We start from the raw sequence: 57671 nt of genomic DNA on the forward strand, positions 1-57671 counted from the left end.
CTAAACTTGCTATCGGTTACAACCTGGATGAAATTGAAAACCAGATTACCAAAACCACTTCGGCATATTTCGAACCTACTTTAGATTATGTAATCGTAAAAGTACCTCGCTGGAACTTCGATAAATTTAAAGGAGCCAACAAAGAGCTTGGTTTACAAATGAAATCGGTAGGTGAAGTAATGGCAATTGGCCGTACGTTCATCGAAGCTTTACAAAAAGCTTGTCAGAGTTTAGAAATTGGCCGTTCAGGTTTAGGTGCAGATGGCAGACAAGTACGCAATATCGAAGAAATTATGGATGGTTTGGAGCACGCTTCATGGAACCGTCTGTTCTTAATAAAAGATGCCATGGCGATGGGCGTTCCTTTGGAATCAATCCGTAAAGTAACCAAAATCGACAAATGGTTCTTAAACCAGATTCAGGAGCTTGTAGCTTTAGAAACTGAGTTAAAAAGATACTCACTGAACAATATCCCACGCGATTTCTTCTTCAACTTAAAACAAAAAGGTTTTTCTGATGTACAGATTTCATGGTTGCTGGGTAACGTAACCGAAGATGAGGTTTATGCCCGCAGAAAAGAGCTAGGCATCCGCAGAGTATATAAAATGGTTGATACCTGTGCTGCAGAATTCCCGGCACAAACGCCATATTATTACTCAACTTTCGAAGAGGAAAATGAATCGGTACCTACAGATAGAAAAAAGATAATCGTTCTGGGCTCAGGTCCTAACCGTATTGGTCAGGGTATTGAGTTCGATTACTCTTGTGTACACGGCTTATTGGCTGCTAAAGAAACAGGTTTCGAAGCCATCATGGTTAACTGTAACCCTGAAACGGTTTCTACCGACTTTAACATGGCCGATAAATTGTACTTCGAACCAGTTTTCTGGGAGCATGTACGCGAAATTATTGAGCTGGAAAAACCAGTTGGTGTAATTGTTCAGCTTGGTGGACAGACTGCCTTGAAAATGGCTGAGAAACTAACTGAGAACGGTATCAAAATTATCGGAACTTCTTTCGAGAACATGGATATCGCCGAAGATCGTGGCCGTTTCTCTGACCTGTTAAAAGATTTAAATATTCCTTATCCAAAATACGGGGTTGCCGAAAATGCCGAAGAAGCTATTGTTGTAGCAAATGAGGTAGGCTATCCGGTACTGGTTCGTCCGAGTTATGTATTGGGTGGACAAGGTATGAGCATCGTAATTAACGACGAAGACCTGGAGAAAGCAGTAGTGAAATTATTGGGCGATTTACCGGGTAACCGCGTACTGATTGACCATTTCTTAGACAGAGCAGAAGAGGCAGAATCGGATTCGATTTCTGACGGTGAAGATGTTCACATTGTAGGTATGATGGAGCACATCGAACCTGCAGGTATCCACTCCGGCGATTCGTTTGCAGTATTGCCTACCTTTAGCTTATCTGAAACGGTAACTAAAGCCATGGAAGAATATTCAGTTAAGATTGCGAAAGCTTTAGATGTACGTGGTTTACTGAACATCCAGTTCGCCATCAAAGATGAAAAAGTATATGTAATCGAAGCGAACCCAAGGGCTTCACGTACGGTTCCGTTTATTGCTAAGGCATACGATGTACCTTACATCAACATTGCAGCTAAAATTATGCTGGGTGTAGCGAAACTGAAAGATTTTACCATCGAACGTAAATTGAAAGGTTATGCGATTAAGGAGCCTGTTTTCTCTTACGAGAAATTCCCGGAGGTAACTAAAGAGCTAGGCCCTGAAATGAAATCGACTGGTGAGGCGATCCGCTTCATTAAAGATCTGGAAGATCCTTACTTCCGCAAGCTTTACAAAGACAAATCAATGTATTTGAGTAAGTAATCTGCTTATGAAGTTTGAAAAGCAAGGAGCTTGGAGAACTTCGTAAGTTTATAAAAAATAGTAAAGGCCAGTGATTTTTCACTGGCCTTTAATTTTTTTAATAAGTTAATCCGTCATTCCCACGCAAGTGGGAATCTTAAAGCTATTGCATTACGATTCCCATCCGATAGCTATCGGATCAAGTTGGGAATGACGAACCGTTTTATAGATTTATTGCTTCAACTTAGGTATTCTTGTTGGCGTATCTGTTCCGTTTACAATGCTGGTTGCACTCTTCGCAATGGCTTTAATGGTTGATAAGATATTTTCTACATCTAAAGAACTGTACTCGTCTTTAACCGAGTGGTACAATTTATCGATATCGATTTTATCGGTACTGATGGTGTGTGCAGGAACACCAAGGGCTGCCAAAGTAGCATTATCACTTCTGTAAAATAAATTTTGCTCCGGATATGGATCAGGATGGAAAGTAAATTCAGTTCCGGCCAGGTTTTTCTGCAAAATCTTGCCAAAATCTGATCTTTCATAACCAGTAATAAACGCAGTGTTTTTACCGAATTTAGAGTCTTTTCCAATCATTTCGATGTTAAACATGGCCACAACATCATCCGGATTTAATTTCTCTGAGAAATATCTTGCACCGAAACCACCAATTTCTTCTGCAGTAAAGGCTACAAAAATCAATGTACGTTCATTGTTCTTTTGTGCTTTGTAATATTTGGCCAGGGCAATCATGGCTGTTGTGCCCGAGGCATCATCATCGGCGCCATTGGCAATACTATCGCCATTTACCGGTTTTAAGAAACCCAGGTGATCATAATGACCTGAGAACACTACAATTTCTTTAGCTTTTGATTTCCCCGGAATTACGCCTGCAACGTTAAACAAAGGCATTTTATCTACTTTGCTTTTAACGTTTGCCGAAAAATCGCCCGCAGCATCTTTGCCCAATACAAAAACCTGCACTGCACTGGCGGCCTTTACGTTTTTTTCATCAACCGTGGCGGGTTTGCTAAAATAATTTCTGTAGCGGTTAAACAAATCGGCAAACTTACTGTCAACCAAAACCAGTTGGTTTTTACCTGATTCGGTCATGGCTCTTAATTGGGCAACAAATGGCTTTTCAGGATCAAGTTTAACAACTGTTGTATTCGATTTGTCGAGGGTAACGTTTTCTGATGATACGCCCGAAATAATCAGGTTTTCAGGTGCAATTTCCTGTCCGTCTATCTTAACACTCGTATTTTGGTTGGTAATGCGGTATTTATAGAAAGTCTGGCGAAAAGTTTTCTCTCCGGTTAAAGGTTGTAAACCAATCTTTTTAAATTCCGATTCGATAAATGTAGCGGCCTTATCAATACCTGGCGTAAAAGTAGCACGGCCCTGCATATCATCGGCACTTAAGGTTTTAATCAGGTGGTCGGTATATTCGCGGGTAATAATTTTATCGATGTTTTGCGCTTTAAGCTGCAAACCTGCCATCCCGACTAAGGCAAAAAGGGCTATTTTCTTCATTTTTTATGTTTAATTAGTTGTTTTCGATTTAACTTGTGAGCTTAACCAGCTGGTTCTGAAATTTTGCATGGCAGGTGTTAAGATTCCTCCTGTTTTTTCAATACTTATAAGCTCCAGGGCCGGATTTTCGGTTAAGGTTAATTTTGTTGTTTTTGCTACACCACGATAGAGGTAAGTGATATCAACTGTGTCGCCTGGTTTATAATCGTCGATAACTTTAATTACCTCAGGACCGTTCTTCACTTGTACTCCATTTATTGTTAATAAAACATCACCAATGTCCAGACCTGCTTTATATGCTGGGGTTCCTGCCAGGGTTTGCGATAAAATAACTTTATCGTCTACTGAAGCAATATTTCCAAACCCAGTATAAGCCTGTCCTGGCTTTGCCTTACGCAGTACCAGTCCGGCGTTAAGCAACAATTGAGCATAATCGTTTTTTTCGGTGCCATAAATGTACTTTTTAAAGAAACTGGCTGCGAATGATGGGTTTTTGGTTAAGCTTGCCAAAGTCTTCTCTAAATCTGGGATGGTGTATGCAATTTCCGGCTTCCCGTAGGCTTTCCAAAGTGCACGCATATAATCATCGAGCGTAAGCTTAAAGTCCGCTCTTAAGCGGAGGTCTAAGGCCAGGGCGGTTGCAGCGCCATACGTATAGTAAGAGGTAAAAATATTGGCTTTGTTGGTTTGGTCGATCGCTACACCAGCATCGGCAAATACGGCATACCGGCTGGCCTCAACAGGCGAAAAATTGAGTGCCCCAGGCGAAAGCAGTACAGCATTTGCCAAACTGTTAAAAGTTTGTATGGCATTATCTTCTGTTTTTAAACCTGCACGGGTTAACAGCAGATTGCCATAATACTGAGTAAAGCCTTCAGCAAGCCAAAGTTCATTGCTCATATTGGCATGTTCGAAGTTAAAAGGCTCTAAAGTTTTGGGGCGCAGTCGCTCCACATTCCAGCTGTGGAAATATTCGTGCGAAAATGTACCCAGCAAATTAGCTTCGTAGCCTGCAATTTTTGGGGTGCGCTGCACAATAGAAGTCGAATTTCGATGCTCCATCCCATCGCCGGCATTATCGGGGTAAACATCTTCTAAAAAGTAGTAATGGCCATAATCGTAAGTTGGGAACTCGCCCCATACCGCGAGGTGTTCATCAACCATTTTTTTCAGCATCCCGGCATAATTGTCGATGGTTTGCTGATCGTCGTTAGAATGCGAAATCAGGTGAATGGTTTGTGTTTTTCCATCGGTGTTTTTAACCTCCCAGCTTGCGGTTTTATAGTCTGCAATTTCAATTGGGCTATCCATAAAATATTGCAGATTAGGCGCAAAATAACTTCCATCGGCCTGAAGTTTAAGCTGGGTAGCCACTTTCCAGTTTTGTTTACCTGCATAATTAAATTTCACTACCCTTGGCCGGTTATCCATACCTATCGGGTAGGCAAATGTTGCCGGGATATTCATGTGGGCATGGGTTTCATCGAAGCCTGCATAAGTTCCGTCAATCCAGTTGCCAAAAAGGGTGTAGGTTATTTTAACGCTGCTTCCGTGGTTGGAGATTTCGTATACATCGCCTGCAGTTTGGTTAACGGTTAAATATTTCCCCGCGCCATCAAAAGCTTTTAAATGGTATACATTTTTGCCAAATTCGTGTGTGGCATAACGGCCTGGCGAAGAGCGGCTCATGCGTACTTTTAAAGTACCTGCCGGAACATTGGGAATAAGCATGCTGATTTCTGCCTCATGGTGTATGGCATTGGGAAATGAAATGACATAACTGATTTCATTTTGGGCAAAAGCTGCAAGTGAGAGCAGACTCCCGATTGCGGTACCTATAAATTTCTTCATAAAAAGGGAATAATGACGGCAATTTAGTAATAAATGGAAGATTTTAAGGTAGCCTTTGGGTTTATGGTTGATAGCTTATAGTTAATAGCCTGGTTAGGATAAGTTTGGTCAATAGCACAATTGTTTTGTGTGGGCTATTGTCTATTAACCATCGACTATGGGCTATCAACCCCCTTCCTTAACTCTCGTTATCCCAATCGTATTTTTCCAAATCGCGGTAGGCTTTGCCTTTAATAATTTCTTTCCGTTTGGATGATTCTGAGTCTACCCGCGTTTCGTGGATATTATCGGCCACTTCGAAATGAAAATCCTTATCCTTTTTAGAATGGTAAATCGAAACTTCGTCTCCATCGGCAATGGCATAATCGTAAGGGCCACGGGCGCTCATCAGTTTAACAAATACCGGCAAACACTCAAAAAAGATAAACAGCAGGCCAATAAAGGTTACGGCAATGGCTGTATTGTTGTCGCGGCTGCCATCTACATTAAATTTAAGCTGGCCAAGTGCCCAGTTGCGGTCGGCAAAACCTGCAATGTTGGCTAAACTATCCAATTGTTTTTTGGTATACAGTTTTTCGGTAAACAGCCCATCAAATTCTTTGCGTTTATCTACAAAAGCTTCCGATTTATTAATGTTGGCCTTAAGCGAATCGAGCTCTGCCGTGCGTTGCGCAATTTCTGCTTCCTTACGCTTGGCATAGGGTCCATAACCCATTACGCCCGATGTTTCGGTGGTCTTATTGCCGAATATTTCGAAGTTAAGTTTCTGCCTGTCGGATTTAATGCCTTTCTCCAGCGAATCGCGCGTAGCTTTTTGCTGGTTTAAGCGACCAAACTCAACCTGGTATTTTTTCTCAAAAGCCTTATTTAAGGTATCAATCTTTGCCCGCTGACCATTCAAATAGCTTACTTTTAAACGCTCCTTAATCTCTTTATCAAAAATTTTAAGCTCAATAGGCCTCGAAATAACCATACCGATCATAATGGCCAGTAAAATACGTGGCGTGGCCTGTAAAAGCTGTTTATTGGTACTTGCACTTTTGTTAATACTCGATACGATGTAGCGGTCCATGTTAAAAATGGCTGCACCCCATAAAAAGCCGAAAATGATTGCGAAAATTACCGCCAGATCATCGCCTTTAAAAACAAAATACATGGCATAACCACCTGAAAGGGCCGCAAACAAGCCCGTAAAAAAGATGGTGGCACCAATGCCGGTATATTTATTTTGTTCTGAAGGATATTTTTCCAGTGTCGGGATATGAGCGCCAGAGCAAAACCAAAAGAAGCGGTTCAGTTTGTCCATTTGTAACTATTTATAATTAAACGCCTAAGGGTTTAACTTGTTACAGTTTTTTACAAAATTTTATGGCATTTTTTTGATGGGGCGGGTAAGGCTGATTTTCCTATATTTGCATAAATACATTGAATAAAATGAAAGAAATATCGGTACAAGAACTAAAAGAGAAAATCGACAATAATGAAGATTTTCAATTAATTGATGTTCGTGAAACATTCGAATATGAAGTTTCTAATCTGAACGGAGAAAACATTCCGTTGGGTGGGATTTTAATTGAGGCTGATAAGGTTGCAAAAGATAAACCCGTAATTATCCAGTGCCGCAGTGGTAAAAGAAGTGCAGCTGCTGTAATGCAGTTAGAGCAACAGTACGGTTATGATAACCTTTACAATTTAAAAGGCGGTATTTTAGCCTGGCAAGAGGCTTACGATCCGAATATGCCGGTTTATTAGAATCACCAGTTTTCAATAACCAATTACCAGGAAAAACAATAACCAAATTCCAATGATCAACTGGAGTAGGTTATATCAGATAAATAAGATCAATTTTCAAACTTTAACCTTGCGGGATTAAACGTTTTGAATGTTTCCGACTCCGGATAGGGTTTGAAAATTGATTATTGTTCATTGGTGCTTTGTAGATAAATTCTCTTACAAATAAAATCCTCTACTTGTGGGTAAAAAATTTGCTTTAAATATCTTCTATAACCTGGCCATTATCCTTGCTATTTTTGGATTGGTTTGGTGCTATAACAATGCTAAATATCTTCCGGCCGGCTTTCTGGTTGGTGTAACCTGCTGCCTGTTCTATTTTAAGTATCAGTTAAGCAAAGACATCAGAAAAAGTTTCAAGGAAAAAGATCAGAAGTAACTCCTTCAAGCCCTAACCCGGGTATATCTTTTAAAATATATTTGCCGTTTTCGAAAGGTGGATTGGTAAAAGGATTGTTTTTGGTTAACCAGGGACCATCTAAATCGGCCCAGTTGCACAGTGGAGCTAATGCAGCAGCAGCCAATGTAGCGCAACTGGTTTCGCTCATACAGCCAATTAGCACCTTCATGCCAAAAGAACGGGCTTTTAAAATCATCTGATGGCCTTCGTACATGCCACAGCTTTTCATCAGTTTTACGTTTATGCCATGGTAAACGCCTTTTAGGCTATCAATATCACTTAGGCGCTGTACGGCTTCATCAGCCAATAGCGGGATAGGGCTACGCTCAGTTAACCAGGCATTACCCGCCGGGTCATTTTTATCCATAGGCTGCTCAATTAAAACAACGCCCTGGTTGTGCAGCCAGTAAATCAAATCGATAGCCTTTATACGGTCTTTCCAACCCTGGTTCGCGTCAACATATAGCGGCACCTGCGTCATACTGCGGATGGTTTCGATAATCTCCTGATCGTTATCCCTGCCCAGTTTAACTTTTATCACCTTAAATGCACTGGCATCTTTCAGTTTTTCTCGAATTACTTCAGGCGTATCAATACCAACAGTATAAGAAGTAACGGGCATTTGCGCCGGGTTTGCTCCATAAATTTCGTAGCAGGGTTTATTTAAAATTTTCCCCTGGATATCGTTTAATGCAATATCAATTGCAGCCTTTATCGCTGGCTGGCCGGGTGCAATGCTGTCTAGGTAGCTAATGATCTCCCCGAAATCGAAAGGGTGCTTAAAGGCGCTTAAATCTACTTGTCTTAAAAAGTGTATAGCAGTTTCGTAACTTTCGCCCATGTAAGGTACCATTGATGCTTCGCCGTAACCCGTAACGCCTTCGTAGCTTATTTTGAGCAACATTAAAGGTGTGCTGGTGCGGGTAAATTTCGAGATCGAGAATGGGTGCTTTAACTCTAATTCAAATTCTTTGTAACTAATCTTCATGATCAATCGTCTTCTAAATAAATAGGGAAATTATTGCCTTACAAAAGTATATTTGTTTATTAACGCAAAAACCTCTGCCATGGAAAACGTTTCAAGATTACGGTATTTTATTTATTTATCCTTAATAATTATTGGAGGATGTACCACAGGAAAGAATGCACTGCAAAAAGGCGACTATGATGCCTCAGTAAGCAAGGCGGTTAGCAGGCTGCAAAATTCGCCTAAAAACACCGAAGCGATGCAGGTGCTTAAAACGGCTTATGACCTGGCCTTGCAAAGTCATTTGCGCAAAATTGATGAAGCTAAACTATCAAACGATTTGTTTAGATGGGAATCGATTATGTACGATTACCAGAAAATAAATCAGCTGGCCGACGATATTAACAGCTGCCCGGCTTGTTTAACCATTGTACCCAGCCCCTCGAAATATATTACAGAACTTGCAGATAGCAAATACATGGCTGCCGGAGCGAGATATAATTCGGGATTGGGCTATTTAAGGGATAATAACCGTTTGGCAGCTAAGAAAGCTTATTACGAGTTCGAGAAAACCTTAAACCTGGAACCTAATTATAAAGATGCCAAAGCTAAAATGGAAGATGCTTACTGGGCTGCAGTTACGCGAGTGGTAGTACAGCCCATTATCGTAAATAGCAGCTTGTATAAACTGAGTGCCGATTATTTTCAGCAGCAAATTGATCAGTTTATCGGTAAATATGCACGCAATAGGTTTGTGCTTTTTTATGGCGAGCAGCAGGCTACTGAACAAAAAATTGTTCCGGATCAGGTATTAAGCCTGAATTTTGATGATTTTGTGGTTGGACAAACTTACGTGAAGGAACGCGTTGAAAAGTTAAAGCGCGATAGTGTAGTGATTGGCGAAACCCGGGAGAGAAAACCCATTTACGGTACGGTTAAAGCTACCTTGAGTATTTTTGAAAAAAATATTTCTTCTTCAGGCTTGCTGGATATGAGTATTATGGATTGGCAAACCAAAAAACTGGTGCGCCAGCAAAAATTTCCAGGCACTTACGTTTGGAGAGATAGCTGGGCCAGTTATAAGGGCGATGACCGCGCTTTAAGCAAGCAGCAGCTGGCCATGACTAAACGCAGGGAGATGCTTCCTCCTCCGCCGAGTACCTTGTTTCTGGAGTTTACCAAGCCGATTTACAGCCAGCTGGTAGATGATATTAGTTATTACTATAATAATTATTAAGCGCCCTTCGACTCCGCTCAGGGTGACATGTAAATGGGATCATTATTTTGGGGAGGAGTCTTTTTCCAGGTTTGTCACGTTGAGCCTGTCGAAACGTCTTATAAAGAGTTTGTGTAGATCCTTAGACAAACTCAGGACGACAACATAAAAGTAGGCGTTATTAAGGGGAGGAACGACGAAACCTGCCTGCTGCAGACAACCATGCCAAAGCAGGTTATATCTAACACATCGGATACAAAAAGAGTCAGCTGGTAACAGCTGACTCCACTTTGAACAGATTCTTCACTGCGTTCAGAATGACAGCAACTAGAAAATATACTTTGTACTCAGGAAGTTTGAATCATCACCTTTAACAATCTCATTCAATAGTTTTTTATTGCTATCGGTAAACTTAGTGGCTACCAGCGAACGGATAGAGAATGAACGCAGTGCATCTACTACCGATAGTGTTCCTTCGGCACTGTCTTTACGGCCGGTAAACGGAAATACATCCGGGCCACGCTGGCACTGGCAGTTGATATTTACACGGCTCACCTGGTTAACCAGCGGATCGATTAACGAAGAAATTACCGCTGCATTATTGCTGAAAATACTTACCTGCTGGCCGTGTGGCGAGCCGATTAGGTACTCAATTGGTTCTTCTAAATCATCAAAAGGAACTACCGGTACAATGGGACCAAACTGCTCTTCGCGGTAAAGTTTCATATTGCTGTTTACCGGATAAACAATGGCAGGGTAAACAAAGGTTTCAAGGGTTTGTCCACCGTTTTTGTTAATCACCTTTGCGCCATGTACCAGGGCATCGTCAATACAATCTTTTAAATATTCTGGTTTATTTAATTCAGGTAGTGGCGTAAGGTTTACTCCTTTTTCCCATGGCATACCGAACTTTAGTTTTTCAACTTCGGCCGATAAACGTTTTAAAAACTCCTGCGCCAGACTGCGGTGTACGTAAACAATTTTAATTGCGGTACAACGCTGTCCGTTAAAAGAAAGCGAGCCCAGTACGGTTTCAGAAACGGCCAGGTCAAGATCTGCATCTTTGGTAATAATGGCCGCATTTTTAGCATCAAGCCCTAAAATAGCCCTTAGACGGTTTACTTTAGGGTGTAATTTTTTAAGCTCGTTAGCCACTTTACTCGATCCGATTAAGGTAAGCACATTAATTTTTCCTGATTTCATTAAACCCGGTACAATGGTATTGCCACGGCCATAAATGGTGTTTACTACTCCTTTAGGGAAACTCGAACGGAAAGCCTCTAATAATGGATAGTGTAATAAAGTACCGTGTTTAGGTGGTTTGAATAAAAGCGTGTTGCCCATAATCAAAGCCGGAATAAGGGTGGTAAAGGTTTCGTTTAAGGGATAATTAAACGGACCCATACAAAGTACTACTCCAAGTGGCGAACGGCGCACCTGGGCCACAATACCCTGCTCTATTTCGAAACGTGAAGACTGTCTGTCGATGTCTTTTAGCGCATCAATGGTTGCGTAAATGTATTCAACGGTACGATCGAACTCTTTAACCGAATCGGCATAAGATTTACCGATTTCCCACATAATCAGTTTGGCCACAATTTCCTTCTGCTCAATCATTTTGTGGGTAAAGTTTTCTACGCATGCAATGCGATCGGCAACGCTCATGGTTGGCCACTGGCCGCGACCGTTGTCATAAGCCGCTACTGCAGCGTCTAAAGCTTCTGTCGATTCCTTTTCGGTACATACCGGGAAACTTCCAATCCGTTTTCGTTTTAAACCTTCAGGAGTTTTAATACATACGGGAGAAAAAACTTCGTTAAAAGGTCCGTTCCAGGGTTTCATTTCACCATTGGAAAGGAATTCCTTTTGATTGATCTCTTCCTTGAGCCTAAATTCATCTGGAATCTGGCTCTCTTCAACGAAAATACTTTCGAGGTTTAGCGATGTGCTCAATTTGGGTTTGGTTGTTAGGGTTTATAATGCTTAATCTATCGTTTAAGTATAGATTAACGTTTTTAAAAAAAGTATCAAGATTTAGGCACTTGTTGTTGTGCCTAAATCTTGTGTTATGAATTATTTAACTTCTATTAATTTATATTTTGGTACCAATGCTTTCATCACTGTCCAGCCAATTAAATACGCCACCGCACAGAAAGAGAAAACGATAAAATAACCAGCTTCTTTACCGTGGAAACCCATAAAAGTCATTTGGGTATCGCCGGCATAGGTAAACAGTACTCCAGAACCTTTGTTGATGAAAAATGATCCTAAGCCTCCGGCCATACCACCAATTCCGGTTACGGTAGCAATAGCCTGACGGGGAAACATATCACTTACAGTAGTAAAAATATTAGCTGACCAGGCCTGGTGTGCAGCCCCTGCAATACCAATAATAATTACCGGCAACCAGTAGCTGTATTGGCCCAAAGGCTGAGCCAGTAAAGCCAATAACGGGAAAAAGGCAAAAATCAGCATCGATTTCATCCTTCCATCGTAAGGGTTCATGTTTTTCTTGCCGATAAAATAAGATGGTAACCATCCTCCGATAATCGATAATAAGGTAATAACATATAAAATAAACAGTGGGAAAGCACTTTCCGTACCGCTCATTTTATAAATATCTTTCAGGTAGGCCGGCGACCAGAACAGGTAAAACCACCATACACCGTCAGTCATAAACTTACCAAAAGCAAAAGCCCAGGTTTGTTTAAATTTAAGGCAATCGGCAAACGACAGCTTTTTAACTGGCGATGCAGAAGTAACGGTTTCGCTAATTTGTTCATGTGCAACTAAATCCTGCTGGATGTAAGCCAATTCAGCTTTGCTCACGCGCGAGTGGTTTTCCGGTTTGCCATAAAGTAAAATCCAGAACAACATCCAGATAAAACCTAAGGCGCCGATAATGATGAACGACATTTCCCAGCCATAAGCCTCAGCAATGTAAGGGATAGTAACGGGAGCCGCTAATGCACCAACAGTTGCACCCGCATTAAAAATACTGGTGGCAAAGGCACGGTCTTTTTTTGGGAAATACTCGGCAGTAGCTTTAATGGCTGCCGGAAAGTTCCCTGCCTCGCCCAATGCCAGTACAAAACGGGCAAAAATAAACAGCGAAAGACTGGTTGATAGAATTAAAGTAGTGTTTCCAACGGTAGAAAGTGCCTGTTTAGCACCAGCAAAACTCATGGCCCAGGTACCGGTGATAATGCCTGAAGTGGCAATGCCGCAAAAAGCGTGAATACATGCACCTACAGACCAGATACCGATTGCCCAAAGGAAACCTTTTTTGGTATCCATCCAATCAACAAAACGTCCTGCAACCAACATCGATCCGGCATAAAAAAGAGAGAATAGTGCTGTAATGGTCCCATAGTCGCTATCTGTCCAGTGAAATTCGGGAACAAAATAGTCTTTCCATGTAAGTGAGAGTACCTGTCGATCTAAATAATTAATGGTGGTTGCAACAAATAACAGCGTACATATTGTCCATCTGTATTTGCTCATTTTGGTTTGGCTCATTTCGGTTGTGTGTGGTTAGGGATTACTTACTTTTTTTAATGAGGTCGAGCGCCAGCTGGGTATTTTCGTACAGTTCATCGTATAGGCCTTTGCTCATCACGTCTTTACTAATTAATTTACTGCCCATACCAACGGCGCAAACACCAGCTTTAAACCAGGTTTTTAAATTATCGGCATTAATTTCTACCCCTCCGGTTGGCATAAACAGCTGGCCGGCAAATAAATCTTTGATCGAAGCAATAAATTCGGGGCCTAAAATATTAGCCGGGAAAATTTTGATTAACATGGCTTTGTGTTCTTGTGCCACACTAATTTCGGTAGGGGTCATACACCCCGGAATCCATAGCATGCCTATTTTGTTGGCAATTTCGGCAACAGCCGGATTGATGATCGGCGCAACAATAAAATCGGTTCCGGCTTCAATAAAAGCATTCGCATCAGCAGGGGTTTTAATGGTACCAATGCCCAGGTAAAGATCGGGCATTTCTGCATCGCGGATTTCTTTTAGCTTTTTAAAATTAGGCAAGGCCGATTTTCCGCGGTTGGTGTATTCGAAAACACGAACACCTGCTTTGTACAGGGTACGCAATATTTCAACACTTCCCGCTTCGCTATCCTGGTAAAAAAGGGGTAGCATGCCCTGCTCTAAAATGGCATCTAAAATTTTGTGCTTGTTACTGATCATGGTTATATAATTCGTTTTTCTATATCGGCCACGGTACTGGTTGTGGCATCACTTGCAATGTATAATTTATCGTATGCAGCTGCGGTAGCAAAATTTAAGGTTTCTTTAGCTGAAAGGCCATTGTAGAAGCCATAAATCAATCCACCCATAAAGCAATCGCCGCTACCAACTTTGTCTAAAATCTCTTCAGAAACATATTCTTCTGAAACGGTTAGCGCATTGTTGGTATAAATGGCAGTATAATAGCGGATGCCTTTGCCATGATCGAACCTGAAGGTATTGGCTACAGCTTTACACGCCGGAAACAAACTTAATATTTCTTTAGAAGTATCGGTGGCTTGTTGCAGTAACGTTTCTTTTGCATAACCTTCGGTTGGCAGCAAATCAGGGTGAAGTGCTGTACCCAGCATTTTATTTGCTGCCCACACATTGCCCATAATTAAAGTACAATACTTAGCCAGCTCAGGTAAAATGTCAATAGGCTCTTTACCGTATTTCCAAAGTTTGGCGCGGTAATTTAAGTCTAATGAAATGGTAATGTTTCTGGTGCTGGCAGCTTTTAGTGCTTCCAGGCAAACATCGGCAATATTTTGGTTAATGGCCGGGCAAATGGCACTGAAATGGAACCAGGCTACATCTTCAAACACTTCGTTCCAGTTAATCTGTCCAACTTTTAAATCGGCATAGGCCGAATTAGCGCGATCGTAAATTACCCCCGCATTTTTAAGGTCTTTCCCTTTTGGCAGGTAATAAAGGCCTAAACGTTCGCCATGATAAACCATTGGCGTAGTATCGATATTGCGCATATTCAGGTATTCAACAATTTCGCGGGTTACCGAATTATCGGGCACAGCCGAAAGGTAGGCCGAAGGCACATTCCATAAAGCTAAGGCGGTAGCTACATTGAGCTCGGCACCTCCCACATAAAACGGTAGTTTATTTTCTTTTAACCATTGCCCATCCATATCCGGACAGATGCGTAAAAGTATTTCACCAAAGCTTAAAACTTTTTTTCCTTTTTTTGATGAATCGAATATTTGGGTACTCATTTTTGTAAATAATCGGCTTTTTTCATGCTGTTTTCTGCAACGGTATGAAAATGGAAGTAAAACGTTTGAAATGCGTTGAATCCAACGAAATTCTTCTTAAAAGCCTGATTTTGGTTAAAATTTAAAGTAATTTTTTGCGTTAAAGTACGAAATATCCTGCACAATTTTACCAACCCACTCCAGGTCGTTAGGCAATTCTCCGTTTTCGATGTCGGCTCCAAACAGGTTACAAACAATCCTTCTGAAATATTCGTGACGAGGGAAGGAAAGGAAGCTGCGCGAATCGGTAAGCATACCTACCAGGCGACTTAAAAGCCCCATGTTCGATAGTGCATTTAATTGTTTAATCATCCCGTCTTTTTGGTCTAAAAACCACCAGGCCGATCCGAATTGCACTTTACCTGCTACAGAACCATCGTTAAAGTTACCGATCATGGTCGCAATTAACTCATTATCTGCCGGATTAAGGTTGTAGATGATGGTTTTGGCCAGTTTATCCTGGTTATCCAAACGGTTTAAGAATTTAGAAAGCATGCGGGCCTGGCTAAAATCACCAATCGAATCCCAGCCAGTATCGGGACCTAATTGCCTTAACATGCGGGCATTGTTGTTGCGTAACGCACCTAAATGGTATTGTTGTACCCAGCCTTTTTCGTGATCCCACTCAGCAAAATAAACGAGCATGGCCGATTTGAATTTCAGGTTTTCTTCGTAAGAAATGTCTTTTTTACTGCGGATTTTGTCAAAAATGGCGCTGATTTCTGCTTCTGTATAATCTTCGGCATAAATCTGCTCTAAGCCGTGGTCAGATACCGAGCAGCCATTATCTGCAAAGTAATCGTGGCGGCTTTTCAATGCATCAATATAGTCCTGGAAATTGCTGATGGTTTTATCGACTACCGTTTCCAGTTTATCAATATATTGGTTTAGGCCTTCAATGTCATCGCTGTTCATGGCTTTATCGGGGCGGAAAGCAGGTAACATTTTCAGGTTTGCACCTTCTCTGGCCAGTTGCTGGTGAAAGTTCAGGCTATCTAAAGGATCATCGGTAGTACAAACCGATTCTACATTCATTTTGGACAATAAACCGCGTACTGAATACTCCGGAGTTTGCAGTTTAGCCGAGCATTCATCGTAAATTTTCTGCGCAGTTTTGCCCGAAAGTAAATCGGTAACGCCGAAATAACGCTGAAGTTCTAAATGTGTCCAGTGGTAAAGTGGGTTACGCAAAGTATAAGGAACGGTTTCTGCCCATTTCTCAAATTTCTCAAAATCAGAACCTGCACCGGTGATGTATTTTTCGTCAACACCATTGGCACGCATTGCACGCCATTTGTAATGGTCGCCGGCCAGCCAAACCTGAGTCATATTGGCAAACTGTGTGTTGTTGGCAATTTGCTCTGGAATGAGGTGGTTATGGTAATCTATAATCGGTAAGGGTTTTGCAAAATTGTGATAAAGCTTTTCAGCAGTTTTGCTCTCCAAAAGAAAATTTTCGTCTAAAAAAGGTTTCATGCTATGTGATTGTTACTGGTGGTCAGTGTCTCCAAAGACCACTAAATTGAATTAAACTAGGTGAGGTCAGTGCAGACACTGATCTTGGCATAATTAAAGGCTTACACCGCGTTTCCACGGAATAAAATCGTCCTGGTTTAATAAGACTGCCTTTGGAATCACCTCGCCACTTGCCGCTTTGATACAGTATTCCAGAATATCTTCGCCCATTTGTTCGATGGTTTTTTCGCCTTCGATCACCGGGCCGCAATTGATATCGATAATATCGCCCATGCGTTTGGTTAAGGCATTATTGGTAGATACTTTAATGGTTGGGCAAACGGGGTTTCCGGTAGGTGTACCCAGTCCGGTTGTAAATAAAATCAAAGTTGCACCCGATGCTGCTTTACCGGTAGTGGCTTCTACATCGTTACCCGGCGTACAAACTAAATTGAGGCCAGGTTTGGTTGCAGGTTCGGTATAATCCAAAACATCTTCAACCGGCGAGGTTCCGCCTTTTTTTGCAGCGCCAGTGCTTTTTATGGCATCGGTAATTAAACCATCTTTAATATTGCCTGGTGATGGGTTCATGAAAAAGCCCGAGCCTACGTTTTCTGCCGACTGGTTGTAAGCCGTCATTAACTGAATAAACTTTCGTGCAGCGGTTTCATCTTTCGTACGATCAATCAGCTGTTGTTCTGCACCACAAAGTTCAGGGAACTCGGCCAGTAGTACAGTTCCGCCTAAGGCCACCAATAAATCGGAAGTATACCCTACTGCCGGATTTGCACTAATGCCGCTAAAACCATCGCTTCCACCGCATTTAACACCTAAAACCAGTTTGCTTAATGGTGCCGGCTGACGTTCAATTTTATTGATTTCGGTTAAGCCGATAAAAGTTTTTCTGATGGCTTCTTTAACCAGTTGCTCTTCGCTTTGCGATTGTTGCTGCTCGAAAACAAATAAAGGTTTATCGAAGTTAGGGCTGCGGTGCTTCAGGTCTTCCATAAAATCGTGCACCTGTAAATTCTGGCAACCTAAACTTAAAACGGTAACACCGGCAACATTCGGATGATCGGCATAAGCAGCCAGTAGCTTGCTTAAAACAGCCGCATCCTGACGGGTACCGCCACAACCACCCTGGTGATTTAAAAATTTAATGCCATCAACGTTTTTAAAAACACGGTTGGCTGATGGATTGGCCTGTCCGATTGATGCAGGATCGGCTTCGGCTAAAATTTCGCCGTTTTTATACGCTTCTACCAGCTCGTGTGCATACGATTTGTATTTATCGGTTACCGCATAACCCAACTCGTTGTGTAAAGCCTCGCGGATTACATCCAGGTTGCGGTTTTCGCAAAAAACTGTTGGAATAAACAACCAGTAATTGGCTGTACCCACACGACCATCGCTGCGGATGTAACCGTTAAAAGTACGACCTTCAAATTTAGAAACATCGGGTGCCTGCCATTGGTAATGGTACGGACGGAATTCGAATGGATCAGATGCGTGTTTGGTATTTTCGGTGTCCATTAAGCCACCTTTAAGGATGAAGTGCTGCGCCTTCCCAACCAAAACACCATACATGATAATGTGGTCGCCCTGGTTCATGTCCTGCATAAAAAATTTATGCTTGGCCGGAATGTCATCCTGTAAAATATATTCCTGTCCATCGTGGATAACGGTTTCGCCTTTTGCCAGGTTTTGAAGCGCAACCAATACATTATCGTTAGGATGGATTTTTAAAATTCTAGTAACCATTTTAAATTGTTCTTTCTGAATGCAAGTTACCTAAAGTTTCTTTTGCACCTTTATTTTGTAATAAATCAACGTACGATTTTACGGCCGCGTTAAAGCCAGGGTAGTTGTTTAAGTTCTTGTCCCACAAACGTCTGTCGCCAAGCGTACTGTCAACTACTGTTTCAGGGTTTTTCCAGTATTCGTATAAAATTCCGGCAAATTCATCATCAATAGGGTAGGTTTTTCCGGCTACATTTGCAACAAAAACATCGCCCTCTTTAGCTACATTCATGAAAAGGATGTAGGCTGCTACACCAAGTGCTGTAAGTTGGGGCACTTCATTTTTTAAAGCATAGTACCTTCTGATTAAAGGCATGTTACGCATCTGCAATTTGGAAGTATAGTTTAAGGTAATGGCCTGCCATTTGTGTTCTAATGCCGGGTTGCTGAAACGGTCGATTACACTTTTTGCGAATGCAAGGGCTTCATCGTAAGTAATGTCTTCGTTTACCACTGCCGGAGCAATTTCGTCCTGCATTAGTTTTAAAACATGTGCCGAGAATTCTTCGTTGGCCATGGCTTCTTTTACCGTGTTAAAGCCGGCTAAAATGGCCAAACCACAGCTAATGGTATGAGTTCCGTTCAGTAAACGGAGTTTTAATTCTTTAAATTTATCGATAGATGGAACAATGAAAATGCCTTTATCGGCTTTGGCAAAAGATAAGATGTCTTTTACCTTTTCGCTCGATGATTCGATGGCCCAAAGCCTGAAAGGTTCAGCCATAATCATCAGCTCATCTTCATAACCCAATTCGTTTTCAATGGCTTTCTGTTCAGCTGCAGGCAGTTTTCCCGGTACAATGCGGTCTACCAGAGTTTTGCAGAAGTGATTGGCGGTTTTTAACCAGTTTTCGAAATCCCAGCCCAGTTTGTTTTGGATGGCCAGGTTCAGTACAATCTCTTTCAGTTTATCGGCATTATCACTAATCAGTTCGGTTGGTACAATCACCATTCCGCTTTCAGCCGATCCGTTAAAGGCTTTGTAACGCTCGTGCAAAAAGGCAAGCAATTTACCGGGATAAGATTGCGGAGGGTTGTCTGTAATTTTATCTTCGCTTTTTACAATACCTACTTCGGTGGTATTCGAAATCACCACCTGCATTTCGGGCTGATGTGCTGCTTTTAAAATTTCGGCCCAATCTTGCGAAGCCGACAATACGCGGCTGATGGATGAATTAATGGTGTTTTCTGCTACATTAACCCCATCTTCTATACCTTTAACGCACAGGGTGTACAGGTTGTCTTGTTGCGAAAAAGCATCGGCACCACCTTTTGAGGTCGATTTAACCACCAGTACACGGCCATTAAAAATACCCTGGTGGTTAGCTTTGTCGATAAAATAATCGGGTAAACCGCGCAGTAAAACGCCGGTACCAAACTGGATTACCTTTTCTGGTAACGCTAAAATTTCAGCAGTTGGTTTAGTAACCTTTTCGCCGCTGATGCTGTTTAAATTTTCTTTGTTTAAAACCATTGCTGTGTCTTTTCTGTCATTTGCTTTTTTCGCCGCAATGACGTGTTAAACCATTTTTATTTGCTGTTTGTGGCTAACCACTTCGGATAATCTTTTTCTATAAATTTTTGTGCCCAGCTGCCGTACCAGGCGTAACCGTTTCTGCGTTCGGGAATCAGCTCCTCCAGTTTTAGCTTAATGCTGTTATCCCTGTCGCCGAAAATCGGAATGTTTTTATCGAGATCGTAAAAACGTGCCCAAACCATCGATGACTGATCGGCAACCAGCGCAGCACTTTTTTCCTTTGTTTTCGGGTCGGTACCTCTTTCGAAACGGTAGCCTGCAATTTTATAGGTATTAAACCAATTGTAGGCAGCTGTTACTGCAGCTTTAATTTGTGGAGAAGGATTTTTAAAACGCATTAAAAAGCGGGTAATGCCCATCGATTCGCTTGTACTTAAAGATGCCGGCTCAAAATTACGGGCCTTTGCGGGCAGCAAGCTGTCTTTATCATACTGTGCTCCCCAAATGCTTAAAACACCATTTTGTTTTACCTGTGTTTTCAAAATGCAGTCTACTCCTTTAGTAACGGCGCGTTCAGCTTTTGGGATATAGCTGGCGTTTACGACGTCGAAATCGTTTTTCTTCGTTACGATGTCTTCCAGGATATCCAGCACGTTAATCATGGCATCATCGTTATAGGTGATCTCTGAACGGTAAAGCGCTTTATCCGGGTAATATTGTGGCCATCCGCCATTGGCATACTGGGCTTCCAGGATATAATCAATTCCTTTTTCGGCAGCTTTGAGGTAAGCGGGGTTTTGTGTTTTTTTGTAGGCTTTAATCAGATATACCACTTCTCTGCTGGTGGCTTTGTTATCGAACGTAGCGTGTAAATCTTTAGTGGCTTTTATTTTGGCCAAAAGCTCAGGGGTTAAGGCTGCGCCATAGTTAACCACGCTCTTATCTTCCAGTTGCTTGGGCCAGCCGCCATTGCCTAGCTGATAAACCAGCATTTTATCGGCGGTCGAGTCTGCAGCTTGCTGCGCAAAGCACGACAGCATCAGTGTGCTGCAAATGAGGGTTAATACTATTTTTATTTTCATTGTTTGCTTGTTAGTTTTTTCTGCCACGGAGGCAGGGATTAACAGGTTTTTTTTGATTTTTATAAGGCTGTGATTGTCCTTCGACAGGCTCAGGATGACAGCTTTATTTAGTCTTTTTCCGTGTCTCTGTGGTTAATATTTCTCCTATAGGTTGGTGTCCTCACCGACCTATTCTCTCTTTATTTCTTCCCCGGAACCTGCTTAATCAGCCAGTTTACCAAATCATTTGTCGCTTTAAAGTTTTCAAAATCTGCAGGCAATTTCCGCCCATCAATGTATTCGTTGTAAAACCAGGGGTCGCCAACAGCGAAAACTGTTCCCTTACCATATTTTGCAGTTGCCACCAGCACATCGCCGTTATCGGTCAATGCAGAAACAGCAGGTGCTTTGGCTACAATGGTCGAAATTTCTTTGATGTAAACTTTTTTAGCCGTTTTGAAAATTGTATTTCCAGACGGGATTTTTACGGCTCCCTGCTCAAAATTTGAGCCTTGCACTTTGTTGCGGCTGTCTTCATTAAATTTAATCCCGAATATTTCAGGAAGCACATTGAATTTGCTGATTTCACAATTGCCAGCATCATTTAATAGCATTACGAGTACCCCACCAGCCTTAACCCATGCTGCGATTTGTTTTGCATGTTCAGCATTCATGTAATTGGGATTAGCCGTTTCCTTTTCCGTATCGGGATCTACTATAATATAAATGTTGCTGCCTTTTAAGTTTGCTGTTGTTGGAGCAGTTTTAAGCGTTGCGGTTTTAACACCTGCATCATTAAATACTTTCCCGAATAGCGAAAAACCATTGTTGTCGTCTTCTTCCCAAACGTAGTGGAAAGGGATTTTATCGCCGGTTGGCCCGGTCATGTATTCGTTGTTGAAGAAATTATCAACGGTTACTGTTAATCCTTTTCCGGTTTTAGGCAAGGCATCAATTTCCATTTCGGCCGATGCACAGATAAAGGCACCTACCCCTTTGGGATCATTGGTGATTACTTTTTCACTGATGTAGTATTCGAAACTACCGTCGCGGTATTTTGGTTTTCCTCCCAGACCAGAAACAGAAACGGTTTTGGTCAGGTTAATCCTATCGTTACCCGCAGGCTCAACAAATTCTTTCTTTAAACCAGCATAACCTTTATTGGCAGCTGCCATAAAAGATGGGGCTAACCAACCTTTGCGTACTCCCTTGGCCAGTCCGTATACAAACATGCTCGATGCCGAACTTTCCAGGTAATTGCCTTTTCTGGTTGGCATATCCAAAATATCGAACCAAACACCGGATTTCGGATCCTGATATTTTACAGCAGCGGTTGCCGTACGGTTTAAAATGGCTAATAATTCTGCTCTTTTGGGGTGATTTTCCGGAAAATTATCCAATACATCAACCAAAGCCATTATGTACCAGCCCATAGCCCTGCCCCAAAAATTGGGTGAGCGTCCGGTTGTTTTATCTGCCCATCGCTCTTCGCGGCTTTCATCGTAACCGTGGTATAGTAAACCCGTTTTATTGTCGCGCGAGTTTTGTTCCATTAAAATAAACTGTTTGGCGATATCGTCAAAAGCAGCATCCTTTTTCATCAGTTTGGCATACTCGGCGTAAAAGGGCTCTCCCATATACAAGCCATCCAGCCACATCTGATTGGGATAAATTTTCTTGTGCCAGAAACCGCCAGCTTTGGTGCGTGGTTGTTGCTGTAACTGATCGTAAAGTTTAGTGGCTGCCAACAGGTATTTTTGTTGTCCGGTAACTTTGTAAAGCAGCAACAATGAACGACCATTTTTAACATTGTCGATATTAAAATCTTCGGCTTTATAAGTATTGATGTTGCCTTCTTTATCCAAATAGGCATCCATCGAGCTTTGTACGTATTTAAAATACTTTCCATCGCCGGTATTGCGCCATACGGCAGCAGCACCTTCCAAAACAACTCCCATATCGTAGGTCCATTTAGGGCCTTTGGCACCTTTAAGCAGGGTGGTATCCTGAAACAGTTTTTCCATGGCCGTTAGCGTGAGCTGTTCGGACAATTTCTTTTGCGCCAGGCCGTTTTGCACAAAAACGGTAAGGAATGCTAAGGTTGCTGTAAGGTATATGATTGATCGTTTCATGTTTTATTATTTTGAAATCTCCAATACAGATTGATTTACGCCGGTAGCAAAGGCTGAGGTTTTTTGGGCTTTTGAAACATCTGTTCCCGTTATTTTTACCCCTTTGGTTTTTTCGCCGGTGATATCGAAAAGGAGCTCAGCCCCGTTTTTATACTGAAGCCCGTTAATATTAATGTTGGTGCCGTTTTGTACGTGTACAACCGGATTGGTATCGTTGGTGATAACCTTAACATTTTTAAGGAAAATATTTGATGCCTCAATAATCTCTACGCCTTTTTTCGATTGAACGGTTACATTCTCGAGGTGGATATCCTTGATATTCATTTCGGGTAAGCCCCTGAAAAATATCGCTTTTTCTGCGCCATTGGCTACTACATCCTTGATGTAGAAATTTCTAAATTGCGGAGTAGCCTCAGTAACCGGAACGGTAACGGTTTTAATGGCTTCGCGTTTCTCTCCAGCCAAAGGAACCGGATCAACAGCGGCATAATACATATCGAATAAAATGGCTTCGCCCGGAATGTCGATCATGTTGATATTGTTCACATAAATATTTTCGACTATACCTCCGCGGCCACGTGTGGTTTTAAAGCGCAAACCGATATCGGTGCCTATGAAAGAACAGTTGTACACCCAGATATTTTTGGCACCTCCGCTCATTTCGCTTCCAATAACGAAACCGCCGTGTGCATGGTAAACCACATTGTTGCGGATAATTACATTTTCGGTAGGCACGCCACGTTTGCGGCCAGCCTCATCCCTGCCCGATTTAATGCAGATACCATCATCGCCCACATCGAAAGTGCTACCCTCAATCAAAACGTTTTTGCAAGATTCTACATCTACACCATCGCCGTTTTGGGCAAACCAGGGGTTTTTAACCTGCAGGTTTCTCAAAGTCAGGTCTTCACACAGTAAAGGATGCAGGTTCCAGGCTGGCGAGTTTTGAAAGGTAACGCCTTCTAGAAGTACTTTTTTGCAGCCTGTTAGCACTACCAGATTAGGACGAAGGAAATCTTTGATGTCTTCGTAATCGGCAGCCGTTTTACCGGGTTCAATTACACCAGCATTTTTAGTGTTCGAGCCTTTAACGGTTTTTTCTGATGGGTACCACATTTTGCCATCAGCCCTTACTACTCCTCCCGATGCAACCAATGTTTTCCACTGGGTTTCGGTAAGTTTATCTTTTTTTACCATGCGCCATGCGCCACCGTTTCCATCAATAATCCCTGCGCCGGTTATGGCTATATTTTGCAGGTTAACACCAGAAATAGGGCTTTGGTTGCGCCATGCGGGTTGACCTTCCCAATTTCCCTGAACCAGTTTGTATTGGTTAAAATCGGCCGTAAATTGTAGAATGGCGTCGCGTTTTAAGTGCAGGTTTACATTACTTTTTAATTCGATTGGTCCGGTTAACCATAAACCAGATGGGATTAACACCACGCCGCCACCTTTCTGGCTTACGGCCTCAATGGCTTTGTTAATGCTTTGGGTATTTAAAAAAAGCCCATCGCCTTTGGCCCCAAAGCGGGTAATGCTCGTGGTATCGGCTTTAAATTTAACCTGCTGAATAACGGGCAAGGCTTGCTTTTGTTGCGCAATAGCCGAACATGCAGCCGATATTAAAATACATGTGAGCGCTATTTTTGTACGGCAGAAACTACCTGTTATCTGTTTCATTGTTGGTGCTGTTAAATTATATTTGGTTAATCGTATAACAAGTGTACGTTGTTTGCTCCTAAAACAGAAGAGAAATCTATGCAATCGTTGCCGGAAAATAAACGAAAAAAGCACCTCTTGTAAGGTGCTTTTGTGTTGATTGTCAGTTTTTTATGTTGATTATTTAGCCTCGGGCTGCCATCCCCGGAAAACGTTTTCCAAAATATACGCGCTATACTCCACATCTGTTAATTGGTGCGACCATTTGGCTCTCGAACCAGGATTTGCGCCCTTCCCAAGGCTTTTGTATTCAGCATAATAAGCAGTTTGCTCGTTGCTTGTTTTACCCCAGTTGTTCCAGCCTTCCGGACGGATTAAATCAGGGAGTGTACAGTTAAGATAGGCTACTTTTGCATAAGGCCGCCAGGGTCTGCCCAGATAAAAACTATTGGCCGGTGCATCGCCTTTAATGATACATTTGTTAAAAACATACCCAAATTTAGTGGTATCGGCGGTCGATGCTGCGGTAATGTAACCGGCCTTTTTGCAATAAAGCGTACAGTTTTCGAACCAGGCTGTTGCCGCTCCAAAGATGAAATCGACCGTGCCTTCGATGTAGCAATTTTTATAATACTGGCGGTTATTACCGCCGTAGGTATACAGTGTATCCTGAAAACCTAAAAACCTGCAGTTGACGAAAACCGATTTATCGCCACCTGCCCAAACCGCTACGGCCTGCCCAACCGGGCCCGATGAATTTTCGAAAGTGATGTTCTCTGCCGAAAAGCCTTCGCCGTAAATGTAAAAACTGGATGAGCCTGAAGTACCTTTTTCTTCGCCAAAAGTGTTTTTCTTTTGGGCATAATCGTCGTAAGTTAAAATGGTTTCGTTAAGGCTTTCGCCAATCAGTTTTACATTTTTTTTCGATGCTGCCAAAACCAGCTTTTCTTTGTAAACGCCCTTTTTAATGAAAATCACAGTGGTTTTATTCCTGAAATCGGGTACGGCATGAATGGCTTCCTGCACCGTTTTGAAATTTCCGCTTCCATCAGCAGCTACAATAAAATCGGGTTTAACCTCCAATGCATGTGCAGCAAAGGCAAAGACCGTTAAAAAGAATAAAGCAATTGTTCTCATATCGATTTGGTTAGGCTTAAAATAAAATCGGCCACGTAAAAGTATAAACTTCATCACGCAGCCGTGTTTTAAATATATGATGAACAATTTTAAACATTAATATTCATCAGGACGAAGTTTTAGCAAAATTAAAAGATGCAAACGATGTCGGGAACGATTGCACAATATCTGCTTGCCTTGAAATAAAAAAAGACTTAATCTTGTTGATAGCCAAATATTAATTACCCCGTTGTAAAATGAAATATCTTTTTAGCATCACCCTGATTTTAAGTCTTAGTTTGAGTGTTTTAGCACAGCAAAGCCCTTCAAGCAGATACATTTCTAAAGTTTGGGTATCAGATCAGGGCAACGGAACCTATAAAAATCCGGTTATTAATGCTGATTATTCCGATCCGGATGCCATCCGTGTGGGTGACGATTTTTATATGATTGCCTCCAGTTTTGATGCTGTACCGGGTTTGCCGATTTTGCATTCGAAAGATCTGGTAAACTGGAAAATCATTGGTCATGCTTTAAAACGTCAGCCTCCATTCGATCATTTTGAAAAAACGCAGCATGGCAACGGGGTTTGGGCGCCATCAATCCGTTATCGCAATGGCGAATTTTATATTTATTATCCCGATCCCGATTTCGGAATTTATGTAACCAAAGCCAAAACCATTACCGGCGATTGGTCTGCCCCGCAATTGGTTGCAGCCGGCAAAGGTTTGATTGATCCCTGCCCGTTTTGGGATGAAGATGGAAAAGCTTACCTCGCTTATGCTTATGCTGGCAGCCGGGCTGGAATTAAAAGTGTTTTAGCGATTATGCCAATGCGTAACGACGGAATGAAAGCGCTGGAAAAAGGACGGATTGTTTACGATGGACATGAGCTAGACCCGACGATTGAAGGACCGAAATTTTATAAACGCAATGGTTATTACTATTTATTTGCACCAGCGGGAGGTGTTTCTACCGGCTGGCAGTTGATATTGCGCAGTAAAAATGTTTACGGACCTTACGAAAGAAAGGTAGCCATGGATCAGGGCAAATCGGCCGTTAATGGCCCCCACCAGGGTGCCTGGGTAAATACACCAACCGGGGAAGATTGGTTTTTGCATTTTCAGGATAAAGATGCTTACGGCCGTGTAGTGCATTTGCAACCCATGAAATGGGTAAATGACTGGCCGGTTATTGGTTTAGATAAAGATGGCGATGGTACTGGCGAGCCCGTAGCAGTTTATAAAAAACCGAATGTAGGTAAAGTATATCCGATAGAAAATCCGGTTGAAAGTGATGAATTCGGTTCGGTTAATTTAGGCCTACAATGGCAATGGCAGGCAAATCCACAACCCACCTGGTGGTTCACTGATGCCAATAAGGGCATTTTAAAATTATATACTTCAAAAATTCCGGATGAGGCTAAAAATCTTTGGGATGTGCCCAATTTATTGATGCAGAAATTTCCTGCTGATGAGTTTGTGGCAACAACTAAGCTCAATTTTAAACCCAATCCTAAACTCGAGCATGAAAAAACCGGTTTAGTGGTTATGGGCAGAAGTTATGCCCAGTTGAGTATCAAGAGCAAAAAGGATGGGCTGTATCTGATGTATGGTGTTTGCCAAAGTGCTGATAAAGGTAAAGCAGAAAATGAAAAGGAGGTTATCAAACTTAAGTCAACATCGGTACAGTTAAGGGTACTAGTTACCAACGGAGCCAAATGCCAGTTTAGTTATAGCGAAGATGGAATTACTTTTAATCCCGTTGGCGATCAGTTTCAGGCTACAGCAGGGCAATGGATTGGGGCCAAGCTTGGGTTATTTGCCATCCGAGATACACAAACCAATGATTCGGGAATTGCCGAATACGATTGGTTTAGAATAGAACCCATTAAATAATCGATTCATAAAATGAAACATTATAAAATTATTACCGCAGTTATAGCTACTGGTTTTGCACTGATGTCTTTTATTGGCAAACCAAAACCTGTTAAAGTTTATTTAATTGGCGATTCGACCGTGGCAGATTATACTTTAGAAGAAGGCTACATGCAGAAAAGATATCCGCTAACGGGTTGGGGGCAGGTTTTTCAGCCCTTCTTTCAAAAAGATAGCCTAAAAAAACTAAGCCGGCTGATTAAAAGTGATAGCGTTTTGGTGGTTGATAAAGCCAAAGGAGGCAGGAGTACAAGGAGTTTTTTTGAAGAAGGCAGGTGGAAAGAAGTTTTAGGCACTTTACAGAAGAACGATCTGGTACTGATTCAGTTTGGTCATAATGATGCAGCAAAAGATAAGCCTGAGCGTTACGTGGATATTCCGGGTTACAAAGATTTTTTAAAAATGTATGTAAATGAAACCCGCGCAAAGGGAGCGTTTCCGGTTTTGATTACCCCGGTTACGCGCAATTATCCCTGGAAGGATGGTAAGCTGGGCAGCGCACACGGTGAATATCCGCAAGCAGTAAAAGACGTGGCTAAGTCGTTGCATGTACCGCTTATCGATTTAACCACGCTTTCGGCCGATTTTTTTACCACTAAAGGTCAGGAATATGTGAGCAAAAATTATTTTATGAATTTAGATTCGGCTAAATACGAGGCATATCCGAAAGGTCAAAAAGACAATACCCATTTTCAGCCTGAAGGTGCAAAGGTGATTGCAGGCCTCGTGTTCGGGGAGTTAAAGAAGTTTAAAAACCTGTCAGACTTTTAAAATCTGACAGGTTTAAAAAAATTATCCAACAATTACTTTGGAGGTAATTGCAATTCTGTTCCAGGCATTAATGGTAACAATGGCCATAATGATGCTGGTAATTTCAGTTTCGCTAAAGAAACTTGCAACTTTTTGATAAGTAGCATCAGAAACATGGTTGCTGATGAGGGTTACTTCTTCGGTTAAAGCAATAACAGCTTTCTCTTTTTCGGTAAACAAGGTAGTTTCTTTCCAGGCACTTAGCAGGTATAATCTTTGCTCGGTTTCGCCAATTTTGCGTGCATCGGCCGAGTGCATATTTAAACAAAATGCACAACCGTTAATTTGCGATGCCCTCATTTTAATCAACTCTGAAAGAATGGGGTCGATTTTGCTGGCTGATAAATATTTCTCTAAGGCATACATGGCCTGGTAGGCTGCCGGATCTACTTTGGGGATATCAATTCTACTTTCCATTTTTATTGTTTTTGATTACGATGTAAAGTTCCGCATCCCGGGGTTGAAAAAACTTAATGTAGTTTAAGAAATGTTTAACCGCAAAGGTCGCTAAGTTTTTGCGCAGAGTTACGCAGAGAAATTAAGTATTCGAATCCTGCTATTTCTTTAAATTAACCACAGAGGGAAAAGAGGTTTAACGGAGTGGCACAGAGCGAATTGGTTTGAAATGTTTAGTTATAATACAGCTGGCTCAGTGTACTTTGTGCCTTACTCTGCGTACTTTGTGTTTCTGCTTCGTGTGCTTTGCGGTAAAAAAGCGCAGATCATCTCTTCGCTCTGATCTTACTCAAAAACTCAGGCGTAAAACCCAGGTAAGAAGCCAGCATGTATTGTGGTACCCTTTGTACAAATTCGGGAAACATCTGGTTAAAGTGGCGATATCTTTCTTCGGCGGTTTGGCTATACAGGTACCTGATTCGCATTTGTGATGCCTGGTGGTTTTTTTGCAAAATGAGCCTGAAATACCTTTCCAGTTTAGGTAGTTTATGGAACATTTCATCGTAATGGTGCTGCTCAATGGCAATTACCTCTGTACTTTCTGCAGCCTGGATATAAAATTCTGAAGATTTCTGAAACAGGAAGCTCGTGAGGTCGGTAATCCACCAGTTTTCGATGGCAAACTGGGTAGTTTGCTCGGCACCTTTAATATCAATAAAGTATAGCCTGAGGCAACCCTTTGCCACAAAGTAATTGGCCCTGCAGGTTTGACCTTCTTCCAGTAAAAAAGCTTTCTTTTTAACCGACAAAGATTTGAGTAAGGGGGCAAGAAGATCCTGCTCATCCTTACTCAAATCTATAAATTTATTAATGTGGTTATAAAGTGCGCTGTACATAGCTATTCTAATGGTTAGCTAAAATAGGCATAATTATAAAAATGAAATGCACATCGTTAAAGTGAAAAAGCCTTTAGCTCCGACAGTGCTTCAGGGCCGTAATTTTTTAAGGCTGAAGTTATTTTATCAGTTAAACCTTTATTGTCGATTGGTTTTCCTTTTGTTGGCGGGGTTAGATCCTTTTCCGGAACAGTAACTTCCGTTACTTTGGTAGCAAACCAGGTTATGTTTTGGTGCGGTAAAGCTAAACCTAAAATCATTCCCGGTAATCCGTTAAAAGATTCGGGTCCACCTGAAACTGCAATCTGGTTCGAATAATAGGCAACTACGTAGATCGAATCCATAATTATTGCGTTGGCTCTGCGGCATTCGTAACCTGCAATTTCCCTTGTCTCATCGGTAATTTTCCAGTTAATTTTGCGCAAACTGTCTTTAACAAGATAGGTGTCTTCATAAACCGCTTTTTGAGAAATACTTGTATTGGTATTATAATCAGTTGCAATGGTATTCTTTAAATCAACGAGTGCGTCCCTCGAAGCCCAATTAGCATTTGTTGTTTCGTCTACATTTGGCCATTTATATAAGCCTTTATCTTTATTAAAGCTTAAGGTACTTTTAGCTACCTTAAATTGTGGATTATTCTTTTTGTACTGATCGAAAGCAGGAATCATATAACTTTCATTGTCTTTATTGATTTTCTTTTTGATCACCGCATACATGTTTGATCTTTTTTCGAATTCAATTATACCGTTTTTAACGAAATGTACGTTTTGAGCAAAGGTGCTTTTGCTGATGAAAATAACAGCAAATAAGATGATATATTTTAGTGTAGTTTTCATAATAATTATTTTTGAGATTTAATTCCACCACCCATTTTGCTAAAATCCCATGATACTGAGAACATCAAATACCGTCTAATGGTAGTGTAACTGTTTTGGCTTATGGTTGTGTTATTGGCGTATCGGTTAAAGCCAATATTTTGGTTTAAAATATCATTTACCGTTGCTGAGAGTCTTAAGTTTTCGGATTTGAAGAATTTTTTACTTATCGATGCATTCCAGATAAAACGTTCAAAACTTTCGGTTAGCACCTGTGTTTTTCCATTATACTGATATTCACCATCTGTTGAGATTTCAAATTTCCCAGGCAATTGTACATTTCCTGATCCGTAACCATTGGCACCCCATCCGTCACTGTTACGGCCAATACTTGTTCTCGACATGTTGTAGGTTGGGCCAAAACGCAGGTAAAAACTATAGCTCTTGTCTTTATATTTTGAAATATTTATTCCACCGCTATAGCCGTAATTTTTGGTGTTATTTAAAGTTCTGCCAAGACTTGTGGTAATAAAGTTGTAAGAAGAGCTCCCATTAGCATTAGCATTTAAACCAATATTGATTTCGCCAAGTGCATTTACTTTCCGGCTTATCTGCGCATACATGTAGAAGTTAGTCTGCATTTTATCATCAAAATTGATGTATTTATACGTACTCTTACCAACATCATCGGTAGTTACATCGCTAATAATCGGATTTGCAGTAAAACTATAAGAAGCATTTAACCACAACGACTGATTGGTTAAAACTTTGTAAGAGTTATAGCTGGCATTAACACTACTTCTAAAAGATGGTCTTAAATCCTGGTTTCCTTCTACAACATTAAATGGGTCGTTATTTACCCTAACTGGCTGCAACTGGTCGAGCGTTGGTTGGTTAGTATTGCCATAGTAGTTAATCCTAAGTGATTTTTGTTGAGAAAAACGATATTGATAAGATGCCTGGGGCATATAGTTAACAAAATTTCTTACATAGGTTTTGTTGTGATAAATATCTTCTTGCTTAAAGTTTACGCCGCTAAATTTTGATCCGAAATTGATGACAGTTTTGCCCTTCTTATAGTTAAAAATTGCACCACCTTGGTTAATCGTTTGGTTTAACTCAAAATTATTACTGTAAACGGTATCTAAAATGTCGTATCTGCCACCACCCGATTGATTGAAAGACTTGCGGTCTGATGTACCATTCATCAATGTTAAGCCATAATTTATAATTACAGTTAAGGTTTTTGAAAGTGGTTCTGTATAAGCCGCATTTAATTTAAAAGCACTGTTAGTAATATCATTAATTTTTTGCTGATTGGTAAGACTATCTACCTGACCTGTTGAGGTTAAGCGTTTGTTAAGGGAGTTTAAGTATCCTTCACTGTTGCTTTTGTTTATCGATTGATTTAAGTTTAATGATAGTGTGCGCCCTGTTTTCTTTAATTTTTTAGTGAATAAAACATTAGCGTTAAAATTTTGATCATCTACCTCATTGGTTAAGGTTCTGTTTGATGAATTTAAAAAGTCGCCATTGCCATCGGTAGTACCTGTTAAATAAGTGTTTGAAGTATTACTTTTTTTCAATGCACCATCAACATTAACCTTCATTGTTAAGGTGGTATCGATCTTTAGCTCATACATCGCATCCAGTTTTTGTCTGAACATGTCGTTATCAAAAGATTCATCTGAAGTACTATTTTGGGTTCCTGATGCTAAATTGTTCTGACTGATTGAATTTCTCTCTCCTGAAACCCTGATTGATCCGATTTTATAATTGGTGTTTAACGATTCTTTATCCTTGTTCCATTTGTTGTCGAAATGCAAACCTCCGGTCCGGGCTACTGGTAAACCCTGGCCATTATACTGTCCATCGTAGCTGTCAAAATCATCTCCGCCGCTGCTAAAATACATACCACCATCATCAGTCATGGTCAGTCCGCCAGAGGCACCGTATTTATCGCGGTCATCCCAACCTAAACCCACTGTGCCGTTGTTACCTAAAATGCCATAGGCCGAAAATTTCTTTTTACCCCAGAATTTGTTAAACATCGCCTGCCCCTGGTAAAAGTCTTTTGTTCCGTAACCTCCCTGCACTTTTCCAAAATAACCGTTCTTTTTATCTTCTTTGAGTTTGATATTAAGTGTTTTGGTTTTCTCACCATCATCAATACCGGTGAAACTCGCCTGATCGCTGGCTTTATCATAAAGCTGAACCGACTCTACCATATCGGCCCTTAAGTTTTTGGTAACTAAGGTCGGATCATCGCCAAAAAATTCTTCGCCATCTACCAATACTTTCGGAACTGTTTTCCCTTGTGCTGTAATTTTACCATCCTTATCTACCTGAAAACCTGGAAACTGCTTGATCAGATCTTCAACTTTTGAATTCGGCTCAATGTTAAATGCTTTCGGATCAAACTCGGTGGTGTCTCCTTTAATTTTTATAGCCGATCTGTTTCCTTTGATAATTACATCAGCCAATATCTTGGCCATTCCCGTCAGGTTTATCTTGTTGTAATCCTTGATGTGCGTAGTGGAATCGAGGGTAAAGTGATCTACGAAGTCAGCATATTTTGGGTAAGAAACCAACAAGATAAATTTACCATTTTTGATACCCGTAAGCTCAAAAGTGCCGTTTTCTGCCGCCCTTGTAAATTTTACCAGAGTAGAGTCTTTTGCATTTAAAATTGCAACCGAACTACCCGATAAAATAGCCGTCGAAGCGGTGTCAATCGTTCGGCCTTTTATGGTATGCAGGCTCTGCGCCCTTGTGTACGATGCAATCGTGACAAAGAAGCACAGCGAGAGTAATAAACGTTTCATATAGAAGGATCTGTTTTGTTTTTACGAATATAGAACTAATATATTAGTTCTGTATTAAGTTTTAACCTTTTTTAACATATCTGCCTAATTCTCAATATCGCTTAATCTTTGATGGGCTAACAAACCAAATTTCGTATAGGTTAATCGGGTGTTCGTCTATAAATAGATGCTTATGGTATAATAGCATGCTCTTGCCTGAAACGTTTTGGGCAAACAGTCGTCTTATTTACAGAAAACGCCTGGTAGTAAGGTGTTTAAAACAAAGGTTCATCAAACATAAAATATTAAGATCATGAAAAATTCTATCCAAAAATTATTCGCAGCTGCATTGGTAGTGGTTACCTTAAGTAGCACAGCAGTGGTAGCCAATGCTACAGAAAACACAGCAAGTTATACTGCATTAACAAATGTTAAAAACATCAGTAAAGTAGTGGTATCGGGCAATGTTAAATTAATCCTTGTTCAGGATGCTAAAGAAAGTGTTGAGGTTTACGATCAATACTATGGTAAAAATGCAATGGTGCAACAACAGGGTGCCGAATTAAGGATCAGCTCTTTCGATAAAAATACCCTGACAGTGGTAGCCCACGTGAATAACCTGACAACAATTGTAGCCTCAAATACAGCAACAGTAAGCACTGCGGGCAACTTTAATTTGTTAAACCTGAATATTGTACTTAGCGATAAAGCTTCAGCCGATATTACTGCGAATACGGTTAATTTATCAACGGAAATTAATGATGCAGCAACCTTAAAGCTAGCCGGTTCTACCGAAGATCATACTGCTGTAATCGGGGCAGAATCGAAAATTAAAATGGGCGATTTTACAGCAACAGAAAGCAGCATCAGGGTATCGGCAAAACCAGTTGTACTGGCCAACAGTAATCCATCCCGTTATGCTGATATAGACATCGCTTTATTAGAAAAACTATTCTAACTCCATCATATATTTTGCGTTACTAACTTTCAAATAGTTAGTAACGTTTTTCATTTATCTATTTTCGTTATGACATTCAATATAATTATCTTTGCTGCCAAACCAATCAATGACTTCTGATTTCTTTAAATTGGTTGGCCTGTCGATTAAGATTCTTTGATAGGAGCTCCAACGCCAATTTCTAAAATCAGTTATTAACTTGTGCTTTTCTGGGTTAGCATGAATGTATATAATCATTCGGGTCAAATATTCATCACTGTCAATATGAGTCCTTTTAAAAGGCTTCTGAAATAACGATCCTATCCTTTTATGCTGTTTATTAAAAGCCATCGCATATGACTGAAAAAACTTCTGAAGCTGGTGGGCAACGATATCATGGCAACTTTTTCCTAAAGCGTCTTTTCCAGTGAATTCGCTTTCCTCTTTTACCTTTATTAAAATATGAAAATGATTGCCCAAAAGGCAATAAGCGAATGTATCAAATACCGGAGAGAGATATTTATCATACTGCTTCAGAAAATATTGATAGTTTTCATCACTTCTGAACATTAGCTGCTTATCTATTGTACGATTGTATATATGATAAAAACGGCCATATTCTAATTTTTGATGGTAATGTTCTTTGTAGGCCATATACTAAAGTTACTAACTTTTTGAAAGTTAGTAACAGCGTATTTGTTTAAAACAGGATAATATTTATCTACAAATCAAATTTTATGCCCTGTGCCAGTGGCAGGGTATTCGAGTAATTAATGGTATTGGTTTGTCTACGCATATAAGCTTTCCAGGCATCCGATCCGCTTTCGCGACCACCACCGGTTTCCTTTTCTCCTCCAAAGGCCCCGCCAATTTCGGCGCCTGAGGTACCAATATTTACATTGGCTATACCGCAATCCGATCCGCTGGCGGATAAAAATTGTTCAGCCTCTCTCAGGTTTAAAGTCATAATGGCCGATGAAAGCCCTTGTGGAACACTGTTTTGTAAAGCAATGGCCTCATCAAGTGTTTTGTATTTGATTAAATATAAAATCGGGGCAAAGGTTTCGTGCTGTACAATTTTAAACTCGTTTTTTACTTCGGCTATACATGGTTTTACATAACAGCCGCTTGTGTATGCATCGCCTGATAATACACCACCTTCTACCACAAAACGGCCACCTTCAGCTTTGCATTTTTCAATCGAATCGAGATAGGCTGCAACCGCATCAGTATCAATCAGCGGACCAACATGGTTGTTTTGATCTAAAGGATCGCCAATGCGCAGCTGTCCATAGGCATTAACCAGTTTTGCGGTAAAAGTATCGTAAACACTTTCGTGAATAATCAGTCGGCGGGTTGAGGTACATCTTTGCCCTGCAGTGCCTACAGCGCCAAATACTGCACCAATTAAACTCATATCTAAATCGGCATGTTCCGAAATAATAATGGCATTGTTACCGCCCAGTTCGAGTAAACTTTTACCCAGTCGGGCACCAACAGCTGCTGCAACCGCTTTACCCATTCGGGTTGATCCGGTTGCCGAAACCAAGGGAACACGTCCGTCATTGGTCATCAGCTCACCTACTTCCTTATCGCCTAAAATTAAACTGCATACGCCTTCTGCAACCGCATTTTCTTTAAAAACCTTTGCAATAATATGCTGACAGGCAATAGCTGTTAAAGGCGTTTTTTCTGATGGTTTCCAAATACATACATTGCCACAAACCAGGGCTAGTGCTGCATTCCAGCTCCAAACTGCAACCGGGAAATTAAAAGCGGAGATAATGCCTACAATACCCAGCGGATGCCATTGCTCATACATGCGGTGGTTTGGGCGTTCGCTGTGCATGGTTAAGCCATATAGTTGGCGCGATAAACCCACAGCAAAATCACAGATATCGATCATTTCCTGTACTTCGCCAAGGCCTTCCTGCAAACTTTTTCCCATTTCGTATGAAACCAGCGTACCCAAATCCGATTTGTTTTCGCGGAGGGCATCGCCAAACTGGCGTACAATTTCACCTCTTTTAGGAGCAGGAACGTTGCGCCATTCGGTAAAAGCAGCCTGCGCCTGTAGCACCACTGCTTCATAATCGGCATTGGTAGCCACCCAGGCCGAAGCAATTCGTTTTCCGTTTACAGGAGAAAAACTTTCCAGCGTTTTTACATTAGCAGCTCCTCCCCAATGGCTCCCTGTGCTAAATGCTGCATTATCGGCATTTATGCCCAATTTGTTTAAAATGGATTGAATATCTGTAGTCATATCTCTATCGGTTTATACAAAAAAACAAAAAAATAAAGGAAAGCAGGCTAGGTTTTGCGCCTAACTTTATCACAATTCTTAATATCTTAAGCTAAATATTTACTTAACTAAAAGCGCTAAACAATAAATGATGTTCTTTTGAATTTAAGGTTTAGTAAAAATAATATCAATCAGATTTTGCAGAGATTTGCTCCAGAACATGTTTATAAAGCGTTCCCTTCTCATAGCCTGACCATTTGGACACGATCTTTCCGGCAGGATTAATGAGGACAAACGTAGGGTAACCAGTAACGCCATATTTGATTATTGTTTCCCCATAAAATCCTTTGCCGTCCCAGAGACTTAACCACTGAGGCCGATCTCTACTCAAGCCTTTTAGCCAGGTTGCTTTTCCTGCATCACATGAAAAGGAGACTACCGATAAATTATTATTGAGTTTTTGTGATATTTCAGTTAGTTCCGGAATTGATTCGATACATGGGCCACAGAAAGTAACGGAAAAATCCAGTAATATATATTTGCCTGACAGCTCAGATAAAGCATGTTTTTTTCCATCTTTATCAAAAGCATAAAAGTTATAGAAACTATCTCCCTTATCCAGAATTTCACCAACCCTTAAATACGTATCAATTCTTTTTGCATATAACGTATTCTTAAAATCTGAATGGAGCGCATTATAAAATTTATGTATGGTATCTCTCGGAAAGTCGTTTTTAAGATAGAAAAGAGCGTCCAGAGCTTCAAAACTATTCAAATTCTGCCTTACAAAGTTCATTCTTGTCATCCTGTCAACACTATCTATTTTTCCAATTACTTTCCAGATTGCCTTAGCCTTTATTTTGGCACTATCGCCAGTCAGCGCAAAATATTCCGCCAATAATTTATTCCGTTGCTTATAGCCTGCTTTAGTTAGGTCTATCATCTTATTGTGCATCTCCTGGGTTTTTGATCCGGTAATTTTCAGATCAAAAGGGAAGTCTTTAATGTCTCCGCTCACATTAATTTTTTCATTTCCCATTAGGAGTGTAAAGTAGTAAAAATCTTGCGCTATGGTTGTTTTTACCCATAGGGATTGAGGTGTCTGCCTAAGCGTTCCTTTGAAATTTAAAACATTATTTGTGATTATGGCACTATCGATATCTGTATCAAGCTCGGTATCGGTTAAGTAGAATTTAGTGCCGTTTTTAAAACCCGTAATTTGTGCATTAATTGTGTATTGCTGAGCAGAAGCCACTGTGTTAATACAGATTGCTATGAAGAGAAGTAGCGCGTTTTTCATGTATTGCCAAAATAGTGAATTGCTTTTAGCAAAACAAGGTTTTATAAGCCGATATTTTCTGAACCAGCTTAGATTGGCACTTAACTTTATCACAATTCTTAATATCTTGCCCTGATTTTACTAAAAACGACTACTCAATGAAAAACTTTAAACTATTACTCATCGCCATTTTAGGTTTTGGGCTCAGCCTTAACGCACAAACCAAAAAGGCAACCAATACACTCTTGTGGGAAATTTCTGGCAAAGGAATACAAAAACCATCCTATTTGTTTGGAACGCACCATTTTACAAGCAGAAAATTTGCCGATACCATGCGGGTTTTGCAACAAAAACTGAAATCGGTTGATGGTGTAGTGGGCGAGATTGTAATGGATAGCACAGTGCAAATGCGAATGGCACCCTTTTTAACCATGAAAAACAATACACTCGATAGTTTATTTACACCCGCAGAATACAAAGAGATTGACGATTACATTAAAGCTAAAAATCCGAAAGTTAATTTAAAACAATTGAATCGGTTTAAGCCCGCTATGGTTGGCGTGCTACTGATGCTGCTGGATAACCCGGAGATAAAAGATATGACCGATGGGATAGATGATAGCTTTCAGCAATATGCTAAAAGCAATGCGAAATCGATACATGGTTTGGAAACCGCCGAATATCAGGGTGCGCTGTTATTTGACGGCGATCTGGAAAAACAGAAAAAAGCCTTGCTTAAATCAGTTCGGGAATCGGATAAGAATAAACTTAAAATAAAAGAATTAACCGCCTATTACCTGGCTCAGGATATCGATAAATTAACCGATTTTTTTAAAACACAGGATGAAGAAACCAAAGAGTTTATGACCGAAATGCTCAAAAACCGCAATCAACGCTGGCTCGATCAACTCCCTGCTTTAATGGAAAAAGAATCGTTGTTTATAGCCGTTGGTGCTGGTCATTTGGTGGGCGATGAAGGTTTGATAAAAGGCTTGCAGGCTAAAGGTTACACCTTAAAACCAATATCAACCAATTAGGCATAATGTAAAATTAGCTGGTAATTACCACAATTCTTAATACCTTGCCATCAAGATACTGACTTATAAAAAACTTAAAAATGAATAAAAGATTTATTGCCTGTGGGCTAATGCTGGCTGCTGTTTTTGCGGCCAATCCGCTTTTCGCACAGGAACAAGCTGCTGAAAAAGCTAACCTGAGCGTTTATCGCGTAACTGCAACCAAGGTTAACGATCTGGTACATACCAAACTCGATGTTTCTTTTGATTATGCCAAACGCTACCTCTACGGTAAAGCATGGATAACTTTAAAACCTCATTTTTACGCTACCGACTCGCTAACACTTGATGCGCAAGGCATGGACATTAAAACCGTTGCACTGGTTGGTATAAAAGGGAATATTCCGCTTAAATACACCTACAACGATAATAAGTTGTACATCAACTTAAATAAAAAGTATACCAACGCTGAAAAATATACCGTGTATATTGCTTATACAGCTAAACCCGATGAGTTAAAGGTGAAAGGCAGTGCGGCCATAACCGATGCCAAAGGATTGTATTTTATTAATCCGGATGGTAGCGATAAAAACAAACCAACGCAAATCTGGACGCAAGGTGAAACCGAATCTTCTTCAGCCTGGTTTCCAACCATCGATAAACCTGATCAGAAAACAACACAGGAAATTTCGATGACGGTAAAATCGAAATACACCACTCTGTCAAATGGAAAACTGGTTAGTCAGAAGCCAAATACCGATGGTACCAGAACCGATACCTGGAAAATGGATTTGCCACACTCGCCATACTTGTTTATGATGGCTGTGGGTGAGTTCAAAATTACCAAAGACAGTTATAAAGGCAAAGAGGTGAGCTATTACCTGGAACCTAAATATGCGCCTTACGCGAAACAGATTTTTGGTAAAACACCTGATATGATTCAGTTTTACAGCAATTTGCTTGGCGTAGATTATCCATGGAACAAATATTCGCAGGTGGTGGGCCGCGATTACGTTTCTGGAGCAATGGAGAATACTACTGCAACTTTACATGGCGAACACGTACAAAAAACTGACCGTGAGCTGCTAGATGGAAATGAAGAAGGAACCATTGCACATGAGCTTTTTCACCAATGGTTTGGCGATTATGTAACGGCCGAATCGTGGTCTAATTTAACGATGAACGAATCTTTTGCCACCTTCGGCGAAGTGATCTGGCACGGGCACGACGCCGGTCAGGATGCTGAAGATAAATCGCGCTACGAAAAACTGCAATCTTACCTGGGCTCAACTAAAAATGGCGAAAGTCCGGTGTTAGCTCGTTTCCATTACAACGATAAAGAAGATATGTTCGATAATGTAAGCTATGCCAAAGGCTCTATTATTCTTTATGCGTTGAAAAATCAGATGGGCGATGCTGCTTTTTACAAATCGCTTAACCGTTACTTAACTACCAATGCTTTTAAGAACGGCGAAACACATCAGTTACGTTTAGCCATGGAAGACGTAACCGGCAAAGACTGGAGCCCTTATTTTAATCAGTGGTATTATAACGGTGGCCACCCCATTTTAAGCATTGATTATGGTTATGAAAATGGTAAAGCAACCATTAAGGTTAAACAAACGCAGGATGCCAGCGTACAAACTTTTACCCTGCCGGTTAAAGTAGATATTTATGCCGGTGGACAAAAAATCAGAAAAGAAATCCTGATTAACAGCCGCGAGCAGAATTTTAGCTTCGATGTAAGTACCAAGCCTGATCTGATCGATTTTGATGCAGATAAAATTGTGGTAGGTGAAACCAACGACAATAAAACAGCCGAAAACTATTACTTCCAGTATAAAAATGCGCCGAGTTATGCCAACAGGATCGAAGCCCTGCAGTTTATTATGCAAAGCAAAGCCAGCAGCGGTCAGCAGGTACTGTTAGCCGGATTGAAAGATAAATCGGCCGATTTACGTGCGCTGAGCATTGATGGTCTGAACCTGGAAGATGCCCAGATTAAAGCTGCGGCCCTGCCAATTCTGCTGCAATTGGCTAAAAGCGATAAAGATACCGAAGTGAGATCGGCAGCGATAAGCAAGCTTGCCGAAACAGGCGATCAAGCCTATAAAGCATTAATGAACGAAAGTTTAAAAGACCGCTCGTACAAGGTAATTGCTGCCGGACTTGGAGGTTTGGCTAAATTGGCTCCTCAGGAAGGTTCTGCAGCATTATTGGCCCTTGATTCAGATACTAAGGATCACATTGCAGGTTCGGTTGCAACTTTATACATCAGCGATCCCAAAGATGAGCATCAGGCTTTTTACGAGAATGTTATGGCTACTGGCGACAGAAATAAGATTTTTGCTACCATTGGTCAGTATTTCCAGTATTTAAGAGCTAACACTAATCCGGTGGTTACCGAAAAAGGAATCAAAAATATTAGCGATGCAATTGAAAGATTAAAACTGCAGGCTTATTTAAACAAACAATTGGCAGGTGCATACACCGCAACTGTGCAGGCTAAGCAAAAACAGGCTGCTGCAGCCACCGGTACCGCTAAAGAGAACCTGAACAAGCAGGCAGATTTGTTTAAAAAAGGAGCCGCCGATTTAGGCAAAGAATAAACATCGTGAGAAGTCGTCATTGCGAGAAGGCTTTTTCAGCCGACGAAGCAATCTTACAACGGTCGGTTTAACCCTATAGTAGTAAGATTGCTTCGTCGTACCTCCTCGCAATGACGTTTTTGTGTAAGATATTGATTTTCAATGAAATATTTTAAAATTGAACACCCTTAATTACAGCCGTCTTTTCTTCTCGTATCAATAATATAAACAATCTGCCAGCCCTTATCGCCTTTTACCAGCTGAAAGGAATTTACGCCGCAGTGGCTGAATTTATCGCCCAGATAAAATTTATAATCTGTCCAAACCAATGCCAGTGGTCCGTCTATTAATATTTTGCTAAACACAATCCGCTCGTCATATTGGTCTTTATGAGGTGTGCCAATTAACTTGATAAAATTGTCAACCGACTCGTTGCGCACACTTACTTTCCCTTCTTTATTCACAATGGTTTGCATAACTGCGCCAGTTGCAAAGGCACTGCGCGCTACCGTGCTGTCGCCGGTTTTCATGCCGGTAAAAAGATTGTTTACTGCTTTTTTAATGGCGCTTTCTTCATCGTTTTGTGCAAAGGCCTGTAAGCCAAAGCAGACCAAAAACAGGGCAAATATGACTGTTCCTTTCATGACTTCTTCATTACGTTTGTGTCATAAATTTATAGTATTTTTGTGAAAGAAGGGAAAAGGAACCGCGATGTTGCAAAAATCTATTGATTATCCACACATCTTAATCACAGTTAATAAGCTTTATATTCAGCTATTTACGTCGTTTTAAATAGCAGATGTTAATAATTATTTTAAAAACGGATAATTAAAAGTAGTAAAATTATAATGTGTTTTCCTGCTAATTGGCACGGTTCTTTAATAGTATAATATATGGAAGAAGAATTCTTTTTTGAATCCAACGAAGACGCACAACGCTCAGTAGAACGTTACGAAGAAATGCTCCGCAACCAGGACCAATATTTCTTCGATGCAGGCGCTTTTGAATACATTGTAGATTTCTACATTGAGAAAAATGATCCGGTCAAAGCTTTGCAGGTAGTTGATTTTGCAATCAGTCAACACCCCTACGCAACTGTTTTCTTAATTAAACAGGCTCATCTGTACATTTTAACCAACAACCACGAACAGGCTTTTATTGCTTTGCAAAAGGCCGAATTACTGGAACCATCAGAACCGGATATTTATTTGCTTCGTGGTAATATTTTTCAGAATACCGAGCGCTTTGACGAAGCTTTAGAGAATTATGAAAAAGCTTTGGGCCTGGCCGAAAGCACCGACGAGATTTTACTGCAAATGGCCTACGTTTACCAGAGCATGTCTGATTACGAAAATGCCATTACCTACATTAAGCTCAGTTTAGAGCAGAATATGGAAAACCAGGATGGTTTATACGAACTGGCTTTCTGTTATGATGTATTAGACAAGCAGGAAGAAAGCATTAAGTTTTATCAGCAGTATATCGATACCGATCCGTATTCTTATGCAGCCTGGTACAACCTGGGCAACAGTTTCCATAAGATAAATCTTTTCGAAAAGGCAATTGATGCTTACGATTATGCCATTCTGATTAAAGAAGATTTCAGTTCGGCTTATTTTAACAAAGGCAATGCGCTGGTACAGTTAGATAAGTATAACGAAGCTATAGAGGTTTATAAACAAACTTTTGAGTACGAACCACCCAATGCCGATACCTATTGTGCCATTGGCGAATGTTACGAAAAGCTCGAGAAGATGGACGAAGCCCGTTCTTATTATAAAAAATCGGTAAAAATGGATCCTAAAATGGCTGATGCCTGGTTTGGGATTGGCGTTACGCTGAATTTTGAAGAACGTTATTTCGAATCACTTCATTTTTATAAAAAAGCGATCGATTTAGAGGCCGAAAATGCCGATTTCTGGTTTGCACTGGCCGATGCCTACTACAAACTGAACCAGATTGACGAATCAATAGAGGCTTACGAGAAAGTTTTGGAATTTAACCCGCTTGATATTGAAGCCTGGTTAGATTTTAGTACCGTATTGTATGAGCAGGGTAAACTGTTGGAAGCATCAGAAACCATGGCTGAGGCGATTAAAAATAATCCTGAAGCTGCAGAACTGTATTACCGCATGGTGGCTTATCTTTTTGCCCTTGGCAGTTATGCCGATGCATTGGGATATTTGGAAACTGCTTTAACAACTGACCCCGAAAAGCATTACATTTTATTCGAATATTTGCCACAATTACAAGATAATAGTGCCATTTTGAACGTAATAAACCGATATATCAGGTAACGACCTTGTGAGAAAAATTTAACAAATAAATCTGAAAATTTTTTTCACTTTTGTAGGCATATGAATTATCCATTATTAAACGTTCCCGAACGTCCAGCTAAACCACGCCAAAAAGGCTTAACAATGGTTATGGATAAGGGATTAAGCCTGCGCCAGGTTGAAGATTTTATTGATGTGGCAGGTGTACATACAGATATCGTAAAATTGGGTTGGGCTACCTCACACGTAACACCAAACCTTAAAGAAAAGTTAGCTTTATACAAAAGTGCAGGTATTCCGACTTATTTTGGCGGAACCCTATTTGAAGCCTTTATTATCCGTAACCAGTTTTCAGATTACCAGCGCGTACTTGATCAGTACGGAATGGAATATGCAGAAGTATCGGATGGTTCGGTAGATATTGAACACGATAAAAAGTGCGCTTTTATCAGCGAACTGGCCAAACAGGTTACTGTAATTTCGGAAGTTGGCAGTAAAGATGCTGCTAAAATATTTGCACCATACAAGTGGATTAAACTGATGCAGGCCGAAATCGAAGCCGGCTCGTGGAAAGTTATTGCCGAAGCACGCGAAGGTGGTAATGTGGGTATTTACCGCGGAAGCGGTGAGGTACGCGAAGGATTGGTAGATGAAATCCTGACCCAGATACCCGAAGAAACCATTATTTGGGAAGCACCCCAAAAAGAGCAGCAGGTTTGGTTTATAAAACTCATTGGAGCCAATGTAAACCTGGGTAATATTGCCCCTGCCGAAGTTATTCCTTTAGAAACCATTCGTTTGGGTTTAAGGGGCGATACCTTCGATCATTTCTTAAACTTAGGGAAATAATATAAAATTTCTGCATTGCGAAGCGTTGCTTACCCTATTGGGGAAGTACTGCTTCGCAATGAATGTATATATGCTTATGAAAACTTACGGCCTGATTGGTTATCCGCTCTCTCACTCTTTCTCTAAAAAATATTTTACCGAAAAGTTTATAAATGAAGGCATTGCCGATCATCAATACGAGCTTTTTCCAATTGAAGATATTAAAGCGCTGCCCGATTTACTGAACGATAACCCATCGTTGCAGGGATTAAATGTAACCATTCCGCATAAAGTAAATGTACTTTGCTATTTAAACGAGGTAGATGAAGCTGCCGATAAAATTGGTGCGGTAAACTGCATTTCGATTAAAAACTTTGAAGGGAAAAACTATTTAAAAGGTTATAATACCGATGCTTATGGTTTTGAATCTTCGTTAAGCCCCTTATTAGAGCCACAACATACCAAAGCCCTGGTTTTTGGCGATGGTGGTGCGGCTAAAGCGGTAAAGTATATTTTAGAAAAGCTGAATATCGAATATCAGGTAGTGGTGCGTAAGGCAACTGAAGGAGCCATTTTATATGCAGATATTACTCCTGAAATTTTGGCTTCGAATAAATTATTAATCAATACCACACCATTGGGCATGTCGCCAAATGTAGATACCTTTCCGGATATCGATTATAGTTTGGTTGGACCTGAACATTTGGCTTACGACCTGGTCTATAATCCGCTCGAAACTGCATTTCTGGTTAAAGCTGCAGCTGGTGGTGCAAAAACTAAAAACGGACTTGAAATGTTGCATCAGCAGGCCGAAAAAGCCTGGGCCATCTGGAATAAATAATTTGGCCTATCTTTATCCTGTTAACCATTAAGCAATCTCCTGAGGAATGAAACTAAAACAGCTGATTTTTTTACCCTTTGCACTGCTTTTATGTATAACAGCCTGCCAAAACCACGATTATAGTCCTAAGCCTAAAGCTTACTTCAGGATTGAGTTCCCCAAAAAAGAATATAAACCCTTCATAGCGCCGGTACCGTTTGCTTTTGAGTACCCGGTGTATGCAAGCATCGAGCAGGATAAAAGCCGCGATGCCCAAAAAGATTGGTATAACCTGCACTTTAAGCAATTTAACGGTTATTTGCACTTAACTTATTACGATGTGTCTGGTAAGAACGAGTACAATGAAATGGTAGAAGATGCCAGAAAGCTCGCTTTTAAACACACCATTAAGGCAAGCGCTATAGATCAGAAACTCATTAACTATCCCGATCATAAGGTATATGGAATTTATTATGCCATTGAAGGGAATACCGCCTCATCTGTGCAATTTTTTTTAACCGACAGTGTTAAGCACTATTTCAGGGGGGCATTATATTTTAACGAACGTCCGCAATACGACTCGATTGCGCCCGTTATCAATTTCATTAAAAAAGATATTGATAAATTGATTTCCACCTTTAGATGGAAAAACTAAAAACCATATGATTACAGTAAAAACTTTAACTTTTAACGCGTACAGCGAAAATACATACGTTTTATATGATGAGACCGGGGAATGCGTAATTATCGATCCTGGGATGTACGAAGGCCATGAGCAGAATGAACTGGTTTCGTTTATCAAAGAAAATAATCTTAAACCTGTTTTGTTGCTGAATACGCATTGCCATTTAGACCACGTTTTTGGCAACAAGTTTGTTTTCGATACTTATGGCCTAAAGCCGCAGTTTAACAAAGGCGAATTGCCGATATTACAGGCCGTGCCTGGCTATGCGCCGCAAATGGGCTTCAGCCATTACGAACTTTCGCCAGAACCCGATACTTTTTTGCCCGAAACCGGAACCATCAGTTTTGGTAACAGTACATTGAGCTTAATTTTTGCACCGGGTCATTCGCCTGCTCATTTGTGCTTTTACAGTGCAGCGGATCATATTTTAATGGGTGGCGATGTGCTTTTTTATGGCAGTATTGGCCGTACCGATTTGCCCGGTGGTAACCATCAGCAATTAATTCAAAACATTACCGATAAACTTTTTGTCTTACCAGATGAAACTAAGGTTTATCCTGGCCACGGACCAGCAACCAGTATAGGTTTCGAAAAGCAGCATAACCCGTTTTTTTAGTATTGGCTATTTTTTGTAAAGTATTTAATTGTAACGGTATACAACCTTATGCCTTCTTCCATTAAACCTTTAACCTTTTATTATCTTTACCGCAGTGAACACATCTTTCTATATCGCCAAAAGGTACCTTTTTGCCAAAAAGTCTACCAATGCCATCAACCTGATTTCGGGTATTTCGATGGTGGGTGTAATGGTGGGTAGTGCTGCATTAATTATTATTTTGTCGGTTTTTAACGGCTTGGAAACGGTGGTATTGAGTATGTTCGATACCATTACCCCGCAAATAGCCATTACCCCGGCTAAGGGTAAAACTTTCGATCCAAATACAACCTATTTTAATCAGTTAAGGCAAAACAAGGCTGTATATGCTTTTACTGAAGTGTTGCAAGAAAATGCCTTGTTAAAATACAACAATAAACAGGCTGTTGGCGTGGTTAAGGGAGTAAGTTTCGATTATTTAAAAAATGGCAAGCTCGATAGTACGATAAAAGAAGGTCGTTTTGTATTGCACAACAGCAGTGGTGCAAGTGCCGTTATGGGTTCTGCTTTACAGAGTTATCTGGCTGTTAATACTGTCGATCCCTTTACCGAGCTGGAAATTTATTCACCCAAAAAGGATATTTCCGTAAGCAATATCAATCCGGCCGACGATTTTATATCAAAAAGCATCCGGGTAAGTGGTGTTTTTGAAGTGCAGCAGGATTTCGATAATGGTATTATTGTTCCGCTCGATTTTGCCCGTGAGCTGCTGGGCGAAGATAAAAAAGTCTCTGCAATTGAGATTAACCTGCAGCCGGGTACTGATGTAGACCGCTTTCAAAAGGAAGTAATTGAAAAAGCCGGGAAAGATTATGAAGTCAGGAACCAGGCAGAGCAGAATAAATCGCTCTACCACATCCTAAACACCGAAAAATGGGCGGTATATATTATTCTTACTTTTATCCTGATTATTGCTATATTTAATATCATAGGGTCGTTAACCATGCTGGTGATAGATAAGGTAAAAGATGTGGCTATTTTGAGTAGCTTAGGTGCCGGGAAAAAGTTAATAAAACGTATATTTTTATTCGAAGGGATGATGATTACCATGTCGGGTTGTGTACTTGGCTTAATAATCGGAATTATTTTCTACTATTTCCAACACACCTATGGCTTTATAAAAATGGGCGAAGAGAATAAAACGCTGGTAAATGCTTATCCCATAGGATTAAAATGGAAAGATTTTGTTTTAGTTTTTGTTACTGTAGGCATCTTCTCATTTTTGGCATCTGCTTTGTCGTCCAATTTAAGTGTTAAAAAGATCGATCAAATAAATCAAACCATATAAGATGAAATTATTTAAGCAAGCTTTTGTATTTGTTGTGCTCCTTGGCGTAGCGGTTACCGCTTGTAATAGAAATGATAAAGCCGAGGGAGAGAATAGTAACCTGAAAACGGTTAAGGGTTTGTATAGTTTTGGTCCGGAAATGAAATCATTTACGCTTTGCGAAGATGGTCGTGAGTACTGGGTTAAAGACAGTGTAAAAACACTCGAACTGTCTTACAGTAACCTGGGTTTCGAAAAGCCTTATGAGCCTGTATACGTAGAACTGGAAGGTTTTTTTGCCAAATCAGATACTGCAAGCGTTTCGGCTGATTTTGACTCGACATTGGTGGTTACCAAGGTGTTAAAAATCAGCAAGGAAATTCCTGATGGGCCTTGTGCACAATAATTAAAATATCCCTTTCAAACGCACTGGTTCGTGTCTGCACGAACCATATACACATGCATTAATCTATCAGTTGGGAGCCTCACCGACCGAAATAAGATACTAACCAGGATAATAGCCAGACTGATTTATTTGGAGCGCAATGGCCAGTTTTTATCGGTCGCCGCAGTCCTGCTTTACGCTAATCTGATGCTGGTTTACTCCTTTAGTGATAAAGCATCAGAATCGCTGCATCCGATAGCTATCGGATCAGGGCTATTTTTGAGCGGTTTGTGCTGCTATAAATACTAGCCCTGCAATTATCTTGGTTCGTGTCTGCACGAACCATTCCGGTTAACCCATCGGCTGGTGTTTTCACCTGCCGAAATATTGGCTAAGCTGGTTGGTGCAGACACCAACCAGGACGCAAACAAAAAAGGCTCACAATTTCATTGCGAGCCTTTTGCATATTCTTGATTTTAATTTTACCAGAAGATCGAGTAAAGTGCAACTAAGATTCCGCACACTAACAACGATCCAACAGCAAATGAAGGGTGGACTTTAAACATACTCGTATCTACTTCTAAACCATGTGACTTGTCGCCTTTGCTGTTCTCGAACATACTAATGGCGTACATTACCACAATACAGATTACAAATACAAAGCCCATTCTATCTAAGAAAGGTATTTCGTAAATTCCTTGTGCATTGGCTACCGAGAAGCCGAAATCATGCAGGAAAGAAAGATCCATCATGCCTGGTAAGAATTTTAACAGTACAGATAAACCGAAACCACCAATGGTAGCAAATAATGCTGCATTCGAAGTTGTTTTTTTCCAGAAGAAACCTAAAATAAACATGGCAAAAATACCAGGGCTTACAAAACCTGTATACTCCTGAATAAATTCGAAACCACCTTTTTTATCAATACCTAAGAATGGTGAAATGGCGATTGCGATACCCATTGCGACAATTACTACCCAACGACCGGTTCTTACCAGTTTAAGCTCATTGGCTTCGGTATTAATGTGTTTTTTAAAGATATCTAAGGTAAAGATAGTAGAGATACTGTTGATTTTACCAGCTAAAGAAGCCACAATTGCCGCAGTTAAGGCCGCAAATGATAATCCTTTTAGTCCTGTAGGTAAGATATTCAATAAAGTAGGGTAAGCCCTGTCCGGACGAAGTTCGCCGCCTGGCATCATCGAATTTACATCAATACCAGTTTTTTCCTGATACAACATGTAAACTGCAATACCAGGTAAAACCACGATTAAAGGCATTAAAAGCTTTAAGAAGGCGGCAAATAAAATACCTGCCCTTGCTGTTTTTAAATCGGCACCTAAAGCACGCTGGGTGATGTACTGGTTACAACCCCAATAGTTTAAGTTTACAATCCACATACCACCAAGCAATACCGTCATACCAGGTAATGAAGCATAATTGGCACTATCTTTTTTGAAAATCATGTGGAAGTGATCAGGTGCTTTTTCTCTTAAGAATGCTAAGCCATCCAATACTCCTTTACCACCAAAGTGATCGCTCACTAAGTTAAGGGCAAGATAGGTTGTGGCTAAACCACCGAAAATTAAGAATGCTACCTGGATTACATCGGTATAACCAATTACTTTCATACCGCCTAATGCGATAATTACAGCAAAAATGGCTAAGCCCATCATACAATACCAGAAACCAATGCCCGAAATACTGCTTACGGCCAGTGCACCTAAATATAGGATTGAGGTTAAGTTAACAACAACATATAATAACAACCAAAACACTGCCATAATCATGGCTACAGTACCATTGTAACGTTGACTCAGAAATTGCGGCATGGTGTAAATCTTATTTTTAAGATATACCGGAATGAAAAATGTAGCCACAATTACCAGGGTAGCAGCCGCCATCCATTCGTAAGTAGAAATAGCTAATCCCATTTTAAATCCGTCACCACTCATGGCTACAAATTGCTCAGCACTAATGTTCGAAGCAATTAATGAGGTACCAATTGCCCACCAGGTAAGTGAACCTTCTGCAAGGAAATAATCCTTACTGCTCATCTGAGTTTGCTTCTTACGATGGTAAATCCAAAAACCATAAATTGCTACTATGGCAAAGTAGGCTAGAAAAATAATGTAATCTGTGACTTTCATTTAAGATAAGTTATTTGGTTTAGAAGGCTAAATGTAGTAAAATCATTAGTTAAATATCAAATTTTTTTGTTATAAAATGTTAAATTGACATTTATTATTTTGTAACCTAATCTTTTAGCCTGCAATTAGATGTATCTGTTAATTAAATTTTCCAGATACTCTTGTTTACCACTGCGTACTTCCGGTTCGCCGTTTTCTGCTGCATAATTTCTTAAATCTTCTAAACTTAGTTTACCCTGCTCAAACTCGGCGCCCTTGCCACCATCGAACGAAGCATAACGATCAGTCCTTGTTTTTTTGTAATCAGATTGCTGTAAAATGGCATCGGCAGTAACCAACGCTCTGGCAAAAATATCCATGCCACCTACATGTGCATAAAATAAATCTTTTGGATCGGTAGAATTACGGCGGATCTTGGCATCGAAGTTTACACCTCCTCCTTGCAAGCCGCCACCCTCTAAAATAATCAGCATTGTTTCTGTCAGTTCATTAATATCATTCGGAAACTGATCGGTATCCCAGCCGTTCTGGTAATCGCCACGATTGGCATCAATTGAACCTAATAACCCGTTATCTACAGCAACCTGCAGTTCGTGCTGGAAAGTATGTCCGGCAAGGGTTGCATGGTTAACCTCCAGGTTTAATTTAAAGTCGTTTAACAAGTCGTATTGCTGTAAAAAGCCCCTCACTGTAGCAGCATCGTAATCATACTGGTGTTTAGATGGTTCGCATGGCTTAGGCTCGATAAAGAAAGTGCCTTTAAAGCCTTGTTTACGTGCATAATCTTTAGCCGTATGTAAAAATCTGGCCAAATGCTCCTGCTCGCGTTTCATATTGGTATTGAGCAAACTCATATAACCTTCTCTGCCACCCCAGAAAACATAATTTTCACCTCCAAGTGCAATGGTAGCATCAAGTGCAGCTTTAACCTGCGCCGCGCCGTGTGCCAGTACATGAAAATCAGGATTGGTAGCTGCACCGTTCATGTAGCGTTTATGGCTAAATAAATTGGCTGTTCCCCAAAGTAACTTTACACCGCTTTCGGCTTGTTTTTGTTTGGCATAGGCCACCAAGGTTTCAAGCCTGCGCTCATTTTCGGCAATATCGTCGGTATAATCTACCACATCCACATCGTGGAAACAGTAGTACGGAATCTGCATTTTGGTAATAAATTCGAAAGCCGCATCCATTTTATCTTTTGCTCTTTCTATGGCATCTTTCTTTTCATCCCACGGGAAAATATGTGTTGCACCGCCAAAAGGATCGGCGCCATTGCCATTAAAAGAATGCCAGTATGCACAGGCAAATTTAAAATGCTCTTTCATGGTTTTGCCTGCCACTACTTTATTGGCATCGTACCACCTAAATGCTAATGGGTTATCGCTTGTTAAGCCCTCGAATTGAATCTGATCAATGCCTTTGAAAAATTCCTTGGCTCCTGTTACTGCTTTTGTCATGGTGTTTTTTTATTGCTGGTTTTTTGTTGATAGTCAGTCAGGCTATTAACGATTAACCATTGTCTATTTCCTGTTAATTTGTTTTACTAATATGTTTTTCCAATCCTGATAAATTGGTTCGTATGCTTCGCTGTTTTGTGGCTGTAAGGTTTTAATTGGTGCATGTTGTTTAAAAGCTTCTTCAGCACTGCTGAAAATGCCGGCACCAATGCCTGCTCCTAAGGCTGCACCAACACTGCCATCGTTTTCGTAAAGCTCTACCGGAATACCTGTTACATCGACAAAGGTTTGGGCAAAAACATCACTTAAAAAAAGATTAGCGCGGCCAGCCCTGATTACCTGCGGCCTCATGCCGTTCTCTCTCATAATGTCTAAACCATAACGAAAAGAAAAGGCTATGCCTTCCTGTACAGCCCTGAAAATATCTGCCTGGGTGTGCATATTTAGGTCGATACCCAATAATTGGGCGCCGGTATATTGATTGTTTAGCATACGTTCGGCTCCGTTGCCAAAAGCAAGCACTTTTAAACCGTTGCTGCCAATTGGTGCGGTAGCGGCCAGATTGTTTAATGCTGCGTAGGTTGATTGTGGCGCAAAAGTGTGTTTTGCCCACCTGTACATGCTACCGGTACCATTAATGCAAAGTAAAACCCCGGTATGTTTTTGTGCTTCGGTATAGGTTACGTGTGCAAAGGTGTTTACTCTCGATTGTTTATCGCAGGTCAAATCATCGCTCACGCCATAAATAACACCCGATGTACCGGCAGTTGCGGCCACTTCGCCAGGTTTTAACACATTTAAAGATAATGCGTTGTTGGGCTGGTCGCCAGATTTGTAGGCCACCAGAATGCTCTGGCTTAGGCCAAGTTGGTTGGCAATATCTGCTTTTAAAACCCCGTGACTCGAGAATAGCGGCTTTATTTCTGGTATCAGATTATTGCTCAGGCCATAATAATTCATGACATCTTTCGAGATTTCGTGCTGTTCAAAATCCCAAAAAATACCTTCAGAAAGGGCAGAGATACTGGTGGTAATGGCTCCGGTTAATTTCATCGCAATAAAATCGCCAGGGAGCATAATTTTATCAATCTGAGCATAAATTTCCGGTTCGTTAGCCTTTACCCAGGCCAGCTTTGAAGCGGTAAAATTACCCGGTGAGTTAAGTAAGTGTTTTAATGATTTTTCCTGACCAATGCTTTCAAAGGCCTGGTTACCCAGTTCAACGGCCCTGCTATCGCACCAGATGATGCTGTCGCTCAGTACATTTTGATCTTTATCTACCACCACCAGGCCATGCATCTGGTAGGCAATACCAATGGCACTGATATCTTTCGGGTTGAACAAGCCGGTTGCATTTAATTTTAAAATAGCCTGCTGTACATTTTGCCACCATTCGTTGGGCGATTGTTCTGCCCAGCCTGGTTTTAATGATTTGATTGGGGTTTCTTCTTCGGGGTATTGAGCTGTAGCTATATTTTTTTGTGTTGCAAATTCTACAAGCGCAACTTTTATAGATGAGGTACCTAAATCAATCCCTAATAAATACATGGTTTTTGGCTAATTTTATATTTGGTTTATGCAAACGGTTGCATAAAGATAGCTGATAAAATATAAAACGCAAATTTTTTATAAAATCCCGGTGCTGTATGCTTAGTGAATGATTAAAGATTTTCGCCGGAATTTATATTTTTGTTTTTTTACACATTTAGAATTACGTTATGCAAGAGATTAGCTGGGATGATTTCGAAAAAGTTGAATTAAGGGTTGGTACCATTTTAGAAGCTTTCGAATTTCCGGAAGCACGCAGGCCCGCTTATAAAGTTAAGGTCGATTTTGGTGAGTTTGGGATTAAAATGAGCAGTGCACAAATTACCAAACACTATACATTGGCCGAGCTACCCGGCAGACAGATTGTAGCAGTAACGAATTTTCCTAAAAAACAAATCGGAAAATTTATGTCAGAGTTTTTGGTTACCGGCTTTGCCGATGAAAACGGGGATATTGTGCTTACAGCTGTAGAGCGCAAAGTGCCGAATGGCAGTAAGCTTATTTAGCCTGGAAGAGCTGAAGCTTATTGTTCTTCCTGAGCACAGGCTTTTGTTTGCTAGCCCTGATTGAAGTGAAAGCCCGTAAACGAGGAACGAGTGCGGACTTGAAACGAAAAGCAGGACCGAACTTAGTGGTTTGCACTGCAGTTGCGCTTCAAAAATAAATAAACTTGCTTTTGAAATATTGTTCACATCCTAACCTTCGAAACGGCGGAAGTCTTTACGCATTATAACCCTATCTTTGCCGCATGAGTTTTTATAATTTCGAAGATACCGATCCCGAAGCAGAAGATATTCATTACATGAAACTGGCCATAGAGGAAGCTAAAAAAGCTTTGGCTGATGATGAGATTCCTATAGGGGCGATTGTGGTGAGTAAAAACCGGATTATTGGTCGCGGTTATAATTTAACCGAGCGATTTAACGATGTTACTGCCCATGCCGAAATGCAGGCTTTTACTTCTGCAGCACAAACCATAGGCGGTAAGTATTTAAAAGATTGTACACTTTATGTAACCATCGAGCCTTGTGTAATGTGCGCCGGTGCGAGTTACTGGACACAGATTGGCCGCATTGTTTATGGTGCCCGGGAAGAGAAAAGAGGCTTTATTTCTAAAGGAGCAAATTTGTTACATCCTAAAACGGTATTGAAAGGTGGCGTAATGGCAGAAGAATGTGCGGCCCTAATGAAAGGGTTCTTTGCGAAAAAGAGATAGTTTATGGTTAATAGCCGATAGTTAATGGTGAGAAGGCCAATTGATGACATCAACTAGACCAATCTGACTATCAACTACGAACCATCAACTATTAACCATTTTTTGCGCTATTGAAATGACTGTTATTGTATTGATTATTAAAACTTTTAAGCAATACTGATATAGAGAAAACCATTTGATGATAATAACATGAACAAATCTTAACGTTCTAATGTTATATTTGCTACAAGAAACATTTTTAAATCTTAAACATAAAACATTATGGCTTTTGAATTACCTGCGTTACACTACGCAACCGATGCATTAGAACCGCATATTGATAAAACTACCATGGAAATCCACCATGATAAACACCACCAGGCTTATGTTACCAACCTAAACAAAGCTTTAGAAGGTAAACCTGAAGCAACTGCTAAAATTGAAGACGTTGTAAAAAATATTTCAAAATTCCCTGCTGCTGTTAGAAACAATGGTGGTGGTCACTATAACCACTCTTTATTCTGGAATATTTTAGGCCCAAATAAAGGTGGCGAGCCAACTGGCGATTTAGCTAAAGCGATTAACGAAACTTTCGGTTCGTTTGCAGAGCTTAAAACTAAATTACAGGAAGCTGGCGCAACCCGTTTTGGTTCAGGTTGGGCCTGGTTATCAGTAGGTGCTGATAAAAAACTTCAGGTTTCTTCTACTCCAAACCAGGATAATCCTTTAATGGATATTGCTGAAGTAAAAGGTACACCAATTTTAGGTATTGATGTTTGGGAGCACGCTTACTACTTAAAATATCAAAACAAACGTCCTGATTACTTAGCTGCAATCTGGAACGTGATTAACTGGGATGCAGTTGCTGAGCTTTACAAAAAAGCATTGTAATTAAAACCCAATAAAATTTTAGAAAGTCCTGGCATAAACCGGGACTTTCTTGTTTTAAGATAATTAAGTAACTTCGCAGATATTAAATGTTTAACATGAAAAGGCTTGTAATTTTATTTGTAATTCTGGTTGGTGTAAACGGTTTGGTGCGTGCGCAACAGAATAAGATGCCCACCCCTACAGAAATCGCCCAAAAGAATGTAGATGAGCTGGATAAAAGGTTAAAACTAAATGGAACACAAAAAAGTGTGATTTACAGTTTTACCTATAACCAGGCTAAAGAACAAGCCGAGTTAATTAAAAGACAACAGGCCGGTAACTCGAAAGAAGAAGATGTAGATAAGTTCTATAAACTTCAGAACGAGACCAGCAAAAATATCCGCAATGTTTTAAGACCTGAGCAACAGCTTGAATATGATAAGGTTATTGAGGAGCGTTTAAGCGGAAAAAGCCAGAAAAACAAGAAAAAGAAAAAAGGCGAGGAAGAGGTTGAGAGCGATATTAAAGGATTGCTGTCTGCACCACCGGTTGAAAAGCAAAACCAATAAGGCTTAGCTTTCCTTTTTTTCAATCGCTCATTAATTTGAACAGATGCCAGAAATACTCGTTGGCGCGGTAGTACTGGGGCTATTGTTGTCGCCACAGTTATTGGCAGGATTCCTGGCCAAAAGAACCGGCCGTAAATTCTGGTTCTGGTTTTTTATCTCTTTTTTAATTCCCGTTATTTCATTGTTTATCCTCATCTTTTTAGAAGATAAAAACCCGGATACAGCAGGCTATAAGCTGGCTGATCATGTAGGCAAGGAAGGGGAATTAAGCTAAATCCCAACAATATCCTTTTTCTTTTTTTGCTTCATGGCCTTCGGTATAATGGCTAAAATTTCTTCTTTTAAAGCATTCAGCATCCGCTTTTTAATGAAATTTTTATGTGTAACCAAACTGATTTCGCGTACGGGTTCGGGTGATTTGAAGTGACGTATTTTACTGGTTTGTTTCGCGTTAAGTTCGGCAATGGCCAGTTCTGGTAGTAAAGTAGCCCCACCATTTAAATCAACCATGCGTACCAGCGTTTCTACACTCCCAGTATTATATTCCAGTCCTTGCAACCTATTGTTTTTGGTAGAACGGCAAATGTTTAGTACCTGATTACGCATGCAATGCCCTTCGTTGAGCAGCCAGATGTTTTCGTCGTTTAAATCTTCGGCATCTACAGCTTTCTTTTTATACAGTTTGCTGCTTTTACTGATATAGCTAACAAAATTTTCGTAGTACAACGGTGCTTCGGTAATGTTTGGGTCGGTTAAGGGAGTAGCTAAAATGCCACAATCTAATACACCAGTTTTAAGGTGATGGATAATATCTTCGGTGGTATATTCCCAGATAAGCAATTTGAGCTCTGGATATTTCTCCAGCATGCCTGAAATTACTTCCGGCAATAAATAGGGTGCAATAGTAGGGATTACGCCTATTTTTAGCTCGCCTAGCACATCCTGCTGTTGACTGCTGATCAGCTCTTTAATTTTTCCACTTTCCTGTAAAACAATTCTGGCTTGTGCAATAATCTGTACGCCGATTTCGGTAGGGCTCACGGGCTGCTTACTCCTGTCGAAGATTTTAACGTTGAGCAATTCTTCCAGCTTTTGTACCTGCATACTGAGTGTGGGTTGGGTTACAAAACACTTATCGGCAGCGGTAACAAAGCTTCTGTAAGTATCTACGGCAACCACATATTCGAGCTGAACTAAAGTCATATAGCTAAAATTTATTTATAATATCAAATATATCAATTTTAACTATAATAAAAAATGATTGAAGTTAGGAAGGAAAGCGTGATTGAATTTGGAATGAGTTGAGCCAGGAAATTCTCTTTAAAAATGAGACGTTTAGACAAAAAGTTGAATAGTATATTTCGATGCGATTGATTTAATTAGGAGTAATCTAACCATTACCCGCTTTATTAGGTATTTTAGCTTTATGAACAAAAACGCGTTACGCTTATTCCTGCTTGTATTTTTTCTTCCGCTGGCCTTTGCAGCCAATGCCCAGGGTCAGTTGCCCGAATGGGCACTGGGGCCATTTGTACGGCCGGAGCATGTTAATCCCATTATTTCGCCAAATACCGAAAGTGTTTTCTTCGACCCAATGAGCAAACAAAAAATTGCCTGGGAGGCGAACGATGTATTTAATCCCGCGGCAGCTGTAAACAAAAATA

Annotated in this window: 49 protein-coding genes (2 of these 49 cut by a window edge); 22 read left to right on the forward strand and 27 right to left on the reverse strand. The window is 40.6% G+C overall.

Annotated features, from left to right (window positions below; all coding sequences use genetic code 11):
* Nucleotides 1–1847, forward strand: partial view of a carbamoyl-phosphate synthase large subunit gene (carB, locus tag OC25_RS09335; RefSeq protein WP_039474789.1) — the 3' portion only. The gene continues 991 nt to the left of window position 1, outside the view; the window shows 1847 of its 2838 coding nt (coding positions 992–2838); its start codon lies off the left edge, out of view; its stop codon occupies nucleotides 1845–1847.
* Between the two features lie 210 nt (nucleotides 1848–2057).
* Here carB and OC25_RS09340 read toward each other — a convergent pair whose 3' ends face one another.
* The 3 genes from OC25_RS09340 to OC25_RS09350 all read right to left on the reverse strand — a co-directional run bounded on the left by OC25_RS09340 (nucleotide 2058) and on the right by OC25_RS09350 (nucleotide 6519).
* Nucleotides 2058–3362 (reverse strand): M20/M25/M40 family metallo-hydrolase, encoded by a 1305-nt coding sequence (locus OC25_RS09340; protein ID WP_039474792.1) that lies wholly within the window; start codon nucleotides 3360–3362, stop codon nucleotides 2058–2060.
* Nucleotides 3363–3371: 9 nt separating this feature from the next.
* Nucleotides 3372–5213 (reverse strand): M61 family metallopeptidase, encoded by a 1842-nt coding sequence (locus OC25_RS09345; protein WP_039474793.1) that lies wholly within the window; start codon nucleotides 5211–5213, stop codon nucleotides 3372–3374.
* 178 nt (nucleotides 5214–5391) lie between these two features.
* Nucleotides 5392–6519, reverse strand: coding sequence for a DUF4407 domain-containing protein (locus tag OC25_RS09350; RefSeq protein ID WP_039474796.1), 1128 nt, complete (start codon nucleotides 6517–6519; stop codon nucleotides 5392–5394).
* 128 nt (nucleotides 6520–6647) lie between these two features.
* Here OC25_RS09350 and OC25_RS09355 point away from each other — a divergent pair, with 128 nt between their 5' ends.
* Entirely contained in the window at nucleotides 6648–6965 is a 318-nt protein-coding gene (locus OC25_RS09355; protein WP_039474799.1) for a rhodanese-like domain-containing protein, read from the forward strand.
* 220 nt (nucleotides 6966–7185) lie between these two features.
* Nucleotides 7186–7383, forward strand: a complete 198-nt coding sequence (locus OC25_RS09360) for a DUF6358 family protein (RefSeq protein WP_039474804.1) — start codon at nucleotides 7186–7188, stop codon at nucleotides 7381–7383.
* Here OC25_RS09360 and OC25_RS09365 read toward each other — a convergent pair.
* Nucleotides 7361–8392: a dipeptide epimerase gene (locus OC25_RS09365; protein WP_039474807.1), complete on the reverse strand. Its 1032-nt coding sequence runs from the start codon at nucleotides 8390–8392 to the stop codon at nucleotides 7361–7363. The genes OC25_RS09360 and OC25_RS09365 overlap by 23 nt on opposite strands.
* A 79-nt stretch (nucleotides 8393–8471) precedes the next feature.
* Between OC25_RS09365 and OC25_RS09370 the strand changes: the two genes are divergently transcribed.
* Complete coding sequence (locus OC25_RS09370) at nucleotides 8472–9608, forward strand: hypothetical protein (RefSeq protein WP_039474810.1); 1137 nt, start codon at nucleotides 8472–8474, stop codon at nucleotides 9606–9608.
* A 306-nt stretch (nucleotides 9609–9914) separates the two neighbouring features.
* Here OC25_RS09370 and OC25_RS09375 read toward each other — a convergent pair whose 3' ends face one another.
* The 11 genes from OC25_RS09375 to OC25_RS09425 all read right to left on the reverse strand — a co-directional run bounded on the left by OC25_RS09375 (nucleotide 9915) and on the right by OC25_RS09425 (nucleotide 25600).
* Nucleotides 9915–11540, reverse strand: coding sequence for an NADP-dependent glyceraldehyde-3-phosphate dehydrogenase (locus OC25_RS09375; protein WP_039474813.1), 1626 nt, complete (start codon nucleotides 11538–11540; stop codon nucleotides 9915–9917).
* 120 nt (nucleotides 11541–11660) lie between these two features.
* Nucleotides 11661–13106: an MFS transporter gene (locus OC25_RS09380; protein WP_039474816.1), complete on the reverse strand. Its 1446-nt coding sequence runs from the start codon at nucleotides 13104–13106 to the stop codon at nucleotides 11661–11663.
* Nucleotides 13107–13128: 22 nt separating this feature from the next.
* Nucleotides 13129–13791 (reverse strand): bifunctional 4-hydroxy-2-oxoglutarate aldolase/2-dehydro-3-deoxy-phosphogluconate aldolase, encoded by a 663-nt coding sequence (locus tag OC25_RS09385; RefSeq protein ID WP_208599618.1) that lies wholly within the window; start codon nucleotides 13789–13791, stop codon nucleotides 13129–13131.
* Nucleotides 13792–13793: 2 nt separating this feature from the next.
* A complete protein-coding gene (locus OC25_RS09390) occupies nucleotides 13794–14840 on the reverse strand; it encodes a sugar kinase (RefSeq protein WP_039474817.1) in 1047 nt (348 codons plus the stop codon).
* A 114-nt stretch (nucleotides 14841–14954) separates the two neighbouring features.
* Nucleotides 14955–16355, reverse strand: a complete 1401-nt coding sequence (gene uxaC, locus OC25_RS09395; RefSeq protein WP_039474822.1) for a glucuronate isomerase — start codon at nucleotides 16353–16355, stop codon at nucleotides 14955–14957.
* A gap of 93 nt (nucleotides 16356–16448) precedes the next feature.
* Nucleotides 16449–18095, reverse strand: a complete 1647-nt coding sequence (locus OC25_RS09400; protein WP_039474825.1) for a UxaA family hydrolase — start codon at nucleotides 18093–18095, stop codon at nucleotides 16449–16451.
* 1 nt (nucleotide 18096) lies between these two features.
* Nucleotides 18097–19608: a tagaturonate reductase gene (locus OC25_RS09405; protein WP_039474827.1), complete on the reverse strand. Its 1512-nt coding sequence runs from the start codon at nucleotides 19606–19608 to the stop codon at nucleotides 18097–18099.
* A gap of 56 nt (nucleotides 19609–19664) precedes the next feature.
* Complete coding sequence (pelA, locus tag OC25_RS09410) at nucleotides 19665–20693, reverse strand: pectate lyase (RefSeq protein WP_039474952.1); 1029 nt, start codon at nucleotides 20691–20693, stop codon at nucleotides 19665–19667.
* A 179-nt stretch (nucleotides 20694–20872) separates the two neighbouring features.
* Nucleotides 20873–22804, reverse strand: a complete 1932-nt coding sequence (locus tag OC25_RS09415; RefSeq protein ID WP_039474831.1) for a glycoside hydrolase family 88/105 protein — start codon at nucleotides 22802–22804, stop codon at nucleotides 20873–20875.
* Nucleotides 22805–22810: 6 nt separating this feature from the next.
* Nucleotides 22811–24484, reverse strand: coding sequence for a glycoside hydrolase family 28 protein (locus tag OC25_RS09420; protein ID WP_039474834.1), 1674 nt, complete (start codon nucleotides 24482–24484; stop codon nucleotides 22811–22813).
* A 159-nt stretch (nucleotides 24485–24643) separates the two neighbouring features.
* Nucleotides 24644–25600: a pectinesterase family protein gene (locus OC25_RS09425; protein ID WP_039474955.1), complete on the reverse strand. Its 957-nt coding sequence runs from the start codon at nucleotides 25598–25600 to the stop codon at nucleotides 24644–24646.
* Between the two features lie 236 nt (nucleotides 25601–25836).
* On the opposite strand from OC25_RS09425, the gene OC25_RS09430 reads away from it, so the two are divergent.
* Together OC25_RS09430 and OC25_RS09435 are read left to right on the forward strand one after the other, a co-directional pair.
* Entirely contained in the window at nucleotides 25837–27477 is a 1641-nt protein-coding gene (locus OC25_RS09430; protein ID WP_039474836.1) for a glycoside hydrolase family 43 protein, read from the forward strand.
* 12 nt (nucleotides 27478–27489) lie between these two features.
* On the forward strand, nucleotides 27490–28287 hold the full coding sequence (locus OC25_RS09435; RefSeq protein ID WP_039474839.1) for a rhamnogalacturonan acetylesterase: 798 nt from the start codon (nucleotides 27490–27492) through the stop codon (nucleotides 28285–28287).
* Nucleotides 28288–28308: 21 nt separating this feature from the next.
* Here the strand turns inward: OC25_RS09435 and OC25_RS09440 are convergent, their stop codons facing one another.
* The 4 genes from OC25_RS09440 to OC25_RS09455 form a co-directional block, all read right to left on the reverse strand.
* Entirely contained in the window at nucleotides 28309–28743 is a 435-nt protein-coding gene (locus tag OC25_RS09440; RefSeq protein ID WP_039474841.1) for a carboxymuconolactone decarboxylase family protein, read from the reverse strand.
* Between the two features lie 305 nt (nucleotides 28744–29048).
* Nucleotides 29049–29618: a Crp/Fnr family transcriptional regulator gene (locus tag OC25_RS09445; RefSeq protein ID WP_039474845.1), complete on the reverse strand. Its 570-nt coding sequence runs from the start codon at nucleotides 29616–29618 to the stop codon at nucleotides 29049–29051.
* Between the two features lie 56 nt (nucleotides 29619–29674).
* Nucleotides 29675–30457: a GLPGLI family protein gene (locus OC25_RS09450; protein WP_039474847.1), complete on the reverse strand. Its 783-nt coding sequence runs from the start codon at nucleotides 30455–30457 to the stop codon at nucleotides 29675–29677.
* A gap of 5 nt (nucleotides 30458–30462) precedes the next feature.
* On the reverse strand, nucleotides 30463–33261 hold the full coding sequence (locus OC25_RS09455; protein WP_039474850.1) for an outer membrane beta-barrel family protein: 2799 nt from the start codon (nucleotides 33259–33261) through the stop codon (nucleotides 30463–30465).
* Nucleotides 33262–33553: 292 nt separating this feature from the next.
* Here OC25_RS09455 and OC25_RS09460 point away from each other — a divergent pair, with 292 nt between their 5' ends.
* Entirely contained in the window at nucleotides 33554–34198 is a 645-nt protein-coding gene (locus tag OC25_RS09460; RefSeq protein WP_039474853.1) for a GIN domain-containing protein, read from the forward strand.
* 54 nt (nucleotides 34199–34252) lie between these two features.
* Here OC25_RS09460 and OC25_RS09465 read toward each other — a convergent pair whose 3' ends face one another.
* The 3 genes from OC25_RS09465 to OC25_RS09475 all read right to left on the reverse strand — a co-directional run bounded on the left by OC25_RS09465 (nucleotide 34253) and on the right by OC25_RS09475 (nucleotide 37719).
* The gene (locus OC25_RS09465; RefSeq protein ID WP_039474856.1) at nucleotides 34253–34831 is read right to left on the reverse strand and encodes a hypothetical protein; all 579 of its coding nucleotides are present in this window, start codon (nucleotides 34829–34831) and stop codon (nucleotides 34253–34255) included.
* Between the two features lie 67 nt (nucleotides 34832–34898).
* Nucleotides 34899–36440, reverse strand: coding sequence for an L-piperidine-6-carboxylate dehydrogenase (gene amaB, locus OC25_RS09470; protein WP_039474861.1), 1542 nt, complete (start codon nucleotides 36438–36440; stop codon nucleotides 34899–34901).
* Between the two features lie 166 nt (nucleotides 36441–36606).
* Entirely contained in the window at nucleotides 36607–37719 is a 1113-nt protein-coding gene (locus OC25_RS09475; RefSeq protein ID WP_039474863.1) for a thioredoxin-like domain-containing protein, read from the reverse strand.
* 137 nt (nucleotides 37720–37856) lie between these two features.
* Between OC25_RS09475 and OC25_RS09480 the strand changes: the two genes are divergently transcribed.
* Together OC25_RS09480 and OC25_RS09485 are read left to right on the forward strand one after the other, a co-directional pair.
* Nucleotides 37857–38735 (forward strand): TraB/GumN family protein, encoded by an 879-nt coding sequence (locus OC25_RS09480; RefSeq protein ID WP_039474866.1) that lies wholly within the window; start codon nucleotides 37857–37859, stop codon nucleotides 38733–38735.
* Nucleotides 38736–38815: 80 nt separating this feature from the next.
* Nucleotides 38816–41323 (forward strand): M1 family metallopeptidase, encoded by a 2508-nt coding sequence (locus tag OC25_RS09485; protein ID WP_039474869.1) that lies wholly within the window; start codon nucleotides 38816–38818, stop codon nucleotides 41321–41323.
* Nucleotides 41324–41490: 167 nt separating this feature from the next.
* Here the strand turns inward: OC25_RS09485 and OC25_RS09490 are convergent, their stop codons facing one another.
* Nucleotides 41491–41946, reverse strand: coding sequence for a nuclear transport factor 2 family protein (locus OC25_RS09490; RefSeq protein WP_039474872.1), 456 nt, complete (start codon nucleotides 41944–41946; stop codon nucleotides 41491–41493).
* 249 nt (nucleotides 41947–42195) lie between these two features.
* Here OC25_RS09490 and OC25_RS09495 point away from each other — a divergent pair, with 249 nt between their 5' ends.
* From OC25_RS09495 to OC25_RS09525, 7 genes are all read left to right on the forward strand, one after another.
* Entirely contained in the window at nucleotides 42196–43599 is a 1404-nt protein-coding gene (locus OC25_RS09495) for a tetratricopeptide repeat protein (RefSeq protein WP_039474875.1), read from the forward strand.
* 60 nt (nucleotides 43600–43659) lie between these two features.
* Nucleotides 43660–44427: a phosphosulfolactate synthase gene (locus OC25_RS09500; protein WP_039474878.1), complete on the forward strand. Its 768-nt coding sequence runs from the start codon at nucleotides 43660–43662 to the stop codon at nucleotides 44425–44427.
* 76 nt (nucleotides 44428–44503) lie between these two features.
* A complete protein-coding gene (locus tag OC25_RS09505; RefSeq protein ID WP_039474957.1) occupies nucleotides 44504–45247 on the forward strand; it encodes a shikimate dehydrogenase family protein in 744 nt (247 codons plus the stop codon).
* Between the two features lie 46 nt (nucleotides 45248–45293).
* Nucleotides 45294–45881, forward strand: a complete 588-nt coding sequence (gene gldD, locus OC25_RS09510; protein ID WP_039474880.1) for a gliding motility lipoprotein GldD — start codon at nucleotides 45294–45296, stop codon at nucleotides 45879–45881.
* Nucleotides 45882–45888: 7 nt separating this feature from the next.
* Complete coding sequence (locus OC25_RS09515) at nucleotides 45889–46527, forward strand: MBL fold metallo-hydrolase (RefSeq protein WP_039474882.1); 639 nt, start codon at nucleotides 45889–45891, stop codon at nucleotides 46525–46527.
* Nucleotides 46528–46621: 94 nt separating this feature from the next.
* A complete protein-coding gene (locus OC25_RS09520; RefSeq protein ID WP_039474884.1) occupies nucleotides 46622–47854 on the forward strand; it encodes an ABC transporter permease in 1233 nt (410 codons plus the stop codon).
* A gap of 1 nt (nucleotide 47855) precedes the next feature.
* A complete protein-coding gene (locus OC25_RS09525; protein ID WP_039474886.1) occupies nucleotides 47856–48239 on the forward strand; it encodes a hypothetical protein in 384 nt (127 codons plus the stop codon).
* A gap of 461 nt (nucleotides 48240–48700) precedes the next feature.
* On the opposite strand, the gene OC25_RS09530 is transcribed toward OC25_RS09525, so the two are convergent.
* From OC25_RS09530 to OC25_RS09540, 3 genes are all read right to left on the reverse strand, one after another.
* Nucleotides 48701–50368 carry a sodium/sugar symporter gene (locus OC25_RS09530; protein WP_039474888.1) on the reverse strand — a complete coding sequence of 556 codons (1668 nt, stop codon included), beginning with the start codon at nucleotides 50366–50368 and terminating at the stop codon, nucleotides 48701–48703.
* Nucleotides 50369–50493: 125 nt separating this feature from the next.
* The gene (xylA, locus tag OC25_RS09535) at nucleotides 50494–51825 is read right to left on the reverse strand and encodes a xylose isomerase (protein ID WP_039474890.1); all 1332 of its coding nucleotides are present in this window, start codon (nucleotides 51823–51825) and stop codon (nucleotides 50494–50496) included.
* Nucleotides 51826–51888: 63 nt separating this feature from the next.
* A complete protein-coding gene (locus tag OC25_RS09540) occupies nucleotides 51889–53373 on the reverse strand; it encodes a xylulokinase (RefSeq protein ID WP_039474892.1) in 1485 nt (494 codons plus the stop codon).
* Nucleotides 53374–53543: 170 nt separating this feature from the next.
* Between OC25_RS09540 and OC25_RS09545 the strand changes: the two genes are divergently transcribed.
* The 5 genes from OC25_RS09545 (at nucleotide 53544) to OC25_RS09565 (ending at nucleotide 56281) form a co-directional block, all read left to right on the forward strand.
* A complete protein-coding gene (locus OC25_RS09545) occupies nucleotides 53544–53879 on the forward strand; it encodes a tRNA-binding protein (RefSeq protein ID WP_039474896.1) in 336 nt (111 codons plus the stop codon).
* A 242-nt stretch (nucleotides 53880–54121) separates the two neighbouring features.
* Nucleotides 54122–54589 carry a nucleoside deaminase gene (locus OC25_RS09550; RefSeq protein ID WP_052266091.1) on the forward strand — a complete coding sequence of 156 codons (468 nt, stop codon included), beginning with the start codon at nucleotides 54122–54124 and terminating at the stop codon, nucleotides 54587–54589.
* A 261-nt stretch (nucleotides 54590–54850) separates the two neighbouring features.
* Nucleotides 54851–55459: a superoxide dismutase gene (locus OC25_RS09555; RefSeq protein ID WP_039474900.1), complete on the forward strand. Its 609-nt coding sequence runs from the start codon at nucleotides 54851–54853 to the stop codon at nucleotides 55457–55459.
* A 95-nt stretch (nucleotides 55460–55554) separates the two neighbouring features.
* Nucleotides 55555–56007, forward strand: coding sequence for a hypothetical protein (locus OC25_RS09560; protein WP_039474963.1), 453 nt, complete (start codon nucleotides 55555–55557; stop codon nucleotides 56005–56007).
* A gap of 43 nt (nucleotides 56008–56050) precedes the next feature.
* Nucleotides 56051–56281, forward strand: a complete 231-nt coding sequence (locus tag OC25_RS09565; RefSeq protein ID WP_039474902.1) for a hypothetical protein — start codon at nucleotides 56051–56053, stop codon at nucleotides 56279–56281.
* On the opposite strand, the gene OC25_RS09570 is transcribed toward OC25_RS09565, so the two are convergent.
* Nucleotides 56278–57210, reverse strand: a complete 933-nt coding sequence (locus OC25_RS09570; RefSeq protein WP_039474904.1) for a hydrogen peroxide-inducible genes activator — start codon at nucleotides 57208–57210, stop codon at nucleotides 56278–56280. The genes OC25_RS09565 and OC25_RS09570 overlap by 4 nt on opposite strands.
* 223 nt (nucleotides 57211–57433) lie before the next feature.
* On the opposite strand from OC25_RS09570, the gene OC25_RS09575 reads away from it, so the two are divergent.
* Nucleotides 57434–57671: the beginning of a glycoside hydrolase family 130 protein gene (locus tag OC25_RS09575; protein WP_039474906.1), read on the forward strand. It continues 890 nt past the right edge of the window; 238 of the gene's 1128 nt are visible here — the first part of the coding sequence; it begins with the start codon at nucleotides 57434–57436; its stop codon lies beyond the right edge, outside the window.

The organism is Pedobacter kyungheensis, from assembly GCF_000812965.1.
Classification (GTDB): domain Bacteria; phylum Bacteroidota; class Bacteroidia; order Sphingobacteriales; family Sphingobacteriaceae; genus Pedobacter; species Pedobacter kyungheensis.

Bases quoted from the DNA above. Each gene is read 5' to 3' on its own strand.
- OC25_RS09340 (WP_039474792.1), bottom strand. From the start codon at position 3,362: ATGAAGAAAATAGCCCTTTTTGCCTTAGTCGGGATGGCAGGTTTGCAG.
- OC25_RS09345 (WP_039474793.1), bottom strand. From the start codon at position 5,213: ATGAAGAAATTTATAGGTACCGCAATCGGGAGTCTGCTCTCACTTGCA.
- OC25_RS09350 (WP_039474796.1), bottom strand. From the start codon at position 6,519: ATGGACAAACTGAACCGCTTCTTTTGGTTTTGCTCTGGCGCTCATATC.
- OC25_RS09355 (WP_039474799.1), top strand. From the start codon at position 6,648: ATGAAAGAAATATCGGTACAAGAACTAAAAGAGAAAATCGACAATAAT.
- OC25_RS09365 (WP_039474807.1), bottom strand. From the start codon at position 8,392: ATGAAGATTAGTTACAAAGAATTTGAATTAGAGTTAAAGCACCCATTC.
- OC25_RS09370 (WP_039474810.1), top strand. From the start codon at position 8,472: ATGGAAAACGTTTCAAGATTACGGTATTTTATTTATTTATCCTTAATA.
- OC25_RS09380 (WP_039474816.1), bottom strand. From the start codon at position 13,106: ATGAGCCAAACCAAAATGAGCAAATACAGATGGACAATATGTACGCTG.
- OC25_RS09385 (WP_208599618.1), bottom strand. From the start codon at position 13,791: ATGATCAGTAACAAGCACAAAATTTTAGATGCCATTTTAGAGCAGGGC.
- OC25_RS09390 (WP_039474817.1), bottom strand. From the start codon at position 14,840: ATGAGTACCCAAATATTCGATTCATCAAAAAAAGGAAAAAAAGTTTTA.
- uxaC (WP_039474822.1), bottom strand. From the start codon at position 16,355: ATGAAACCTTTTTTAGACGAAAATTTTCTTTTGGAGAGCAAAACTGCT.
- OC25_RS09400 (WP_039474825.1), bottom strand. From the start codon at position 18,095: ATGGTTACTAGAATTTTAAAAATCCATCCTAACGATAATGTATTGGTT.
- OC25_RS09405 (WP_039474827.1), bottom strand. From the start codon at position 19,608: ATGGTTTTAAACAAAGAAAATTTAAACAGCATCAGCGGCGAAAAGGTT.
- pelA (WP_039474952.1), bottom strand. From the start codon at position 20,693: ATGAAAATAAAAATAGTATTAACCCTCATTTGCAGCACACTGATGCTG.
- OC25_RS09415 (WP_039474831.1), bottom strand. From the start codon at position 22,804: ATGAAACGATCAATCATATACCTTACAGCAACCTTAGCATTCCTTACC.
- OC25_RS09420 (WP_039474834.1), bottom strand. From the start codon at position 24,484: ATGAAACAGATAACAGGTAGTTTCTGCCGTACAAAAATAGCGCTCACA.
- OC25_RS09425 (WP_039474955.1), bottom strand. From the start codon at position 25,600: ATGAGAACAATTGCTTTATTCTTTTTAACGGTCTTTGCCTTTGCTGCA.
- OC25_RS09430 (WP_039474836.1), top strand. From the start codon at position 25,837: ATGAAATATCTTTTTAGCATCACCCTGATTTTAAGTCTTAGTTTGAGT.
- OC25_RS09435 (WP_039474839.1), top strand. From the start codon at position 27,490: ATGAAACATTATAAAATTATTACCGCAGTTATAGCTACTGGTTTTGCA.
- OC25_RS09440 (WP_039474841.1), bottom strand. From the start codon at position 28,743: ATGGAAAGTAGAATTGATATCCCCAAAGTAGATCCGGCAGCCTACCAG.
- OC25_RS09445 (WP_039474845.1), bottom strand. From the start codon at position 29,618: ATGTACAGCGCACTTTATAACCACATTAATAAATTTATAGATTTGAGT.
- OC25_RS09450 (WP_039474847.1), bottom strand. From the start codon at position 30,457: ATGAAAACTACACTAAAATATATCATCTTATTTGCTGTTATTTTCATC.
- OC25_RS09455 (WP_039474850.1), bottom strand. From the start codon at position 33,261: ATGAAACGTTTATTACTCTCGCTGTGCTTCTTTGTCACGATTGCATCG.
- OC25_RS09460 (WP_039474853.1), top strand. From the start codon at position 33,554: ATGAAAAATTCTATCCAAAAATTATTCGCAGCTGCATTGGTAGTGGTT.
- OC25_RS09465 (WP_039474856.1), bottom strand. From the start codon at position 34,831: ATGGCCTACAAAGAACATTACCATCAAAAATTAGAATATGGCCGTTTT.
- amaB (WP_039474861.1), bottom strand. From the start codon at position 36,440: ATGACTACAGATATTCAATCCATTTTAAACAAATTGGGCATAAATGCC.
- OC25_RS09475 (WP_039474863.1), bottom strand. From the start codon at position 37,719: ATGAAAAACGCGCTACTTCTCTTCATAGCAATCTGTATTAACACAGTG.
- OC25_RS09480 (WP_039474866.1), top strand. From the start codon at position 37,857: ATGAAAAACTTTAAACTATTACTCATCGCCATTTTAGGTTTTGGGCTC.
- OC25_RS09485 (WP_039474869.1), top strand. From the start codon at position 38,816: ATGAATAAAAGATTTATTGCCTGTGGGCTAATGCTGGCTGCTGTTTTT.
- OC25_RS09490 (WP_039474872.1), bottom strand. From the start codon at position 41,946: ATGAAAGGAACAGTCATATTTGCCCTGTTTTTGGTCTGCTTTGGCTTA.
- OC25_RS09495 (WP_039474875.1), top strand. From the start codon at position 42,196: ATGGAAGAAGAATTCTTTTTTGAATCCAACGAAGACGCACAACGCTCA.
- OC25_RS09500 (WP_039474878.1), top strand. From the start codon at position 43,660: ATGAATTATCCATTATTAAACGTTCCCGAACGTCCAGCTAAACCACGC.
- OC25_RS09505 (WP_039474957.1), top strand. From the start codon at position 44,504: ATGAAAACTTACGGCCTGATTGGTTATCCGCTCTCTCACTCTTTCTCT.
- gldD (WP_039474880.1), top strand. From the start codon at position 45,294: ATGAAACTAAAACAGCTGATTTTTTTACCCTTTGCACTGCTTTTATGT.
- OC25_RS09515 (WP_039474882.1), top strand. From the start codon at position 45,889: ATGATTACAGTAAAAACTTTAACTTTTAACGCGTACAGCGAAAATACA.
- OC25_RS09525 (WP_039474886.1), top strand. From the start codon at position 47,856: ATGAAATTATTTAAGCAAGCTTTTGTATTTGTTGTGCTCCTTGGCGTA.
- OC25_RS09530 (WP_039474888.1), bottom strand. From the start codon at position 50,368: ATGAAAGTCACAGATTACATTATTTTTCTAGCCTACTTTGCCATAGTA.
- xylA (WP_039474890.1), bottom strand. From the start codon at position 51,825: ATGACAAAAGCAGTAACAGGAGCCAAGGAATTTTTCAAAGGCATTGAT.
- OC25_RS09540 (WP_039474892.1), bottom strand. From the start codon at position 53,373: ATGTATTTATTAGGGATTGATTTAGGTACCTCATCTATAAAAGTTGCG.
- OC25_RS09545 (WP_039474896.1), top strand. From the start codon at position 53,544: ATGCAAGAGATTAGCTGGGATGATTTCGAAAAAGTTGAATTAAGGGTT.
- OC25_RS09550 (WP_052266091.1), top strand. From the start codon at position 54,122: ATGAGTTTTTATAATTTCGAAGATACCGATCCCGAAGCAGAAGATATT.
- OC25_RS09555 (WP_039474900.1), top strand. From the start codon at position 54,851: ATGGCTTTTGAATTACCTGCGTTACACTACGCAACCGATGCATTAGAA.
- OC25_RS09560 (WP_039474963.1), top strand. From the start codon at position 55,555: ATGAAAAGGCTTGTAATTTTATTTGTAATTCTGGTTGGTGTAAACGGT.
- OC25_RS09565 (WP_039474902.1), top strand. From the start codon at position 56,051: ATGCCAGAAATACTCGTTGGCGCGGTAGTACTGGGGCTATTGTTGTCG.
- OC25_RS09570 (WP_039474904.1), bottom strand. From the start codon at position 57,210: ATGACTTTAGTTCAGCTCGAATATGTGGTTGCCGTAGATACTTACAGA.